The sequence below is a fragment of the Niallia laureatilytica genome, assembly GCF_046613985.1.
Taxonomy (GTDB): Bacteria; Bacillota; Bacilli; order Bacillales; family Cytobacillaceae; genus Niallia.
Genome location: NZ_JBKKHP010000001.1, coordinates 691,228 through 748,706 on the forward strand (window position 1 = coordinate 691,228; position 57,479 = coordinate 748,706).

At 39.0% G+C, this 57,479-nt stretch carries 60 protein-coding genes and 1 tRNA gene (1 of these 61 running past the window's edge); 17 read left to right on the top strand and 44 right to left on the bottom strand.

The genetic code is table 11. The features are described from left to right. The 4 genes in view from comGD to comGA are tightly spaced (at most 11 nt apart) and all read right to left on the bottom strand, a layout consistent with a single transcriptional unit that may run on beyond the window. Positions 1 to 13: the beginning of a competence type IV pilus minor pilin ComGD gene (gene comGD, locus ACLIJJ_RS03535; protein WP_233313175.1), read on the bottom strand. It extends 431 nt beyond the left edge of the window; the window shows 13 of its 444 coding nt (coding positions 1-13); the start codon lies at positions 11 to 13; its stop codon lies beyond the left edge, outside the window. Further along, positions 10 to 312, bottom strand: a complete 303-nt coding sequence (comGC, locus tag ACLIJJ_RS03540) for a competence type IV pilus major pilin ComGC (RefSeq protein ID WP_233313173.1) — start codon at positions 310 to 312, stop codon at positions 10 to 12. Before comGC ends, comGD begins: the two co-directional genes overlap by 4 nt. An 11-nt stretch (positions 313 to 323) precedes the next feature. Beyond that, positions 324 to 1,376 (bottom strand): competence type IV pilus assembly protein ComGB, encoded by a 1,053-nt coding sequence (gene comGB / locus ACLIJJ_RS03545; protein WP_411410556.1) that lies wholly within the window; start codon positions 1,374 to 1,376, stop codon positions 324 to 326. Then, positions 1,351 to 2,412, bottom strand: a complete 1,062-nt coding sequence (comGA, locus tag ACLIJJ_RS03550) for a competence type IV pilus ATPase ComGA (protein ID WP_233313169.1) — start codon at positions 2,410 to 2,412, stop codon at positions 1,351 to 1,353. Before comGA ends, comGB begins: the two co-directional genes overlap by 26 nt. A 153-nt stretch (positions 2,413 to 2,565) precedes the next feature. Here comGA and ACLIJJ_RS03555 point away from each other — a divergent pair, with 153 nt between their 5' ends. The 4 genes from ACLIJJ_RS03555 to ACLIJJ_RS03570 all read left to right on the top strand — a co-directional run bounded on the left by ACLIJJ_RS03555 (position 2,566) and on the right by ACLIJJ_RS03570 (position 4,009). Beyond that, positions 2,566 to 2,700 carry a hypothetical protein gene (locus ACLIJJ_RS03555; RefSeq protein WP_282581400.1) on the top strand — a complete coding sequence of 45 codons (135 nt, stop codon included), beginning with the start codon at positions 2,566 to 2,568 and terminating at the stop codon, positions 2,698 to 2,700. A gap of 137 nt (positions 2,701 to 2,837) precedes the next feature. After that, positions 2,838 to 2,933 (top strand): YjcZ family sporulation protein, encoded by a 96-nt coding sequence (locus tag ACLIJJ_RS03560; RefSeq protein ID WP_233313168.1) that lies wholly within the window; start codon positions 2,838 to 2,840, stop codon positions 2,931 to 2,933. Between the two features lie 58 nt (positions 2,934 to 2,991). Further along, positions 2,992 to 3,063: transfer RNA gene (locus ACLIJJ_RS03565), tRNA-Gln, on the top strand. 226 nt (positions 3,064 to 3,289) lie between these two features. Beyond that, positions 3,290 to 4,009, top strand: coding sequence for a helix-turn-helix transcriptional regulator (locus ACLIJJ_RS03570; protein WP_411410557.1), 720 nt, complete (start codon positions 3,290 to 3,292; stop codon positions 4,007 to 4,009). A 34-nt stretch (positions 4,010 to 4,043) separates the two neighbouring features. On the opposite strand, the gene ACLIJJ_RS03575 is transcribed toward ACLIJJ_RS03570, so the two are convergent. The 6 genes from ACLIJJ_RS03575 to ACLIJJ_RS03600 all read right to left on the bottom strand — a co-directional run bounded on the left by ACLIJJ_RS03575 (position 4,044) and on the right by ACLIJJ_RS03600 (position 8,841). Beyond that, a complete protein-coding gene (locus tag ACLIJJ_RS03575; RefSeq protein WP_237942321.1) occupies positions 4,044 to 4,679 on the bottom strand; it encodes an MBL fold metallo-hydrolase in 636 nt (211 codons plus the stop codon). A gap of 28 nt (positions 4,680 to 4,707) precedes the next feature. Then, a complete protein-coding gene (locus tag ACLIJJ_RS03580) occupies positions 4,708 to 5,022 on the bottom strand; it encodes an MTH1187 family thiamine-binding protein (protein WP_233313165.1) in 315 nt (104 codons plus the stop codon). A gap of 80 nt (positions 5,023 to 5,102) precedes the next feature. After that, positions 5,103 to 6,218 (bottom strand): YqgU-like beta propeller domain-containing protein, encoded by a 1,116-nt coding sequence (locus tag ACLIJJ_RS03585; RefSeq protein ID WP_411410558.1) that lies wholly within the window; start codon positions 6,216 to 6,218, stop codon positions 5,103 to 5,105. 108 nt (positions 6,219 to 6,326) lie between these two features. Continuing rightward, entirely contained in the window at positions 6,327 to 7,514 is a 1,188-nt protein-coding gene (locus ACLIJJ_RS03590) for a M14 family metallopeptidase (RefSeq protein WP_411410559.1), read from the bottom strand. Between the two features lie 147 nt (positions 7,515 to 7,661). Continuing rightward, positions 7,662 to 8,621, bottom strand: a complete 960-nt coding sequence (locus ACLIJJ_RS03595) for an ROK family glucokinase (RefSeq protein ID WP_233313161.1) — start codon at positions 8,619 to 8,621, stop codon at positions 7,662 to 7,664. Positions 8,622 to 8,637: 16 nt separating this feature from the next. Continuing rightward, positions 8,638 to 8,841, bottom strand: a complete 204-nt coding sequence (locus ACLIJJ_RS03600) for a YqgQ family protein (protein WP_233313160.1) — start codon at positions 8,839 to 8,841, stop codon at positions 8,638 to 8,640. Between the two features lie 241 nt (positions 8,842 to 9,082). Here ACLIJJ_RS03600 and ACLIJJ_RS03605 point away from each other — a divergent pair, with 241 nt between their 5' ends. Then, entirely contained in the window at positions 9,083 to 9,955 is an 873-nt protein-coding gene (locus ACLIJJ_RS03605; RefSeq protein WP_233313159.1) for a hypothetical protein, read from the top strand. Between the two features lie 68 nt (positions 9,956 to 10,023). On the opposite strand, the gene ACLIJJ_RS03610 is transcribed toward ACLIJJ_RS03605, so the two are convergent. The 7 genes from ACLIJJ_RS03610 to ACLIJJ_RS03640 all read right to left on the bottom strand — a co-directional run bounded on the left by ACLIJJ_RS03610 (position 10,024) and on the right by ACLIJJ_RS03640 (position 15,686). Then, the gene (locus ACLIJJ_RS03610; protein WP_233313158.1) at positions 10,024 to 10,218 is read right to left on the bottom strand and encodes a hypothetical protein; all 195 of its coding nucleotides are present in this window, start codon (positions 10,216 to 10,218) and stop codon (positions 10,024 to 10,026) included. 61 nt (positions 10,219 to 10,279) lie between these two features. Further along, the gene (locus tag ACLIJJ_RS03615; RefSeq protein WP_233313157.1) at positions 10,280 to 11,056 is read right to left on the bottom strand and encodes a DUF92 domain-containing protein; all 777 of its coding nucleotides are present in this window, start codon (positions 11,054 to 11,056) and stop codon (positions 10,280 to 10,282) included. Then, complete coding sequence (locus tag ACLIJJ_RS03620) at positions 11,040 to 11,618, bottom strand: 5-formyltetrahydrofolate cyclo-ligase (protein WP_233313156.1); 579 nt, start codon at positions 11,616 to 11,618, stop codon at positions 11,040 to 11,042. The genes ACLIJJ_RS03615 and ACLIJJ_RS03620 overlap by 17 nt, the downstream gene beginning before the upstream one ends. A gap of 94 nt (positions 11,619 to 11,712) precedes the next feature. After that, entirely contained in the window at positions 11,713 to 11,862 is a 150-nt protein-coding gene (gene rpmG, locus ACLIJJ_RS03625) for a 50S ribosomal protein L33 (RefSeq protein ID WP_101175018.1), read from the bottom strand. 68 nt (positions 11,863 to 11,930) lie between these two features. Continuing rightward, positions 11,931 to 12,557 (bottom strand): hypothetical protein, encoded by a 627-nt coding sequence (locus ACLIJJ_RS03630; protein WP_233313155.1) that lies wholly within the window; start codon positions 12,555 to 12,557, stop codon positions 11,931 to 11,933. A 28-nt stretch (positions 12,558 to 12,585) separates the two neighbouring features. After that, on the bottom strand, positions 12,586 to 14,994 hold the full coding sequence (locus ACLIJJ_RS03635) for a glycosyltransferase (protein ID WP_411410560.1): 2,409 nt from the start codon (positions 14,992 to 14,994) through the stop codon (positions 12,586 to 12,588). Further along, the gene (locus tag ACLIJJ_RS03640; protein ID WP_233313153.1) at positions 14,991 to 15,686 is read right to left on the bottom strand and encodes a DUF4912 domain-containing protein; all 696 of its coding nucleotides are present in this window, start codon (positions 15,684 to 15,686) and stop codon (positions 14,991 to 14,993) included. Before ACLIJJ_RS03640 ends, ACLIJJ_RS03635 begins: the two co-directional genes overlap by 4 nt. Positions 15,687 to 16,150: 464 nt before the next feature. Here ACLIJJ_RS03640 and ACLIJJ_RS03645 point away from each other — a divergent pair, with 464 nt between their 5' ends. Further along, positions 16,151 to 16,486, top strand: a complete 336-nt coding sequence (locus ACLIJJ_RS03645; protein WP_411410561.1) for a hypothetical protein — start codon at positions 16,151 to 16,153, stop codon at positions 16,484 to 16,486. Next, positions 16,479 to 16,982 carry a hypothetical protein gene (locus tag ACLIJJ_RS03650; protein WP_233313151.1) on the top strand — a complete coding sequence of 168 codons (504 nt, stop codon included), beginning with the start codon at positions 16,479 to 16,481 and terminating at the stop codon, positions 16,980 to 16,982. The genes ACLIJJ_RS03645 and ACLIJJ_RS03650 overlap by 8 nt, the downstream gene beginning before the upstream one ends. A gap of 44 nt (positions 16,983 to 17,026) precedes the next feature. Here the strand turns inward: ACLIJJ_RS03650 and ACLIJJ_RS03655 are convergent, their stop codons facing one another. The 4 genes from ACLIJJ_RS03655 to ACLIJJ_RS03670 form a co-directional block, all read right to left on the bottom strand. Further along, positions 17,027 to 19,108 (bottom strand): peptidoglycan D,D-transpeptidase FtsI family protein, encoded by a 2,082-nt coding sequence (locus ACLIJJ_RS03655; RefSeq protein ID WP_251644967.1) that lies wholly within the window; start codon positions 19,106 to 19,108, stop codon positions 17,027 to 17,029. A 183-nt stretch (positions 19,109 to 19,291) separates the two neighbouring features. Beyond that, on the bottom strand, positions 19,292 to 21,319 hold the full coding sequence (locus tag ACLIJJ_RS03660) for a peptidoglycan D,D-transpeptidase FtsI family protein (protein ID WP_411410562.1): 2,028 nt from the start codon (positions 21,317 to 21,319) through the stop codon (positions 19,292 to 19,294). Positions 21,320 to 21,521: 202 nt separating this feature from the next. Continuing rightward, positions 21,522 to 22,757: an MFS transporter gene (locus ACLIJJ_RS03665; RefSeq protein WP_233313148.1), complete on the bottom strand. Its 1,236-nt coding sequence runs from the start codon at positions 22,755 to 22,757 to the stop codon at positions 21,522 to 21,524. A gap of 144 nt (positions 22,758 to 22,901) precedes the next feature. Beyond that, positions 22,902 to 23,510, bottom strand: coding sequence for a superoxide dismutase (locus ACLIJJ_RS03670; RefSeq protein ID WP_411410563.1), 609 nt, complete (start codon positions 23,508 to 23,510; stop codon positions 22,902 to 22,904). A gap of 427 nt (positions 23,511 to 23,937) precedes the next feature. On the opposite strand from ACLIJJ_RS03670, the gene ACLIJJ_RS03675 reads away from it, so the two are divergent. Then, positions 23,938 to 24,633 (top strand): Crp/Fnr family transcriptional regulator, encoded by a 696-nt coding sequence (locus tag ACLIJJ_RS03675; protein WP_237941707.1) that lies wholly within the window; start codon positions 23,938 to 23,940, stop codon positions 24,631 to 24,633. Positions 24,634 to 24,643: 10 nt separating this feature from the next. Here the strand turns inward: ACLIJJ_RS03675 and ACLIJJ_RS03680 are convergent, their stop codons facing one another. After that, positions 24,644 to 25,126, bottom strand: a complete 483-nt coding sequence (locus ACLIJJ_RS03680; RefSeq protein ID WP_237941708.1) for a DUF456 domain-containing protein — start codon at positions 25,124 to 25,126, stop codon at positions 24,644 to 24,646. Between the two features lie 133 nt (positions 25,127 to 25,259). Between ACLIJJ_RS03680 and ACLIJJ_RS03685 the strand changes: the two genes are divergently transcribed. The 3 genes from ACLIJJ_RS03685 to ispG all read left to right on the top strand — a co-directional run bounded on the left by ACLIJJ_RS03685 (position 25,260) and on the right by ispG (position 27,939). Then, positions 25,260 to 26,036: a DUF1189 domain-containing protein gene (locus ACLIJJ_RS03685; protein ID WP_233313144.1), complete on the top strand. Its 777-nt coding sequence runs from the start codon at positions 25,260 to 25,262 to the stop codon at positions 26,034 to 26,036. 286 nt (positions 26,037 to 26,322) lie between these two features. Continuing rightward, positions 26,323 to 26,649: a LysM peptidoglycan-binding domain-containing protein gene (locus ACLIJJ_RS03690; RefSeq protein WP_233313143.1), complete on the top strand. Its 327-nt coding sequence runs from the start codon at positions 26,323 to 26,325 to the stop codon at positions 26,647 to 26,649. A gap of 153 nt (positions 26,650 to 26,802) precedes the next feature. Further along, entirely contained in the window at positions 26,803 to 27,939 is a 1,137-nt protein-coding gene (gene ispG / locus ACLIJJ_RS03695) for a flavodoxin-dependent (E)-4-hydroxy-3-methylbut-2-enyl-diphosphate synthase (RefSeq protein WP_233313142.1), read from the top strand. Between the two features lie 105 nt (positions 27,940 to 28,044). On the opposite strand, the gene bglH is transcribed toward ispG, so the two are convergent. The 3 genes from bglH to ACLIJJ_RS03710 form a co-directional block, all read right to left on the bottom strand. Further along, on the bottom strand, positions 28,045 to 29,442 hold the full coding sequence (bglH, locus tag ACLIJJ_RS03700) for an aryl-phospho-beta-d-glucosidase (RefSeq protein ID WP_411410564.1): 1,398 nt from the start codon (positions 29,440 to 29,442) through the stop codon (positions 28,045 to 28,047). 58 nt (positions 29,443 to 29,500) lie between these two features. Then, positions 29,501 to 31,384: a beta-glucoside-specific PTS transporter subunit IIABC gene (locus tag ACLIJJ_RS03705; RefSeq protein WP_341077804.1), complete on the bottom strand. Its 1,884-nt coding sequence runs from the start codon at positions 31,382 to 31,384 to the stop codon at positions 29,501 to 29,503. A gap of 375 nt (positions 31,385 to 31,759) precedes the next feature. Further along, a complete protein-coding gene (locus ACLIJJ_RS03710; RefSeq protein WP_341077806.1) occupies positions 31,760 to 32,161 on the bottom strand; it encodes a DUF308 domain-containing protein in 402 nt (133 codons plus the stop codon). A gap of 190 nt (positions 32,162 to 32,351) precedes the next feature. On the opposite strand from ACLIJJ_RS03710, the gene ACLIJJ_RS03715 reads away from it, so the two are divergent. Continuing rightward, entirely contained in the window at positions 32,352 to 32,927 is a 576-nt protein-coding gene (locus ACLIJJ_RS03715; RefSeq protein WP_233313139.1) for a 5' nucleotidase, NT5C type, read from the top strand. 35 nt (positions 32,928 to 32,962) lie between these two features. On the opposite strand, the gene zur is transcribed toward ACLIJJ_RS03715, so the two are convergent. Next, positions 32,963 to 33,376: a zinc uptake transcriptional repressor Zur gene (gene zur / locus ACLIJJ_RS03720; RefSeq protein WP_237941713.1), complete on the bottom strand. Its 414-nt coding sequence runs from the start codon at positions 33,374 to 33,376 to the stop codon at positions 32,963 to 32,965. A gap of 208 nt (positions 33,377 to 33,584) precedes the next feature. On the opposite strand from zur, the gene ACLIJJ_RS03725 reads away from it, so the two are divergent. From ACLIJJ_RS03725 to ACLIJJ_RS03735, 3 genes are all read left to right on the top strand, one after another. Then, the gene (locus ACLIJJ_RS03725) at positions 33,585 to 33,842 is read left to right on the top strand and encodes a DUF2624 domain-containing protein (protein ID WP_233313137.1); all 258 of its coding nucleotides are present in this window, start codon (positions 33,585 to 33,587) and stop codon (positions 33,840 to 33,842) included. A gap of 160 nt (positions 33,843 to 34,002) precedes the next feature. Next, positions 34,003 to 34,869, top strand: coding sequence for a permease (locus ACLIJJ_RS03730; protein WP_233313136.1), 867 nt, complete (start codon positions 34,003 to 34,005; stop codon positions 34,867 to 34,869). Between the two features lie 12 nt (positions 34,870 to 34,881). Next, positions 34,882 to 35,730 carry a TIGR03943 family putative permease subunit gene (locus ACLIJJ_RS03735; RefSeq protein WP_233313135.1) on the top strand — a complete coding sequence of 283 codons (849 nt, stop codon included), beginning with the start codon at positions 34,882 to 34,884 and terminating at the stop codon, positions 35,728 to 35,730. 500 nt (positions 35,731 to 36,230) lie between these two features. Here ACLIJJ_RS03735 and ACLIJJ_RS03740 read toward each other — a convergent pair whose 3' ends face one another. Together ACLIJJ_RS03740 and ACLIJJ_RS03745 are read right to left on the bottom strand one after the other, a co-directional pair. After that, positions 36,231 to 37,124: a deoxyribonuclease IV gene (locus ACLIJJ_RS03740; RefSeq protein ID WP_233313133.1), complete on the bottom strand. Its 894-nt coding sequence runs from the start codon at positions 37,122 to 37,124 to the stop codon at positions 36,231 to 36,233. Positions 37,125 to 37,150: 26 nt separating this feature from the next. Beyond that, positions 37,151 to 38,461, bottom strand: a complete 1,311-nt coding sequence (locus ACLIJJ_RS03745) for a DEAD/DEAH box helicase (protein ID WP_233313132.1) — start codon at positions 38,459 to 38,461, stop codon at positions 37,151 to 37,153. 319 nt (positions 38,462 to 38,780) lie between these two features. On the opposite strand from ACLIJJ_RS03745, the gene ACLIJJ_RS03750 reads away from it, so the two are divergent. Then, the gene (locus ACLIJJ_RS03750) at positions 38,781 to 39,356 is read left to right on the top strand and encodes a YqfQ family protein (protein WP_233313131.1); all 576 of its coding nucleotides are present in this window, start codon (positions 38,781 to 38,783) and stop codon (positions 39,354 to 39,356) included. A 230-nt stretch (positions 39,357 to 39,586) separates the two neighbouring features. Then, positions 39,587 to 40,531, top strand: coding sequence for a 4-hydroxy-3-methylbut-2-enyl diphosphate reductase (locus tag ACLIJJ_RS03755; RefSeq protein ID WP_233313130.1), 945 nt, complete (start codon positions 39,587 to 39,589; stop codon positions 40,529 to 40,531). A gap of 41 nt (positions 40,532 to 40,572) precedes the next feature. On the opposite strand, the gene ACLIJJ_RS03760 is transcribed toward ACLIJJ_RS03755, so the two are convergent. From ACLIJJ_RS03760 to ACLIJJ_RS03835, 16 genes are all read right to left on the bottom strand, one after another. Next, on the bottom strand, positions 40,573 to 41,688 hold the full coding sequence (locus ACLIJJ_RS03760) for a Nif3-like dinuclear metal center hexameric protein (RefSeq protein ID WP_251644959.1): 1,116 nt from the start codon (positions 41,686 to 41,688) through the stop codon (positions 40,573 to 40,575). Then, complete coding sequence (locus ACLIJJ_RS03765) at positions 41,675 to 42,394, bottom strand: tRNA (adenine(22)-N(1))-methyltransferase (RefSeq protein WP_233313128.1); 720 nt, start codon at positions 42,392 to 42,394, stop codon at positions 41,675 to 41,677. The genes ACLIJJ_RS03760 and ACLIJJ_RS03765 overlap by 14 nt, the downstream gene beginning before the upstream one ends. A gap of 144 nt (positions 42,395 to 42,538) precedes the next feature. Next, positions 42,539 to 43,072 carry an LTA synthase family protein gene (locus ACLIJJ_RS03770; protein WP_411410565.1) on the bottom strand — a complete coding sequence of 178 codons (534 nt, stop codon included), beginning with the start codon at positions 43,070 to 43,072 and terminating at the stop codon, positions 42,539 to 42,541. A 111-nt stretch (positions 43,073 to 43,183) separates the two neighbouring features. Further along, positions 43,184 to 44,308, bottom strand: coding sequence for an RNA polymerase sigma factor RpoD (rpoD, locus tag ACLIJJ_RS03775; RefSeq protein ID WP_127737424.1), 1,125 nt, complete (start codon positions 44,306 to 44,308; stop codon positions 43,184 to 43,186). A 37-nt stretch (positions 44,309 to 44,345) separates the two neighbouring features. Beyond that, a complete protein-coding gene (dnaG, locus tag ACLIJJ_RS03780) occupies positions 44,346 to 46,154 on the bottom strand; it encodes a DNA primase (RefSeq protein WP_411410566.1) in 1,809 nt (602 codons plus the stop codon). A gap of 59 nt (positions 46,155 to 46,213) precedes the next feature. After that, positions 46,214 to 46,669: a YaiI/YqxD family protein gene (locus ACLIJJ_RS03785; protein WP_233313125.1), complete on the bottom strand. Its 456-nt coding sequence runs from the start codon at positions 46,667 to 46,669 to the stop codon at positions 46,214 to 46,216. Between the two features lie 320 nt (positions 46,670 to 46,989). Continuing rightward, positions 46,990 to 47,817: a pyruvate, water dikinase regulatory protein gene (locus tag ACLIJJ_RS03790; protein WP_233313124.1), complete on the bottom strand. Its 828-nt coding sequence runs from the start codon at positions 47,815 to 47,817 to the stop codon at positions 46,990 to 46,992. Between the two features lie 14 nt (positions 47,818 to 47,831). Continuing rightward, positions 47,832 to 48,452: a transcriptional regulator CcpN gene (ccpN, locus tag ACLIJJ_RS03795; protein ID WP_233314704.1), complete on the bottom strand. Its 621-nt coding sequence runs from the start codon at positions 48,450 to 48,452 to the stop codon at positions 47,832 to 47,834. Between the two features lie 92 nt (positions 48,453 to 48,544). After that, positions 48,545 to 50,611 (bottom strand): glycine--tRNA ligase subunit beta, encoded by a 2,067-nt coding sequence (gene glyS / locus ACLIJJ_RS03800; protein ID WP_411229263.1) that lies wholly within the window; start codon positions 50,609 to 50,611, stop codon positions 48,545 to 48,547. Positions 50,612 to 50,616: 5 nt separating this feature from the next. Further along, positions 50,617 to 51,495, bottom strand: a complete 879-nt coding sequence (gene glyQ / locus ACLIJJ_RS03805) for a glycine--tRNA ligase subunit alpha (protein ID WP_233313122.1) — start codon at positions 51,493 to 51,495, stop codon at positions 50,617 to 50,619. Between the two features lie 373 nt (positions 51,496 to 51,868). After that, entirely contained in the window at positions 51,869 to 52,627 is a 759-nt protein-coding gene (gene recO / locus ACLIJJ_RS03810) for a DNA repair protein RecO (RefSeq protein ID WP_233314703.1), read from the bottom strand. A gap of 31 nt (positions 52,628 to 52,658) precedes the next feature. Next, positions 52,659 to 52,802 carry a YqzL family protein gene (locus ACLIJJ_RS03815; RefSeq protein WP_233313121.1) on the bottom strand — a complete coding sequence of 48 codons (144 nt, stop codon included), beginning with the start codon at positions 52,800 to 52,802 and terminating at the stop codon, positions 52,659 to 52,661. 131 nt (positions 52,803 to 52,933) lie between these two features. Then, complete coding sequence (gene era, locus ACLIJJ_RS03820) at positions 52,934 to 53,854, bottom strand: GTPase Era (RefSeq protein ID WP_237941717.1); 921 nt, start codon at positions 53,852 to 53,854, stop codon at positions 52,934 to 52,936. Positions 53,855 to 54,264: 410 nt separating this feature from the next. After that, positions 54,265 to 54,666, bottom strand: a complete 402-nt coding sequence (locus ACLIJJ_RS03825; RefSeq protein WP_233313119.1) for a diacylglycerol kinase family protein — start codon at positions 54,664 to 54,666, stop codon at positions 54,265 to 54,267. After that, the gene (gene ybeY / locus ACLIJJ_RS03830; protein WP_233313118.1) at positions 54,644 to 55,114 is read right to left on the bottom strand and encodes an rRNA maturation RNase YbeY; all 471 of its coding nucleotides are present in this window, start codon (positions 55,112 to 55,114) and stop codon (positions 54,644 to 54,646) included. Before ybeY ends, ACLIJJ_RS03825 begins: the two co-directional genes overlap by 23 nt. A 14-nt stretch (positions 55,115 to 55,128) precedes the next feature. Then, positions 55,129 to 57,282 carry an HD family phosphohydrolase gene (locus ACLIJJ_RS03835; RefSeq protein ID WP_237941720.1) on the bottom strand — a complete coding sequence of 718 codons (2,154 nt, stop codon included), beginning with the start codon at positions 57,280 to 57,282 and terminating at the stop codon, positions 55,129 to 55,131. Positions 57,283 to 57,479 lie beyond the last annotated feature (197 nt).

Sequence of the window (57,479 nt, forward strand, 5' to 3'; positions counted from 1 at the left end):
AATTTATTTTCATCTCTGCACTTCTACTTCACCATTCTCGATGGACAGCTCTTTTCCATTCGGACAAGTCGTCTGCCCTTCCTTTAAATAACCCTCATCCACCAAGGCATTCATGCTTTGCGGATAACTGTTTTTATCCATATAATAGGCCTGCACCTCTGCTTCAACCATTTTCACAAAGGCCTCACAGCCAGTCGAATTGATTTTTGAGTTATGCTTCGTAATATTAGGCAGTGTGATAATCAATAATATCGAGATGATTAAAAGGACTATCATCATTTCTATTAGCGTAAATCCGCTTTCGTTTTTCATCTTTTCTCCTTTCATAATCCATTTAATAATTCGAACATTGGCAGCAGCACAGCAAGATAGATGGAAATAACTAGAATGCCAATAAAACCATAAATGATTGGCTGAATTTTCTTTAAAAGTCCAGCAACCCTGTCTTGAAGGTTTTCCATACAGAAACGGCTGAGAAAGAGAAGCTCCCGGTCAAGCTTGCCGTTCTCTTGTCCATGCTGTAATATTCGGCAAAACTCCTTCTCCATAAAGGTTAGCACAACAAATGCATGCTCCATTCTTTCCCCTTTCTTCAGTTGTTCGATGACCTTCTTTCCAGCCAAAGAAAAATAGGCATGCTGATTATTATTTTGAAAAAATGTTAATGCTTCGTAAATAGAAAAACCGCCCGCTAACAGGTGACTAAGCTGCAGAGAAAACACATGGGTGTAATAAAGGGAAAAACATTTGCCCGCAATTGGAATGGCTGTAAACAGGCGCAGTTTTTCGAGTGCATCTTTCTTCCGAAAGAACTTGAAATAATAAAACACTAAAGTCAATGCAAAATAAACAGCTGACAACATCAGAATAGGCATTGCTTTTCCTGCACCGATAATGAATACCATAAACAGATTTGTTTCCAGTTTCATTGTTAAAAAGAGAGAAGAAAATTGGGGAAGCAGCACTTGGTGGACAAAATAGAATAAAACTAGGGTAAAAACAATGAGGAAAAGAGGATAATAGAGGATTTTCTGCAATTGCTGAATTGTTCGCAGCCGGTTTTCCATAATAGTGCTCGCATCCATAAACGCACCTGCAAAGCCGCCATGCTTTTCTGCAAAATATACATAACTGATCGTCTGCTGATTAAATTTAAGTCTTGCCAGGTTATCGCAAAAGGAGTTTCCCCCTTTTAAAGATCCGAGCACAGACATAATATCCTCTTTTTTGTTGGCAGGCAAATAGTAAACACTTGAGCGAACCCCTTCGGAAAGGGAATATCCTTGTGTCAGCAGCTCTCCGATAACTTTCAAAAACATCGATTGCTCCTGTAAGCTCCAGCTGTCTTTATTAATCTTCATAAATCCAGCGACCATACTCTGTCTCCTTTACAAACCCCAGGGCAACTCCTTTATTAATAGCCTCTCTTAAATCAGGACGAGGATTAAGCTTTTCAGCAAAGGTTTCAGCGAGAATGGACTGAATGGTCCTCCCTGTCATTATTTCAAAAACACTGGCTCTGTTTATGCGGTTTTGAAGCTGAAAGCAAAAGGGCAGACAAACAGGACCGCAAAAAGGACAAACAAGCTCGACAAGCCTTTGCGCTGTAACAGCAATTAAAGTTTGCTGCACCTCACACTTGCTGATGCCGAATTCCATGAGTCGATAGATTGCCCCTTTCGCATCTCTTGTGTGCATCGTCGCAAGCACTAGATGCCCTGTTAACGAGGCTCTGACAGCAATTCGAGCTGTTTCTGCATCCCTTATTTCGCCAACCATAATTACATCTGGATCATGGCGCAATATTGCCTTTAGCCCCGCTGAATACGTAATGCCTGCTTTTTCATTAACCTGCACTTGAAGCACGTTATCCTGCGGCTTTTCAACTGGGTCCTCGAGACTAATGATTTTTCGTTTGTACAGATAGGAGCTGCTGCTGAGAAGAGAATAAAGGGTTGTTGTTTTGCCTGACCCAGTCGGCCCTGTGAAAATAACAAGCCCATGGGCATGTTTAAGCAGTGACAGAAGCTTTTTAGTGGTGTTTGGGAAAAGAGATATACGGGTGAGCGGTATACTATTCTTGTCTGGCAGCAGACGGATGACGAGGCTTTCATGGGGACTTGCAGGCAAGGTGGACAGTCGGAGGCTGATGTTTTCCCCGTTTGCACTTGTACGGATAGCACCGTTTTGCGGGCGCCGCCTTTCGCCAATATCCATAGAGGCGGTAAACTTAAAATGGGAAATAAGTCTGTCGCATTGATTCACAGGGAGTGTCATTCTGGGGTATAAAGAGTGGGAAATACGAAATTGCAAATGTGATTCTTTTCCTTTCGGAACAATGTGAATATCTGTGGCATTCGCTTCTACAGCTTCCCGAATAATACGGTTCGCTAAAGCTTCAATAGAAATCAAAAGTCTGCACATCCTTTCTTTTTGGTTCATTCTATATTTCGACAGACTTTTTTTATTCCCTCTATTATTCGTCAATTCTTCTAGCTTTTTTTCAAGCAATATATGCATTACCTTTCTGCTAGCTGACCATTCTAAGAAAAGGGGGTGGTACTTGTGGAAAGAAGAGATCCAGTTGAATTTTCAGGAAGAGTTCTTGATAAGCGGAATACACTTACTGGGCCGGATGCAGGAAAAGCAACATATCCAAAGCGGCCTGATCATGTAAAAATTAAAAAAGAGGATAAATAATAAGGCAGACCTTTGAAAGTTGAACAGCAGTCTTGCTTGGGCTGCTGTCCATTTTGAAGGGAGATAAGCCTATTTAAAAAACAATTATCCTGTAAGGGCATACGATACATTATGTTTAAAGTTGGAGGTGCTCACAAATGGGAGAAGCAGGTTTTGAATTTGGCGGCGGTTTTGCATTGCTTGTTGTGTTGTTTATCCTTTTGATCATTATCGGTTCTGCATATGTTTATTAATTAAAAAGTGTATATTTTGAGTTATAGTATCCATAATAATATTATAAGATTATATTTTTGGGCTATAGCCAAGCGGTAAGGCAACGGACTTTGACTCCGTCACTCGTTGGTTCGAATCCAGCTAGCCCAGTTTTAGCGTGAAAAGCATCCCCTTTTCACGCTTTTTTTCTGTATTCATCATGTTTTAGCTAAGTTAACAATATGAAAATCGTGATTATGCTGTAAAAATGTATATTTTGTGAATTTTCCTGTCGAAAAGATGTGAACATTTTCTAAACAAATAGTTCTTACCGTGGTTATGGTGGATTGCTATATTATAATGAACAAAAATACTGAAAAAACGGAGGTAAGAACTTATGGAACAGACACTAAAAATCACTAATGTATTATCCGACCCAACTCGGTTTTATATTTATCAATATATAACAAACCGCCACCGCGATGTAACTGTTCAGGAGATTGCTGATCAATTCTCCATCCACCCAAATGTCGCAAGACTTCATCTTTCCAAACTTGAAGATGTTCGTATGCTTCATTCTGAGACGAAAAAAACCGGCAGAGGCGGCCGGCCAAGTAAATTATACCGTCTCTCATCTGAAGTTATTCAATTGAGTTTTCCTTTCCGCAACTATCAGCTGCTGAGCAGCATCCTTTTAAAATCTTTAGAAAAGCTCGGAGCAGATGGAAGCAAAGCATTGTATGAAACTGGATTCGCCTTTGGTAAAGAGATGATGGAGCAGGAAATTGCCCGCAGTCCCCTAAATTCAGGAGCTCTTTCTAAGCAAGATAAGCTGCACCTTTTAAAGCAAGCTGCCCTCATATCCGGGTTAAAACCAGAATTGGAATGGGATGACGACGAACAAAGCATATATTTTGAAATCTTCAACTGTCCCTTTAAGGAAGCGGCAAACGAGCATAAGGATAAGGTGTGTATGATGCACCAGCAGTTTTTTATTGGCATGTTTGAAGCTGTTTTCCCTGATGTATTGCTGTCAGAGCGGCGAAATATGCTTACAGGCTGCCAACAATGTGCCTATAAGGCGTATGTATGTGAACCAGCTCACATAACTAAGTAAAAATAAGCGGAAAGATACCCTTTCCGCTTATTTATTAAAATCCATTAATATAAGGATTATGATCCATTTCGTGGGCAATGGTTGTACTTCTGCCATGCCCTGACAAAATAACGGTTTCCTCTGGCAGTGTAAGAAGTTTATCGTGAATGCTTGCAAGCAAGGTGCGATGATTACCTCCTGCCAAATCTGTTCTGCCAATGCTTTCATAAAATAAAGCATCTCCTGAAAATGCTACTCCGCTTTCCGGGAAATAAAAAGTAACACTGCCAGGGGAATGGCCCGGTGTCTCCAGTACGGCAAAAGTAAAACCGCCAATAGTCATCGCTGGATTTTCGTCAAGAAAATGATCTGCAGGCTGTGCGACCACAGGTGTTGGCAGTCTGAATGCAGAACTACCGTTTAGCTTTGGATCACTCAGCCACTTATCTTCTTTGCTATGTATAAAGACAGGGATGTTATATTCATTGCGAACTGTTTCCACAGCACCGATATGATCGAAATGAGCATGTGTCAGCAAAATCGCAATTGGCTGAAGCCCCATTTCGCTGATTGTGCTCGTAATTTTGCCCCCATTCTCGCCTGGGTCTACAATCAAGCATTCCTTTTTATCATTCCAGATTATATAACAATTTGTCTGAATTGGCCCCAATGGCATCTGCTTATATTGAATCATCATGTCACCACTTTTCTTTTTATGATTAGTCTTTAAGATGGCTAAGCACTCTGTCGACTTTCTCTTCCATCTTCCTTTTTACATCCCGTCTGTCATCTATCCGTATATTTGTAGCAACACGAACTAGCCCTTTAGAGAAAGGCACCTCATGCATTGCTTGGATTACCTCAAACAAAACAGGTAATTCTCCTTCAATTATCGTATTCATCGGCGTCAGCTGAAATCTGATTGCCCCTTTTTCTTCGTATGTTTTTAATACTTTCTGGATATCTGCCACATAGGCACTGACACTTGGTGTCTCCGTCCCAATTGGGATAACTGTTACATCTACTATTGCCACTGTAAGTCCTCCTTAAAGCTTTCCATATTCTTTTATGATGTCATAATTTACTGGGAATCTCAAGCATCTGCTTCATTTAGTTAAGACAGGGGAATAACTTCCCCTGTCTCAAGATTAATCAGTTTCTCCAGATAAAAACCATACAATGCCCACTTGCCGTCAGGTGATATACTGATTGGTTCGTTCTCCAACCCTTCCTTTATCACTTTAGGCTTTTCTCCACTACTTCCCGTGTCTATGGAGACAAATGAGTAACCTTCTGTATAATTTGTCGCATCACCGGAACTCTCTGGATAAAATGTAAACAGCTGATCGTCTGCTGCATCATTATATGGGATAAGCCAATCCGAGTAGTTGGACAAGCGGGGCAGAGAAATAGCAGCTTTGGCATTAAGCTTGTCATAGAATGTATATTGAGCCATTTGCATATCTTGCGAGTCATCGGAAATTGTAAAAATCTCTTGGCCATTACTGCCTATAGAGTAGGCGTTATTTTCACTAATTACTGTTTGTTCACCAGTTTTTATATTTTTAGTTGTTACAGGAGACGACAAAGAAGTCTCTTCCTTCCAGCCTAAATAGGCGACTGTTTCCTTATCTGCCCAAACGATAAACGGATTGTCAAGCTCGACTTCCTGGAACTTCTCATTCTTTATAGATAAGAGATAGGAGGTGCTGGCCCATTCCTTTGTAAAAGAGGAAACAAGCACTTGATCTTCGTCATATGGATTCCAGACAAACTCAGCATCATAGCTTTGCAGCTGTTTAGAAAATAGCTGTTTTCCCTCTTTATTCATTAACACTATGTTGCCTTGAAAGTCCTCTTCATTTGTAAATACGAGCAATTTGGATAAGTCAGGGCTTATTTTCACTGCTGTTATAGCAGAATCACTCGTATATAAAAGTTTATGCTGTCCTGAATAAATATCAAATGTATAAACATAATAGCTGTTACCCTTGCTTGTGATATAGCATATTGTATGGGTATCAAGCCATCCAGACACTTCCACAAATTCCCCATTATCCACTTCCATCGGCAATGCCAATGCTTGGATTTTCTCTTTTTTTTGATTATCTTTCTCTTCCTCTTTACTCGTTGTTTCCTTCTGTTTATGGGAGCATCCAGATAAAACAAGTGTGAAAATGAGCAAGAGAAGAAAAAACCCATGCGCATTTCTCTTTGAAAGGTCTGTCATCCTTTTCACACCCTTTTATTATGTTTTTTGGTGTTTACTATATTGAATATTAACATAAAAAAGCCGAATTAAATCGGCTAAACCATTAATTTTCTTGAACATTATTTTTTACAAATATAACGATGCCACAAATATTCCTAAAACATCTTTGTAAATATCATCAAACTGTGATAATGGCAGAGGATTTATTCCTTTCCCCAACTCGAGAGTAAAACCTGGCTGTCTAAATTCCTGAATAAACCAATCTTTATAGCCGGCATGGCTGTCAACATTTTGAACCGCTTTATATCCGCTTAATCGGGAAAACTCGTTTGCAATTAGTGCTGATTCAGATGGTTCAAAATTTTCATACCCCCAATAAAATTCCTTGCCTTGAGTATGGAATGCTATCATTCTGTTGAATTTCTCCTGGTTTGCAAGCTGTGCCATTATTACTGCTTCTGGCTCTGTAAGTGGTGCATCTCCAGGATAATCACGAGGAGCAGGGGTTTTTGGCTCCTTCCTCTCTTTCTCTATCTCCCAAAATGCAGGAAATTGATTATTTAAATCAACACCATTTATATTCGCCTTCCAGCCTGTAAAATCTGTGCTGCCTTCATTAATAGCAATCACTTTCGACCGCATATGCTCTGGAGGTCCATTCAGCACTAAATCCACGCCATCAGGATTTACCATTGGCACAAGAGATAGGTCTACATTTCTATAAATAGGCAATGTGTCAATATTGTTTATCTTTCCGCCATTTGTAATGGCCAGCAGAAAATCATTTACATACGACATCAGGATTGCACTTGTAATCCATTCATTAGCATGAAAGCTTCCGTTCATATGTACTTTTTTGCTGCCGCGGCCGATTCGAATTTCTTGAATTTCATTGCCAAGAACACTTTTTCCCAATGTATTAATTTGAATAAAAGGATAATTTTCTTTTAGAATTTCCAGATCATTTTGCAATGACTGAGAATCATATTTTTTGCGTGCATTCACTAATCTTTCCATAATTCGTTTCGGAGCAACCATTTCATCGCCTGTTTGGAGCTCATTTATATTCGTGTTTTGATTCAGTAAAAGAAGACAGTCGACAGAGATATTTCTGCTTCCGGCTATTTTCCATAAAGCATCGCCCGTCTTCAGTTGAAGTGTTTCTGATTGAAAGCCTGGAATATGAATGCAATCGCCTTTTTTAAGAGCATCCTTAGCACTTTGCTGATTGCTGTCAGCAAGAAGCTGGAGCGGGATCATAAACAATCTGCTGTAGTACGATAGAGTGTCACCGTTTCTTGCTATAACCTCCATAAATATACACTCCTTTCATCACTCTATATTTATGATGAAAAGGAGAAAACGATTCATCTTCATGAAACATCCGCTTCCTAACAACACCTAATTTATACCAACTGTAACATAAAAAAGATCTGTTCATATGAACAGATCAAAATAATATTATTTATTTGCAAGCCATGCTGCGCCGATGACACCTGCAGTATTCCCCAATGTAGCTACATCGATAAGTGTTGACTGGGCAACAGCTTTGAAAGAATATTTCTGGAAGTACTCGTTAACAGGCTTTAATAAAATATCTCCTGCTTTTGACACTCCGCCGCCAAGCACAATTCTCTCCGGATTTAATGTGTTTGCAATATTAGCAAGGGCTAAACCTAGATGTGAAGCTACAAAGGAAACTACCTCATTTGCAAGTTCATCTCCGGCATTTGCTTGATCAAATACATCCTTTGCAGAGATTGTACCGTTATTTGTTAGGATTTGGTGCAGACTGCTATCAGGATTTTCATTCAATCGCTCTCTGGCAATCCGAACAATTCCTGTTGCAGACGAGATCGTTTCAAGACAGCCTGTTTTTCCACAGTTGCAAGGTGCACCATTTTCGATGATGGAAGTAATGTGGCCGATTTCACCAGCAGCTCCCTTGGCCCCTTGAACAATCTTTCCATCAACGATAATACCGCCGCCAACTCCAGTGCCTAATGTGACGCAAACAAGATTCTTATAACCTTCACCTGCACCCTTCCACATCTCACCAAGGGCTGCACAGTTTGCGTCATTATCAAGGATGACAGGCAAGCCAAGATCTCTCTCTAAATTAGCCTTCAGCGGAAAATTATCCGGCCAGCTAAGATTCACTGTATTGTAAATGATACCTGTTTTATAATCAAACGGACCTGGTGCTCCCATACCCGCACCAAGCACATCTTCCTTGTTATGATTCCATTCAGCAAGCTTCTCATGAACAGATTTAGCAATATCACTAGTGATGTTCGCACCCTCATTTGAATTATCTGTAGGGATCTCCCAGTTATCAATCATATTGCCATCTGTTGTCAAGAAAGCAATTTTCACAGTCGTACCGCCAAGATCGATTCCAACCACCCATTTTTCCTGCATCTGCATTCTCCCCATTCTATTTCTGTTTCTCTTTTAATTGTTGTATTCCTTGATTTAGTAGTAGAACAGCCATATCAAAATCTTGTTTCTCTATGATTTCTGTATGACGGAGCTCTTCTAATTCTGCTTTCATCAGCTCCAAATCACCTAATCTGTCTCCTACGTATATTATGGTACCGAACCTTTTCAAAAATTGCTGCACATCGTATATCGTCTTCATTTCTATCCCTAAAAACCTCCCTAAACATCAGGGAATATCCTTCCTAATTAAATCGTTTTCATTTTTTAGTATAATTCAAATATCGCTTTTACTCAAGAACGAGATATTAATCATTTTCATTTATGTCTGCTAGGGAAATCTGCAAAAATAACGAATTTCTGCACCTGATTCTTCATATATTGGAACAAGAGTATAAGGTTGTCCTGAAAATGTTTATCTAACAGGAAAAGTGGTGCTGCTATTGAAAAAAGATTTTATCGTTTTAAGCATTTGCCTTGTTATCATTATAAGTTCCGTTTATTTTTTTCAGCAAAACCAAATTGCAAAAGAGAGCATTACATATTTTCCAATTGACCCGAGCGTATCCTTTCCGACAGCAGTTACGAATTTACAGCTTGGAAAGCAAAGATATGATGAATATAGTGTCGAATGGGAGACAAAAAGCATTGTAAATAAAAAGGCCTATTTAAGACAAAACATGGGGTTGTTATATGCAAACGGCCGACTTATAAACACGATGGGAGCGTGGAAGCAAAATACAATGGAGCTGACAGAGCATAAGACGGTCGTCGAACGAGACAGCCGCCTGTTCCAGGCAGTCGCCTTTCATTATGCCGAAATTCATGATGAAAATGACAATATCTTCAGCTCTCAAAAACTTTCCGCTAATCATTTGTATGTCATCAATTCAAAATTCGACCAAACCCCTCTCGGCTTTACAGCACCGCGGACAGAGGCAGAAAAACAATGGAAAAATACTTTAGATGACGAAACAGCAGATGTGATTGAGTATCAATTAAATGAGGCTGTAAAACATTATTCTATACCTTTGGCAGAATATCCAAACAGAATACTGTTAACAGAGCTTGCAGACTATAATGACAAACCTATTCCAGGTTTTACACAAGAACAAACGGCAAAGATTATCGGTCAGCTTACAGAAGGTTTATATAAAAATTATTTCCTGGGAATTACAAAAGAGGATGGAACTGTGACAAAACCTGTTGGGAGTACTGTTCCAGTTATTCTGTTAGCAAAAGATCATCTGCTTGTAGTGTTTACAACGGGAGATAATCAGCCTGTCCTATTAAGACAGCAAATTTCCACATTATAGTCCTCAGCCCCCTGTGATGGGGGGTTTCTTGTTGAACTAAGCAAGTAAAAAAGACCTAAATAGGTCTTTTATTGATAAACAGTTGGTTTTGAGAAAACATTGCTCATCATTTTGTTGCGTAAGCCTGGGAGATTCATGACAATTTTGATTAAATATTGTCTAATCATCGGACTTTTTAACACCGTGTTAATAATTCGGTATCTTCTAGTTAACAAAAAATAACCGCCAATACCAATCAATAAAATGGATAAAATTTTCGGCATTTTCATCCCTCCTATTGATTAGTTTAGGAAAAGCCGCTCTTTTTTATCCAAACTTTTTTGCTTAAAGAACAAATAAAGCAGCAAGGCAGGCTGCAAGCACACCTGACAAAATATTGACAGCATCATTGTTAAGAAAAGAAAAACCCTTTATCTGTTTTGCTTCTCTAGCATGATGCACTCGTTTTTCTACTTTTGCTCCGCAAACTGTACATTGATATTCTGCTTGAACATAAGCCCCCAGTAAGGTGTCAATAATATTGCCGATAAATCCAAATAAAGAAATCAGCAGAAATTCATTTACACTTATAGGGAATAGCAAATAAGCGCAAAAACCAATCAACAAGGAACCAAAAAAACCTGCTATTGTACCGAGTAAACTCATTGCCCCAGATGTGCCAGCTTTTGCTCTGCTAAAGGTTCTAAGCGAGAATGGTTTGCTTTTGCTTAGAGGGCCAATTTCTGATGCCCAAGTGTCAGAATTGGCTGCGGCAAGCAGGACAGCGAAAAGAATAATCAGCTCATGACTTCCGCTCCAGCCGTAAAAAAGACTGACTAGTGCTGCTGCACCACCGTTTGCAAGTACTTGCATATAGTCTCTTGTAGAGCCTTTTTCATGCATTTCTTCCACTCTTGCTTTTTTGTCTTTTTTATATTTTGACAAAAGACTGGAGGTAAGAAAAAAAACACCTAGGAGGATAAATCCTTGATAGTGGAAACCTAATTGGATACCTAGACCGACAAAAAAGGCTGCAATACTGCCGCTTTTGTTAAGAAACCCTTCCTTCCATGCTAGGTATACAGCAATAAGGATAATGAGAATGCTAATTATTTGTCCCAATAGCAATTACTCCTTTATTTGTAATCAAATGCTGTACAGGAATATCATGAGCTTCTGCCGGGATAGAATCTTCCAATTGGCAATCCATCGCTAATGAAATCGTATTTCCATGATAATTTAGGAGATAGCGGTCATAGTAGCCTCCACCAAACCCAATTCGATAACCGTTTGCTGCATAAGCAACTCCTGGTACAAGCACCAGATCCATTTCATCGCCTTCTGTTAAAGCTGTTTCTGATTCAATTGGTTCATAAAGCCCGCTGTATACAGTTTCAAGCTGGTCAAAACGGTCTAACTGCCGAAATACCATTTCTTTCGTGCTCGGCAGACATTTTGGCACACTGACTTTTTTCCCTTCGGCCCAGGCTGTGCGGATTATTTGCAGTGTATCCACTTCTGGTGATTTGGAAATGGTTAAACCAATATGACGAGCATTTTGAAACAATGGATGCTTGTATAAATTTTGGGCAATTTCGTAGGATAGCTGCTCATATACAGGCTTAGATAAAGACTGCAATTCTTTGAGTATTCTTGTTCTTATCTCTTTTTTTGTCTCCGTCATCTTGATTTCACTCCTTGGTTATGCTTTTTTCATATGTAATGCTTTAGGATTTTTTTTATATACAAAAAAAACAGAAGGGATACCCCCCTCTGTCTTATTTTGTTTCGCGATGTGTTGTTGTGCGTTTTTCTCTTGAGCAATATTTTTTAAGCTCAAGACGGTCTGGGTTATTTCGTTTATTTTTTTTAGAAATGTAGTTACGATCTCCACATTCTGTGCAAGCTAACGTAATGTTGACACGCATGGTTATTTCCCTCCAAACTATTGCTATACTAGTTCGTGCATACGACTTTTATATGATAACATTTTTTTTCACGAAATGCTAGTACTGTTTTTCAATAGAATGTGATTTAAATCCATAAGCTCTTCTTTATCTTTCCCATATATAGTCCATGCTCTGCTCGTACTCGAGGTTTGAGCTGCTAGATTCATGTTAAGGGAACAGATGCTGACATATCCACCTTTACCCATTGGTAAGTATTTTAAGCTGCCTTTTTGCTGATTCTTCCAAATTAGATCTGTATGAACGTTCCATAGTGGCTGAACGGTTCTCTGTTCCAAGCTCTTCCCATTAAACTCGCCATTTACTAGTATTAGCTGGTCATCGACAGAATGGAAGACAACATTGTCTGTCGGTGAAACGAAGGCGAGGTGGTCCTGATTTGATTGGGAGTAATAACTTAGCAGCAGAACCTTCACATCTATAGCCTCTTTCGAATGATTTCTTACAAATATCTCATTATATTGGACTTTAGAATGTTTTTGAACGCTCTTTACATGAACAGAGACTGCGTATTCTGGCAGTAATTTCTCATAACCGTTCTGAAGCCAGCAGATTTTGCCGTTAATCCAAATGCCTGGAGTATTGACCAATTTTCCTCTTGTCATTTCTTTGCCGAAATTCTGATAATCAGACTGTAAAGAAATCTCCGTTTTCATCCTTCTTCACCTTTTTTTCCTATTTTTTTTATTCCATAGTAGCTGCCGTTTCTGCCATCCTCTTATTTAGGATTGCTTCTTCAAACACCCTTGAGGTTTCATCGCCGACTCTGTTCCAGCCAAACAGCTTTTCTACAATCGCCCTGCCATTTTTTCCAATCTCCAATGCCATAAGTGGGTCATCGATTAAGGATTGCAATTGTTCTAACATACTTTCAGTATTCCCTGGTTCCATAAGCATCCCTGTCTTACCATGCTCTACTATCCCTTTTAAGCCGCCCGTGTTGGATACGATTGTCGGCTTCTCAAAACACAGCGATTCTAAAGCAACAATGCCGAAAGGTTCATAATGGCTTGGAATGACAACAATGTCTGCTACTTGGAAGAAACCATTTTTTCTGTCTTCCGGTAAGTAGCCAATCAAGTGAACCTTGTCCGATAAACCATTTGCAGCAATATATTGTTTATATTCATTAAACATTGGACCAGCACCCGCAAGAACAAATTGAATATCCTTGATTTTAAGACGTGTAGCTGCTTCAAGCAATGTTTCAAATCCTTTTTCCTTCACCATTCTTCCTAGCGCAAAAACCGTCTTCTTATTTGGATCCAATCCCAATTCTTCTGCTGAATTTAAGGCTGGCTGATTATTTTCCAACTTAATTCCGTTTGGAATAACATTAAGTTTGTTTTCACTTACAGCAAATAACGAAGACACTTCTGTTTTCATGTACTCACTGCAGACAATTACTGAATCGGACGCATTGATTAGCTGCTGTTCCTTTTCATGAATAAATTTTTGCATTTCTGTATAGATGCCGCCGTTTCTTCCATGCTCTGTTGCGTGCATAGTTGTAACTAACGGAATGCCTAGTTCTGTCTTTATTGCTGTAGCTGCTGCTCCGATGAGCCAATCATGGCCTTGAATTAGCTCAAAATGATGGTTAGCTGCTAAGTCTAAGGCTTTTTCCCACATGCTTATATTTAAGCCGCCAATCCAAGTTATAAAGTTCTTTTCCCGCTGATGCAGCGGCTTCACTCGATACACATACAAGGAAGGACTTACCTGTTCATCAACTAATTCTTGATTCATGTCTTGTGACGTGATTACATGAACTTCATATTGTTTGGCTAATGTTTCTGCTAACCCAGCTACATGTGTTCCAAGTCCTCCAATAATATTGGGTGGGTATTCCCATGAAAGAATCAGAATTTTTTTCTTGCTTCCTCCTTGTGCAAAGGGGTTATTCATTTCCTTTTGGTAAGCAGGAACTGCACGGAAGATAGCGTGTTTACTTTCTCGTTCTTCTAACCATGCTTTTTCTATACTGTCTTTCAAAAAGACACTCAGCTTATCAGCTGCTTCCCAATGATTGTGCTGCAGGTTATCTGGATAATCCAGTTGATTAACAATAGCATGAAGCATGAGCCATTCCTTTTCCAGCTGTTTAACGACCCTGTCAGCACAGTCAGAAAGCTTCTGCTCCCGCCAGGCTGTAACCTCTTTTTCAAGGAAGGACAGTCTAGCATAGCTCTTTCCATCTTCGTGTATTCTATTTAACTTCTTCTGATTAAAAAAGGAGGAACTAATATGAACCTTCTCTAAATTCCCGCTAAATTGACGAATATATGCTTCTGGTGATAACGGCATAATCGAATCATTTTCCACGAAGTCCTTCGTTAATTCTTGTGAAAACTCATTAATCTCGGCTACACTCACAGCAATTGCTGTCATCGCAGGAATATCTTTTGTTTTCGGCAAACCTGTAAATAAACTTCCCGTCTCCTTAACGTCAGACCATTGTCTTAATGGTATTATGCATATATCATGAGGTGATTTCACTGGCAAACCTTCTGCTTTAGGAACAGGATCTGTGATGGCTAAAGTTTTGTCATACACAAAGCTATATCCAATCCCCGCCTTTTTAAGATGCAAATCAATGCCTGGTGAAAAGGCGCCATTTGGAAGCCAAAATCCATTTGGACGAATATTTAAATGGTCTTCTATAATGGAAATTCCTGTTTCAATTTGGAGTTTCACACCATTTACCGTTGACAGAGCTGTAAGAGAGGAATAGGACGCAGATGTGGCCAATATCTCTATTTTATGGTCATGTACCAATTTCTTAATGGTTGCTGTTATATTCCTGTCAATTTTGAGCCAGTAGGAGTATTCTTCTTCCCATTTCCATTTATTTTTTTCTAAAAATTCAGTTATTTCTTTTTGGTAATCTTCTGTTTCTGCCAATTCTAAATAAATCGGTGGCAATGCAAGGGAAACGCTGTATGGCACTGCCTTCTTTTCCATGTTCTTTAAAAAAGTAAGCAAAGCTATCGAAGCTATATGAAAAGACTGTCTGTCTTCTTTATTGCTGGTATAATAATTCATGACAGGAAGCTCTGCATGAACGATTAGCTGAAAATAGGATACGTTCATTGCTTCTTCACACTCTCCTTTACCGCTGTCTCATAATAACTGTATGTGCTAACATGCTCAATCCAATTAGGAAGTGGAGTTTTTCCTTCGCTCCATGCTATTACATCCTTTGCATTTTCACCTGCTTGGTCTGCACTTGTTCTTGGTGTATGAATAGGATTAGACTGCAGAATTGGCATGAGAGCTCCGCTACCATCCTGTATCCCGACTTCAAAACAGTAACTTCTATTTGGCTGTAATCCTTCCAAAACGAGTTGATTCTTGTCACGATCAAGCTGAATTTCATCGGTAGCATGTGCATTGCTGCCATCGAAATATATGCTCGTGATATCATAGACACGCAGCTTTAGCGATAAGTCATCATTAAGAAAGCCGCAGTAGGAAGAAATTAAGTTCCACTTTGATGCTGGTATGCTCCAGAAAATTAGTGCTCTGTTTTCTCCTGCAAGCCATGCTTCCATGCCATTACTCTTTTTTAATGTTTGAATGCTTGTCCATAAAAAAGGGGACATAACAGCACTGTTATCGGCATATTCTTTAGGAGAAGCGCCTTCTGTCTGCTCTGCCTTTTCCGCTTCTTTCAAATACTTCCCCCACTGATATTGCACCTTTCCAAGGCTCATATCCAGTTCTTTCGCAATTTTTCGGAAAGACAAGCCTTCCTTCCTTAAATTAACTATTTGTTCTAACAATGGAATCAGCACCTTTCATTTAATACTGTATTATGTTTTAGCTATTATCGTATTGGTTGATTTATCAGGATTCCTTTTGTGTCGATTTACTGATTCTTCCTTCTTCCTATATGTTATCACCGAATGATAGAAGCCACAATAAACGGAATTTGTCGTATCATGCTAATGTTTATCCCTATTACCTTGAAGCAGCATAAAAAATTTTGTCTGTTGAATAAAAAACAGCAATTCGACAATGACTATTAATAAAATTAGTTTGTATCCGACATTTTTTGCTGCCGCTTATAAACTTGTCTGCCGCACACTTGCTTGCTTGAAATTACTGTTGGGAAATGTTGAAAGGTAGTGGTAGAATGAAAAAGTCTTGTAAATTACAAATTTTTTAGCAGAGGTGTCTCATTTTGTTCATTTTAATGTTTAGTTTATTGGGGATATCTGTTCTTCTTTTTATTGTATCTTTATTTATGAAGGACCCCTATAAAAAGCTGCAAGAGGATATAGACCAGCTGTCCATCCAACAAGTACAAGAAATATATAAAATAAAAAAGAAGCTGAAGGTGCTTGAGGAAGAGCTGTTGATAGACGATATGGATATGAGTCCTGCCATCCCTGTTACAGACAAGCAGCCAAATATAGAAATGGGTGCAAATCCCATTCATGCTATTATTAAAAACCAGGTTTGGTCTCTTGCGTCACAAGGAGTTTCCATTGAAAAAATTGCTTCTCAATCTTCCTTATCAACTAGTCAAGTACAGCAAATTATCACAGAGGGTGTAAAGCGAGGATTTGCAAATGAATAAACGAAGCTTGCGTTCCTTTGCATTCGGTCTGTTCGCAGCCTCCAGCATCATTGGAGCATACACCGTATACACTGGCAGCCAAAAGGCTGATACAGACAAACAAATTACAACAGAGCAAGCAGAGAAAGTTCTCTCTGCAAAAGGCTTTACTACAGTTGCCAATGAAGACTATGAAGAGCTCGTTGCTGCTAAAGAACAGGCCGAGAAAGCGGCCCAGCAGGCAAAAGCTGATAAAAAAGCAGCTGAAACAGAGGAAGCAAAACAAGCAGAAACAGAGAAAGCTGATGAGCCAATCTCATATAAGCTCAAAATTAAAAGTGGTATGAGTCCTGGCGAAATTGCTGATACATTAACAAAAGAGAAAATTATTAAAGATAAAGATGAGTTTGAAGCTTTCTTAATTGACAATGACTATCATACAAAAGTGCAGGTTGGCACTTTCCGTGTATACAGCGATATGAGCTTTAGAGAAATTGCTGAAAAGATAACAAAATAAACGATAATGAGGGGCAGTCCAATTGGACTGCCCCTCATTATCGTTTATTTTTCTTTTTGTCGTTCTTTTTTCATATCAAAATAAGCATCTAATACTTCTTCACCTATTTTTAAGTTTGCTTTATTGTCAACACTGCCGTTATATGCCCATGGAACTAGGACTGCCATTGCCACTTCCGGATTTTCAGAAGGTGCATAGCTTACTAAGCTCAAGTTCATTACTTCCTGCAATGTCTTATAGTTGCTCTTTTGCGGTCCATCATAGAAAGCCTCTGCCGTACCAGTCTTAGCTGAAGGAGAGTATGATTTGCCGCTTAAATACGTGTATGCCGTTCCTTTTGGACTTTGGGCAACCATCTTAAAGCCTGTCTGCACCCTTTTTATCCACTCTGGTTTTGCATCAATCGTATTTAAAACCTTTGGCTCAACAGAGTCAACTACTGCCCCAAGCTCGCCTTCTTCAGATACAGGGCTTCTAATTTCCTTGACGATATGCGGTTCCATTCTGTTCCCGCCATTTGCGATTGTAGAAATATATTGGGCAAGCTGCATATTTGTGTACGTATCATACTGACCGATGGAAAGATCGAGAAGCTTACCAGGTACTGACGTTTCTGTTCCTTTAAAGCCTGTCTGCTCATTCGGCAAGTCGATGCCTGTGCGAATTCCCAACCCGTATTGAGCGTACGCATTTCTCATTATTGTGAAGTCCTCTGCATCAACAGACAGAGGCTGGCCGTAAACATATCTAGCACCTGCTATTTTCATAACAGTCTGGAACATGTAGACGTTTGATGAACGCATCAAGGCTGTTAAGTCATTGATTGGCCCCATTGTTGTCCATGATCTCTTAATAGTATCGCCTATTCTTACAGGTGTATCATTAATAACTGTTCCCGGACTGATTGCTCCAGTATTATAGCCTGTCAGAACAGTAGCACCCTTAACGACAGATCCGACGTTGTAGGATGTCGTAATATTGCCGAGAGCATCATCGTTCACCTTTGTTTTTCCATCTTCTGTTACAAGTCTTTTCCCTGCCATTGTCAGCACATCGCCTGTGTTTGGATCCATCAGAACAACATAAGCACGGTCAAGGAATTTTGTTCCTGACATTTGTTTAGCTGCCTTCAGCTGCTTTTCAATGATGTCTTCGACTTTTTGCTGCAGCTCCATGTCAATTGCAAGCACAAGGTCATTTCCGCGTTTTCCTTCTGTAATCACTTCTGTGTCTGTAATTTCTCCGTCACTGTTTGTCTCATTGCGGACTTTTTCTTTCTGTCCTTTTAAAACATCTTCGTATTGGAGTTCCAGATAACTTTTGCCGACACGATCATTGCGGCTGTAGCCTTTTGAAAGATAATAATCCAACGACTCAGCTGGTAGGCCTTCCTCTGACGAGCTCACACTGCCGAGAACAGAAGCAAGTGTCTTGCCGAATGGGTAATCTCTATCCCAGTCTGTTGTTGTATCGACACCTTTTAAAGACGTTAAGTTTTCACTTACAACTGCCATTTCTTTGTTAGTCACTTTATCGTTTTTGACAATATGTGGTGTCAGTTTATAGCCGCTTGAAAACTCTCGGTAAATTGCTATAACTTCTAAATCATCATTAGTCAAAGACTTTAGTTTATCCTCCGTGATCCTTTTAAGCTGCAGCTTATATACTTGAGAGTTATATTCATCTGAATCGGTGTACTTTTCCGCAAGAGCAGTTTTTTCCTCTTTCGTAACAAGAGCTTCTGCTTCTTCCGGATGCTTTAATATCCAGTAATCCTGTTTGTCACGTTCGGTAACTTTTTTGGTATCCTTTTTTATATATTTCGCAAGCGCCTCGGCAGTCTCCATCATTTTTTCGGTAGAGACACCGGTATTTGTGTACGTTATCGCATTTTTCGCGAGATTATCAACAATAACCTTTCCTGTCGAATCATAGATTTTCCCGCGGGGCACAGATGTATCTACTGTTACATCCTCTGTTTTTTCCAGTTCCCGCTTATACTCATCTCCATAAACAATCTGCACGAAACCTAGTCTCAGGATCAATGCAGAAAAGAGCAAAAAGACAGCAAAAAAGATAATGTTAAGGCGAATCGGAATCGTCTTTTTTTTCTTCTTGTTTCCCAATGTAATACCACACTTTCTACAATCATTTCTCACTCTATTGTAATAGAAACTCTTCAATATTTCTATTAATAACCTGCTGGGATATCCTGCAAAGTCGATATTTGTCTTCTAAATACCTTTCTATATTGTGAAAAAACAGCGATTATTACACAAAAAACAAGGAATTTGCGAGGCAAATTCCTGTTATTTTTTCATATCAAAATATTTATCCATTACCTTCTTGCCGATAGTTAAGTTAGGTGATGGTCCGTTGTCTGTTGTATAGACCCAAGGCACCATTACCGCCATTGCCACCTCTGGGTTTTCATAGGGAGCATAGGCAACAAGGCTGACATTCATTACTTGGGGCGGTTCTTCATAATTTTCTCGCAATGGTCCGTCATAAAAGGCTTGTGCAGTTCCTGTTTTGCCTGCAGGAGTATAAGAACTTCCCGCAAAAACACTGCCAGTTCCGCCAGGCTGCATCACCATGCGGAAGCCCTTCTGCACTTGATTCATCCACTCTTCTTTCATATTTAGCTTATTTAACACCTTCGGCTTGATTTCATGCTCCATCACACCATATTTCTCTTTGCCTTTTCCAGAACTTCTGATTTCCTTCACGATATGTGGTTCAATTCGGTAACCACCATTGGCAATTGTCGAGATATATTGGGCAAGCTGCATATTTGTGTACGTGTCATATTGACCGATTGATAAGAACATTAAATCCCCAGGCTGATTTGGTTTTACTGGTCCTTTAAATCCAGCCATCTCATTAGGCAGATCAATTCCTGTCCTAACTCCTAAGCCCATTTCTCCAAAAGAATTACGAATAGTCGTATATGCTTGTGTTTCCACACTAAGAGGCTGCCCTTTAGCATAATGGCCTTTTCCGATTGCAATGGCGGTTTTGGCCATGTATACATTGGAGGATTGCTGCAATGCTTGAAGGTCATTGATAGTATTCATCACCTTCCAAGATTTAAAATCAGGGGAGTCCTTGATGCTCATCACTTCATCAAGCATCATAGAGTAAGGACGAATAACTCCTTCTTTATATCCAGTAAGCACCATTGCTCCCTTTACTGCTGAACCAACATTATAGGAAGTGGTAATATTGCCTAATGCAAAATCCTGTACTTCCTGCAAACCTGTCTTGTCGTTTTTAACAAGCTGCTTGCCCGCCATTGTTAATACTTCACCTGTATGTGGGTCCATCAGCACGACAAATGCTCTGTCTAAAAACTGTGTGCCTGCATAGCCTGCCTTTGTCTTCCGTAATTCTTCTTCAATAATTTTTTCAACCTCAAGCTGGAGGTTCATATCAATTGACAGGAATAAATCACTGCCCGCTTTACCTTCTGAAATAACATTAGATGAGACAATTTGATCTTTTTTATCTTTCACATATTCAACTGCTTGCTTTTTCCCTCTTAAAACATCTTCGTATTGTTTTTCAATATAGCTTAAACCAACACGGTCGTTCATGTTATAGCCTTTTGCGAGATATTCATCCTTTTGCTCTGCTGGTATCCCTTTTTGCGTGGAGCTGACTTTCCCAAGAACTGTTTTCAGCGTATCTCCATACCCATATGTTCGGTCCCAGTCTTTTGCTGTATCGACACCAGGCATCGAGGACAGATTCTCACTGACCTTAGCTAGCTCCTCTTCTGTTACACCATCATTTTTGATGACAATCGGCGTATAATAATAGCCGCTCGTCATCAGCCTGTAAATGGCTAAGGATTCTAAGTCATGTGCAGATAAGCTTGCTACTTCTGATGCTGTTACCTTGCTTCGAAGCAGCTCATTAAATTGCTTTTGATAGTCCTTTTCGCTGAATTTTTCCTTTAGCTTATTATCTTCTTCAATAGTTACTTTTTCTTTTGCTTCTTTTGGATGCAATAAGAGCCAATAATCTTTTTTATCTATATCAGTGATCTTGTCAATCTCCTTCTTTGAATCCATAGCAATTAAGTCTGCAAGCTTTTCTGCCGTTTTATTCAACTCATCCGGCTTATACTTCCAGTTTGTAAAAAGAATGGCATTTTTCCCTTTATTGCTTACAATGCTGTTCCCGTTCCTGTCATATATTTCTCCTCTTGGAACAGTTGTACTGATAACAATGTCCTCTGTTTTATCTACTTTCCGCTTGTATTCGTCACCGTAAACAATCTGGACAAATCCTAAGCGAAGGATCAGTGTTGAAAACAGTAGAAATATCAGCAAAAATAATAGATTCAACCGTAAAGACAGCTGAAATCTCCTTTTTCTCTTTTTTTCCCCCATAAAATTAACCCTTTCTTTTTAGACATTCTCACTCCTTTTATTTTAAAGTAAAAATCTGGTTCTATCTATCAGAATTTAACAAAATTCACAAAAATAACAAAGGTTCCTTATAAATAAGGAACCTTTGTTAAATAGTGTCCTGCTATTCTTGCCCATTTAATCTAGGCGCAGGCGAAAGCTTAATTTTTCGCGTAAAGAAATAAATGATTGAATGTCCGCTTCCAAGAATAAACAGCATCACTGGGATGGATTTTTCCGGATTAAACATAGTTACGCCTGCAATGAAGATTAGAACAGACAATAGCCGTCCAAAATTCAAGAACATTTCACGGACGACAATATATTCTATCCGCATTTCCCCTGCATTCCAGCCGCGGCCGATTACATCGTATGTCAGACTTGTATATGGGACTAGGATTAATGGATAAGCAATGGCAATAATACCTGAATAAATAAGAAGACGAATGAATGAAAAGTCAAATACTATGATAAATATTGACAAGAATAACAGAATTCCGCCTACCAGGATGGACTTATTTCGCTTTTCACTTTTGATGCTTCGTGACACGATATAATAGGCGATGAACGAAATGCCTGAATTAATGAGCCCAAATGTGCCTAGCGCCATTTCACTTCCTGTTGCGATAAACACAAACACAGTAATAACAAAAGCATACGTTCCTTCTCTGATTCCTTGGAAAAAATGAGCATAGGTAATACTTTTCCAATTATCATCATTCTTTCGTTCTTCGATAATTCGTTTTAATAAATATTGGCCGCTTGCCGGTCTTCGTTTTAGAAAGAAGCTCAATACCACTGCTAATGAAAATAATCCGAGCGAAATTCCGAACACAATCATATAGCCAGTTGTTTTATTCAAGGTTGAAATAATAAACCCTGCCAGCATAGGACCTACCATCCCTCCAACAGAGCCGAGAATGCCAAGAAAGCCGTTAAAAAAATCTCTCGTATCTGGTTCTGTAACTTCAAATGTCAGAACATTAAAGGCAAGCCAATAAAACCCATAGCCAATGCCAAGCAGACAGCCTAACAGCAGCAAATAAGTAGATGCCTTATCACCGATAAGCAGTACAGACAAATAAAACAACGCCAGGAAAATGACACCAATTCTAAATACGATGACCCTGTCAATTTTTTTTGCCCATCTGCCTGCAATGGTGAAGGTAATCAGCTGCAGAATAATTGTAGCCATATTATACAGCCCTAAATCTTTAAATTCTCCAGATTGTTTCCACAAGAAAATATTAACAAAGGTATTAGAAAGAGCTATGCTTAATGCATAAAGTCCACCGATTGTCAGCAGCAGTCCCAGTTCCTTTGTCAGTTTGATATTGCCAATCAAATTCCCTAATTTCATGATAAAAACTCCCCTTTGTCTCGCTAGTTTTTAACAAAAGGGTGTTCCTTATACAACATTTATTAAGGATGGTGCAGATATAGGAGGATTTTCGCGAAAAACAAAAAACCTTGCTGACCAAATTGGCCAGCAAGGTTTTTTGTTTTATTTTGCTGCAGTGTAGCGCTTAGTAACTTCTTCCCAGTTAATTACATTGAAGAATGCATTAATATACTCTGGACGGCGGTTTTGGTAGTTAAGGTAGTAAGCATGCTCCCAAACATCCAAGCCTAGGATTGGAGTTTTTCCTTCCATAAGCGGGCTGTCTTGGTTTGGTGTGCTTGTTACTTCCAACTCACCGTTGTTTACTACAAGCCATGCCCAGCCTGAACCGAAACGAGTTGTAGCAGCTTTAGCAAACTCTTCTTTGAAGTTTTCATAGCTTCCGAATTTGCTGTCGATAGCAGATGCTAAATCACCTGAAGGCTGTCCGCCGCCATTTGGAGAAATAACTTCCCAGAATAGAGAGTGGTTAGCATGTCCGCCGCCGTTGTTACGAACAGCTGTACGTGCTGCTTCTGGAACTGCATCAAGGTTTGACACGATCTGGTCAACCGTTTTAGAAAGAAGTTCTGCATTTCCTTCTAGAGCGTTGTTTAAGTTTGTTACATATGTGTTATGGTGTTTTGTGTGGTGAATATTCATTGTTTCTTTGTCAATATGCGGTTCTAATGCATCGTAAGCGTATGGTAATTGCGGTAATGAAAAAGCCATTTGTTTTTTCCTCCTATGTATAGGTAAATTTTTTTCTTCCCATATAATTTATCACTATTTTGACAATATTTACATGAGAAGGTTCTTCTAATAAAACAGTACCAAATTAAGCCATTCCTTTCAATTATTTTGCTTTATTTACAAGGAATTTTTTAAAAGAAAAACTGACTTTTGTGTTTTTGCAGTCATTCCCCAATTTAGTATATAAAGGAACTCTTCTTTTATACCAACATTGTTGCAAAAACAAACATCCCTTCTTTCAAAAGATTCGCTAAATAGACACATTATTCCTTTTCGTTGGTATATATAGGTTTTAACTTAAAAACGACAGGTTCACCTTCCAATATATTACAAAATCCATTTGACAATAAATACTCGATATTTTTTAATCGAAGCATAGAGAGAAACAACAAAGGGAGTGCGACAGATGAAGGAAGGAACTCTATCGCTTTACAGTCTGCTATTGCAGCATTATTTTTCGATTAATAATGTCCAATTCATTAAAAAGGGAAGCTTGCTGTTTCAAGAGGGTGACCCTGTTTCCAATATTTATCTCCTGTTAGAGGGGACACTATCAGTAGGCAGAATTCATGAAAACGGCAAAGAATTTATCATGAAGATTCTCCATGAGGAGGATTTGCTGCTAGAATACTTATTATTTAAGCAGTCACCGAAATACTATCATTTTGCGAGAACTATAACAGACTGTGAGCTTCTTATCATTGATAGAGCAGACTTTGAAGACTTTGCTCTGCATGACCATAAAATGCTTGCCTCTCTTACCGCATGGCTGAGTACAGGCTACTTAAAAGCAAATATTAAATGCCAAGATTTAATCATGCATGGTAAAAAAGGAAGCTTGTACAGCATTCTTATCCGGCTATGTCACTCTTTTGGAAAAAGAACTGCAAATGGTATACTAATTGATTTCCCCCTTACCCATCAGGAATTGGCAAATTTAACATTTGGGACAAGGGAAGTTATTCAAAGAGCCATGAAGGAACTTAGAGATGGCGGCATCATCTCTATCTCCTCTCAAAAAATTACTGTTAAGGACCTTGCTTTCCTAAAAAAAGCGGTAGACTGTCAAAACTGCCCTATTGAGATTTGCGGTCTAAACTAGTCCTGTTTCTTTAATTAACTGCGATAAGGAAATAGACAATCATAACGGTCTGAATCAGCCCTTTTGCTGCGACGCTTCCTAAAAAACCGACAAGAGAGCCGACGCCTGCTCTAAGGGCTGCTTGCCAATTTGATTTATTTACAAGCAATTCGGCGATAACCGCTCCTAAGAACGGACCAATTAATATTCCGGCAACAGGAATAACAAATGGACCTGCTATCAGACCAATCGTACTACCCCAAATACCAGCCTTTGAACCACCATATTTCTTTACACTGAAAAGGTTCGTTAAATAATCAGCAATAAATAATAAAATAACGAACATCCCTTGAATAATCCAGAACAAGACAGAGAATTCTTGGAAGGTAAAGAAAAGACCATACAACAAAAAACCTCCAATTATAAATACAACACTTGGAATAATTGGATAAATCAAACCTATATACGCAACTACAAATAAAGCTCCTATAATAACCCAATATATGACATTCACGTTAATAGCCTCCATTATCTTTTAGTTTCCTATGTTTAACATAGTTTTTTTCGCCAATCAACGGCTTACGCTTGTATATGTATTTGTGCAAAGATAAAATAGTAATGAATCTTTATAAGGGTGTGTCAAATGAATGAATATTTTTAAGCAGTTTTACCGGAGCATCTATTCACCAAAAGATATAGCTAGCTTCCGTTCACAGGGTATTTGGAAAACAATCGCTTTTCTTCTGATCCTCTCGATTGTCGCCTCTATCCCTACCATCTATTATTTAAGTAAAAGCATGAATGAAGGAATACATACACTAGCTTCCACATTGGAAGAAGATGTTCCCGACTTCCGAATTGAAGACAACACGCTTCATTCTGATATGAAGGAGCCGAGCGTAACCAATACAGAAGACTTAACAATTATCGTTGATTCTACAGGCACCTATAACGAAAAGAACATCAGCTCTTCAGGCAATACTGTTGCTCTCCTTCCAAAAGAGTTCGTTATTGTCACAGCAGGACAATCTCAGTCGTTTGAGTACTCCTATTTCGGAAATATCCAAGCATCTAAAAGCGATTTAGCAGCATTAGCGAAATCCTTTGATTCAATGGTGCCACTGTTTACGAGTATAATGGCCGTGATTTTCTTTATCTTCCTTGCAGCTTCTAAAGCAATTGAAGCATTCATTCTTGCGATTTTCGGAACTGTCTTTGCAAGAATTTTAGGAAGAGAATTAACATATGGCCAAACATGGAGGATTACTGTCTACAGTATGACCATTCCGACTATCTTCTTTTTCATCATGGATAGCTTGGAAACAAATGTACCTAACGGCAGTATGCTTAATTGGTTCATCTCCCTGTTCATCGTATTCCTTTCTATTAAAGAAATAGAAACGAAAAAACCGATAAAAGAATAAGCATTAGAATTATACCCGTTTTTGTTTGCTCTAAATCTATATTGGCCACTAAGACTGTAGACAAGCTTTCTAAACAGCTGTTGACAGTCTTTTTATTTAATCTTTCTCGCCCTCCAGCACCTTCTATTTTGCGTCCTGACCTGCTCTAAATTAGTAGAGCAGGTTTTTTATGGATTATAATCTATTATTTTTAGAAATAATGATAGATAAAATACTAGAAAAAGGTTCTATTAAAAATTCCTTGTACATACATTTAACTATCCATAAAAAGCAGGAGGAATCATGTATGAAAAAGCTCTTCATTACTTTTATCTGTCTGTTGACCATCTATGTTATCTATTTTGATTTGAATCACGGCACATTGAATGTAGATAAAGAGCCAGCGATTGAGGTACAGGCATCATCTGGATCTGACAGCCCCGGCTATTTTGAGCATGAGGTAAAAGCAGGCGAAACGGTCCTGTCAATCATCGAGAATGAAACGTCTGTAGCCCTTCCTGTCAGCATTGATACTTTAATAGCAGACTTCAAAAAATGGAATGACGGCGTTTCTCCTGAGGATATCCAAGTCGGAAAAGTTTATACCTTTCCTCATTACATCAATGGGCAATAAACGATTCCCGGCAAATTTTCCATTTGTTAATGTCAGCAAGTTTCTTGTCAATATAAGTATTTCATTGTTACAATAGGAATGTACTTTTGAATTTATTTGAGAACCTTCTTAAGTTTTTAAGGGTTCTCCAATTATTAAAGGAGCGAATCACCATTGAGTGAAATTATACATCGTACTAAAACCCGACCAATAAAAGTTGGCAATTTGACCATTGGCGGAAACAATGAGGTTGTTATCCAAAGTATGACAACAACAAAAACACATGATGTCGAAGCTACAGTTGCAGAAATTAATCGACTTGAAGAAGCTGGATGCCAAGTTGTCCGCGTTGCTTGTCCTGATGAACGTGCAGCCGATGCTATTGCAGAAATTAAGAAGAGAATCAACATCCCGCTTGTAGTCGATATCCATTTTGATTATCGTCTTGCATTGAAAGCTATTGAAGGCGGAGCAGACAAAATCAGAATTAACCCAGGTAATATCGGTAAACGGGAAAAGGTGGAAGCAGTTGTTAAAGCAGCTAAAGCTAAAGGAATTCCGATCCGTATTGGTGTAAACGCAGGTTCACTTGAAAAGAGAATCCTCGAAAAATACGGCTATCCAACAGCTGATGGCATGGTTGAAAGCGCATTGCACCATATCAAAATACTCGAAGATCTTGACTTTCATGATATTATCGTATCCATGAAAGCATCTGATGTAAATCTTGCGATTGAAGCGTATGAAAAAGCGGCAAAAGCTTTTGATTATCCTCTTCATCTTGGGATTACGGAATCAGGCACATTGTTTGCAGGAACTGTAAAAAGTGCGGCTGGATTAGGTGCGATTCTTAGCAAAGGAATCGGAAACACGGTTCGTATTTCTTTAAGTGCAGACCCTGTTGAAGAAGTAAAAGTTGCCCGTGAGCTATTGAAATCTTTCGGATTGTCGGCAAATGCAGCTACATTAATTTCTTGTCCGACATGCGGACGTATTGAAATTGACCTTATTTCGATTGCTAATGAGGTGGAAGAGTATATATCCACCATTAAAGCACCGATTAAAGTGGCCGTGCTTGGCTGTGCTGTTAACGGTCCTGGAGAGGCGAGAGAGGCTGATATCGGGATCGCAGGTGCTAGAGGCGAAGGTCTATTGTTCCGCAAAGGGAAAATAGTCCGTAAGGTGCCAGAAGAAACAATGGTAGACGAATTGAAAAAAGAAATAGATGCTATCGCTGAAGAATATTTTGCCAAAAAAGCGGCTGAAGAAGCTGAAGATAAACAGAAGAAGCAGGATATGCTTACACAATAAGCTATAATGAGTCACCCCCCATTGATTTGATGGGGGGTGACCCATTTTTAGAAGCTTATAGACAAAATAAAACCCTTAAGCAATATGCTTAAGAGTTTTGTTTTGTTACAGTGATTCTCCGTTTGTTTCAATTACTTCTTTATACCAATGGAAGCTCTTCTTCTTAATACGGTCATTTGTTCCTTTACCTTCACTGTCTCTGTCAACATAAATATAGCCATAGCGTTTTCTAAGCTCTGCTGTAGATGCGCTCACAAGGTCGATTGGTCCCCATGAAGTATAACCGATTAGTTCGACTCCATCTTCAATCGCTTCTCGCACTTCTTCAAGATGGCTTTGCAGATAGTCAATCCGATAATCATCTTGGACAGTTCCATCCTCATTAAGTGTATCAACTGCACCAAGTCCATTTTCTACGATAAACAGTGGTTTTTGATATCTGTCATGAAGCTGATTCAAGACAATTCGCAAGCCTTTAGGGTCAATTTGCCAGCCCCATTCAGACGAAGCCAAATATGGGTTTTTGACACCTTCAAGCAGGTTTCCACTCGTTTTCTGATGCTCTGGGTCTGTGCTAGCAACAAACGACATATAATAGCTGAAGCCAATATAATCTACCGTGCCTTCTTTTAGAAGCTGCTCATCGCCTTCTTCCATGACAATTTCAATATTGTTGTCACGGAAATAGCGCTTCATGTATCCAGGATAGCTTCCTCTTGCCTGAACATCAGAGAAGAATAGCGTCTGACGGTCTTGCTGCATTGCTGCGAACATATCCTCCGGTTTGGATGTATATGGATATGTGACCATAGAAGCGATCATACAGCCAATTTGTGATCCTGGGATAATTTCATGACCGGCTTTTACGGCAAGTGCACTTGCAATAAATTGGTGATGTGCGCCTTGATACTGGGAATTCTTCTTGTTTTCCCCTTCATCAAACAGCAGTCCGCCACCTGTAAATGGTGCATGGAGAATAACATTGATTTCGTTAAAAGTCATCCAGTATTTCACTTTATCTTTATAACGTGTGAAAACCGTTCTTGCAAAGTGTTCATAGAACTCGACAACTTTGCGGTTTTTCCAGCCGCCATAGTTTTTTACTAAAGCCAGAGGCATTTCATAGTGAGAAATTGTTACTACAGGCTCGATATTATATTTCTTCAGTTCATCAAATACGTTGTCATAAAACGTTAAACCTTTTTCATTAGGCTCTGTTTCATCACCATTTGGGAATATTCTAGTCCAAGCAATAGATAGACGGAAGGCTTTAAAGCCCATTTCGGCAAAAAGTGCGATATCTTCTTTATATTTATGGTAAAAATCAATTCCATCATGATATAAATTATAAGCTGTCATGGACTCATCCGGCGGGCTCATAATTCCATGCGGAGATACGTCTGCTGTGGACAGTCCTTTTCCATCTTCTTTATATGCACCTTCAAGCTGGTTAGCAGCTACTGCGCCGCCCCACAAAAAACCTTCTGGAAATCTTTTCCCCATTCTATTCACCTCTTCATGTTATTAGAAAGGGACTGAATAACCAGTCCCCCTACATTTCTTAAACTGCAGATAAGTCAAGCACTACATCGTTTGCGCTTGTATGACCAGTTTTAAGTGGTGTTACATCTTTATATTCCATCGTGTTTGTAATAACAACAGGAGTAATTGTGTCAAATCCTGCTTTCTTTAATGCATCAATATCAAATGAAGTGATTTTGTCTCCAACCTTGACAGCGTCTCCTTCTTTCATATGTGCTGTAAAATGCTCACCGTCAAGCTGAACTGTATCTAATCCGACATGGATAAGGATTTCTGCTCCTTTATCACTTGTAATACCGATAGCATGCTTTGTTTTGAAAAGTGTTGTAATAACTCCATTTACTGGAGAGAGCACTTCCCCTTTTTCTGGGATGATAGCAATCCCTTTCCCCATAATTTCTTGGGAGAATGTTGGATCATTCACTTCGCTTAATGAAACAGCTTTTCCTACGATAGGGCTTAAAATTTGTTCGGATACAATCCCTGCTTCTTTCGTCGCAGCAGCTTCTGCTTCTGCATCTTTGTTTTTAGCTGGTTCTTCTGCGTTTTCAGCAGGTACATCTTCAAATCCGATTAGATATGCCGCAACTGCTGCAGCAACAAACGCAATCGCCATACCAATTAGAGCGTTTACAAAGTTAAGTCCTGGTCCAATGAATGATGTAACACCTGGAATACCTGCACTACCACCCATGATATATGCTGCAACCTTCGTGATTCCTAGATAAGCACCACCGACTGCTCCACCAATTAGTGCCGCGATAAATGGCTTTTTAAGACGAACGTTAACACCATACATTGCTGGTTCTGTTACACCCATTAATCCTGTAACACTGACAGAATAAGAAAGTGATTTGAATTTTTTGTTTTTCGTTTTCATTGCAACTGCAAATGCTGCTCCAGCTTGCCCCATATTTGCCAAGAACATTGCTGGCATTAAATAGTCAAAGCCGTTTACTGTAACATTGTTAATCATGATTGGCACTAATGCGTAATGCATTCCAGTCATGATGATTAGCGAGAATGAACCTGCAAGAAGGATCATCGCAAATAGTCCTGCATTGTCGAATAAGAAGTTGATTCCTCCAGATAGATATTCACCTAGAATAGCACCAAGCGGTCCAACTGTGATCAATGTAACCGGAACAACTACTAATAACGTAACACTTGGTACTACGATAAGTTTTAAGGACGCATGTGTAACTTTATCTATCCATCTTTCCACATAAGAAGCAATCCAGATTGCTAACAGAATCGGTATAACGGTTGATGAATAAGTAGCAATCGTAACAGGCAGCCCGATAAAGGAAATTGGTTCACCTGCCGTAAATAATGCTGTTAAGTCAGGATGCAGGATGGCTGCACCGATTGCTGCAGCAACAAACATGTTGCTTCCAAATTTTCTTGCAGCACTTACAGCTAATATGATTGGCAAGAAGTAAAAGGCACCGTCACCAACAGCTGTTAAGATGATATATGTTTGACTCGTATTAGAAAGCCAGCCTAACGCAACTAGAATCGCTAGAATACCTTTGATCATACCTGCTCCAGCAATTGCTGGCAGGATAGGAGTGAACACACCAGAAATGACATCAAATACAGCACTTATCGGATTTTTCTTTTCTCCCGAAGATCCGCCGCTTGTCTTTTCTCCGCTTAATTTACTGTTATCTATAATTCCTTTATAAACCTTCGGAACATCATTCCCAATAATAATTTGGAATTGACCTCCGCTGATGTTTGTTCCCATGACACCTTCAAGCGCCTCTATTTGTGGGCGATTTGCTTTACTGTTGTCTTTTAAGTTAAAGCGCAATCTTGTCATACAGTGAATGACATTATCTACGTTCTCTTCACCGCCAACTTGTTGCAATATTTCTTTTGATAATTTATTATAATCCATGACAGTACCTCCTATTTGTAGGGGAATAATATTGTTATACTTTGATTTAGCTGTATGAGGGTGGCAGCCCATATACAGCTTTTTTTTCTTGCTTATTTATGTTTTTACATCCCTCCGTTTTTACTCCATAAAAAAAACCTAAACTACGCCCATAATAAAGGATATAAAAATCCTCCTATCGAACGAAGTTTAGGTTTTGCCTGCATAATCAGTAACAATCCTAAAGCGGTTTCATTAAATTTTACAACCTAAATTTATCATGCCCTAAAATATTTGTCAACGCTTTCGATATTATTTTATAAAAAATATTTTTTCAATAAAAAAAAACGGCAGCTTCTAACAGAAGCTGCCGACCAAACAAGTCAAAGGTTTGTGCTAAAAGAACGGGGCAATAAAAATGCCGATGATAATAGACAATGCTCCAAGAGCGATCGCCCATGATCCAAGCGTTACTGCTCCGCGTCTGCGGGCTACAAACCCTACAATAATCCCAACGATGCCTAATACAATCGGCATCACAAACAGAGAAATAATAGAAATAATCAGCGCTGTTATCCCAATTCCTCTGCCATTGCTCTCTGTACGTTCCTTGCGCTGTGTGTCCATTTTTGCTTCTTCGTTCGTCGTCTCCACTCTCTGACGAACTGGGACACTTGTGTTAAAAGGCATTGGATTGACAATCTCTGCAGATGTCTCCTCCATATAATCTGTTGTGCGTGAATCGTCTTGCTCTCTATCGGTGCGATTCTTTTCTTCATTGCTATTGTAGTCTGCCATGATCATTCCCTCGCTTTCTATAATAGGAGCATTTATTATCATGGCCAATTTAGCTACCCTTATTAGTGTAAAAGCTTGGAAACATACTTTTTTACGTAAATCCTTTCTCTCTCCCATGTCTTTTGATAAGCTAAAGAAGGATAAGTTTTAGTAAAAAATTTAGAAGAAACAACAGTAAAAGGAGTACATAATGAAAAAATTGCGTTTTGGAATAGATATTGACGGGACAGTCACAAGACCGGATACCTTCGTTCCTTATTTAAATGAGAGCTTCCAACTAAATATAACATTAGAAGATATTAAAGAATATGATCTATATCCCCTTGTTTCTGTTTCACACGAGGAATTCGATAAATGGTTTATAGATAATGAACCACGCATTTATACTGCTTCTCCTCTTGCAGAGGGAGCAAGCGTTGCTTTGAGCAGCTGGGCGGACAAACACGAGCTATACTTCATCAGTGCAAGAGGACAGCATCTCCTTGACATTACGAAAGAATGGTTTGTAAATAACGGCATTGCTTATAATCATATTGACTTAATTGGCACACACCATAAGATTGCAGCAGTTAAAAAGTATGAAGTGGACATCTTTTTTGAGGATAAGCATGATAATGCAGTAATGATCCATCATGAATGTGGAATTCCTGTTATTTTATTTGATACTCCGTACAATAGAGAGCCAATTCCTGATGGAGTAATCCGGGTGACAAGCTGGCAGGAAGCTTCTAAATGGGTGGACAACTGGATTAAAACGAAGCAATAATAAAAAAAATCTACTGTTTGCTAACAGTAGATTTTTTATTGAATACATTCAGGACATTTTCCATAAATCTCAAATTTATGGCCTGAAACATCATATCCTTTTAAGTTGTCAGTCAGTTCTGCCATCGGACATGTAATAATTTCTTTCGTTTTTCCGCATTCCAGACAGATAAAATGATGATGATGGTGGTGATGTGAGCATGTAAACCGGAAATGCTTCTCTCCGTTCAGCTCTGTCATCTCAAATATATTGAGCTCCACAAAAAGAGAAAGATTACGGTATATAGTATCAAAGCTTAAACCAGGATAATCATTTTTCAATGCATCCAGTACATCTTTAGCCGTGATATACTTATTTTTAGCTGCAAACAGCTCTAGAATATCTTCTCGTTTTCCGGTATGCTTATAGCCCTCTTCTTTTAGTATGTCTAATGCTTGTTCTACATTCAATGGTGACACCTCCCAATTTTCTGGAATATATATAGTAACCGTTACGATTTATTCAACTAATGGAAGTCATCCTTTATCTAAATTAGTATACAAGAATGCCCTGATAATGTAAAGATACGGCGACTTTCGAATAAATCATTCAGATTTTTTGCATTTTTCATGACACATTTTCGCCTAACCCTCATATGTTAGAATGGGGAGTGATGACATGAAAATTTTTGAGAATATAATCAACCATAAAATCCATACGATTACTGCAACAGAGCTGCTGAAATACAGCAAACAATTCAAAATTCCTATTAATGATGGAGAAGCTGAGACACTGGCAAAGCATTTAAACAGCAAAAAAATCAACATTTTCAATCCAAATGAAAGAGCTCAGTTAATCAGAGAGCTTGCGACAATTACCAGCCCAGCCACAGCAAAGGAAGTCAATAACTTGTTTAATCTATTTGCAAACCAATAAGCTTTATGACTGCCTCTTTTTCCTTCTATGGGAAGAAGAGGCTTTTTTTATTTAATAAAAACATTTATTATTCTCATCTTTTTTTCATGTGCCTATGCTAAAGTGTTTGCTTGGACAAGATTATCTTATTTTTTGGAAGCTAAAAGGAGCAATAAAAATAATGAGTATGGATACATTACTGCAATTAAACACCATTTTTATAAGTATCATTATTGAGGCACTGCCATTTATTTTGATTGGTGTTATCGTCTCCGGAATCATCCAAGTCTTTATTTCAGAAGAAATGATTGCAAGAATTATGCCGAAAAATAATATTCTCGCTATTTTGGTTGGTTCCGTAATGGGTGCTATTATCCCTGCCTGTGAATGCGGTATTATTCCGATAACAAGAAGGCTTATTTTAAAAGGAGTATCAATCCCTGCAGCTGTAGCGTTTATGATCACAGGGCCAATTATTAATCCGATTGTTCTTTTCTCCACCTATATTGCTTTTGGCAACAGCTGGAGCATGGTGTTACATCGTGGATTATTGGCAATACTTGCGGCAATTATCATTGGTATTGTTCTTAAATTCACCGTTAAAGAGGCACCGTTAAAATCAACAGAAAACCATTCGGCTCATTATCATTCCTTTACAGAAAAAATTTCTGCTATGCTGAAACACTCTATCGACGAATTCTTTTCAGTCGGGAAATATTTAGTGGCAGGTTCATTTATTGCGGCACTTGTGCAGACGACTATTAAAACATCAACACTTGTTTCCATTGGGAACGGAACCATTTCCTCCCATGTTGTGATGATGGGGCTAGCTTATGTATTAAGCCTATGCTCACAAGCTGATGCCTTTATTGCTGCAAGCTTTCGCGGCAGCTTTTCCACAAGCTCGATTCTCGCTTTTTTGCTGTTTGGCCCTATGCTCGACATCAAAAATACAATGATGCTGCTCAGTACATTTAAAGCGAAATTTGTCGCTCTCTTATGCACCGTTATTACCATCACTGTTTTACTTGTGACATTAGTTTTTTAAGGAGGCATGTATATGTTTCGGATATTTGTTCTAATCGGGTTCACATACCTTTTTTTCCATCTGCATGCATCTGGCGATATTTCTAAATATATTAACATGAAGTATTCCTATATATCTGAGTCTGCCATATATATCTTTATTTTGTTTACGCTTATCTCCATCTATTTTTATATAAAAGGAGATAAACACGATCATGAACATGAGCATGATTGTGATCATTGCGGACATAATCATGCAGCAGAGGAAAACCGTTGGTGGAAAAGAGCCATTGCTTTTCTCATTATGATTGCGCCTGTATTGACAGGACTATTCCTGCCTGTTGCCACACTTGATTCGAATATAGTAGAAAAGAAAGGGCTCTCCTTTCCCGTCTATGCGGAAGGAGATGAATACAGCCAGCATCAGTTTCTACAACCAGATACAAGCAGCTATTACGGAAAAGAAGGCTATTCTGAAATGATGGATAAGGGTCTGAAGAAATTAAGTAAAGTAGACTCCATTAAGCTGGAGGGAGATACTTTCCTCAACGATCTGGAAACTATCTACAATTACCCAGGTCAATTTATCGGGGAAGAAATAACACTGACAGGTTTTGCTTATAAAGATAAAGAGCTGGCAGCCAACCAAGCCTTCCTGCTGAGATTCGGAATTATCCATTGTATTGCTGATTCAGGTGTTTACGGAATTCTTCTGGACCTGCCTGATGATTTGAAAGCAAGCAATGATGATTGGCTGCAAATAACAGGAACTCTTGATAATATTTATTACCAGCCTTTCAAAAAAACCATTCCAGTTCTCAAAGTAACAAAATGGACAAAGGTTACCGAGCCTAATGATCCGTATGTTTATCGTCAAAATTAACATAGAAGCAAAAACTGCCGTTCGACGGCAGTCTTTGCTTCTATTTTTTTGAAAAATCAATAAATTTTGTATTATAATAAATTTATAAGAATTTACCAAAGGAGGGAATTCAATGAAATATGGGAAATTTGTGATTGCTACAATGGTTGTTATATTATTGGAATTTGGCATTTCTTATTTAGTTGCACAAAAATTGAATATTTTTATTTAGATGCCATGTTTTATGTAGGTTTGAGTCTTACCTTAATTTTTGTCTTTTTCTCCAGCACAGGAGGCTTATTTACTAATTACAGTGAGATGACTACTGCAAAAAGTTATCTTGGTTTTAAAAACAATTATAAATTAACAAGAAAACTTGGCAGCTTAAGCATAAATTGTTTAAATGTTGGCTCTCTATTATTTTTTCTTATTGGCCTTGCTACAGCCTTCATCACAAGTAACTAATCTATTTTAAGCAAATAAAAGACCACTTCACATGATGTGAAATGGCCTAATTTACTTTAACCTTTTAAAATATCGTCAAGTAAGCTTTCATTAAATTGCTGAGTTTTCAGCATATCAATTTCATGTTTATATGGAGCTTTTTTGTTAGTCTTATCTTCCCCGACATAAGGTGTTTCCAAGATTTTCGGAATATCAATAAGCTGAGGATGATGAACAATTTTGCTTAATGCGTCAAAGCCGATATGACCATAGCCAATATTCTCATGACGGTCTTTTCTCATCCCTACTGCATTTTTACTGTCATTGATATGAAGTACTTTCAGCTTGTCTATCCCGACAATACGGTCAAACTCATCAAGCACTCCGTCAAAGTCCTCGACAATATTATAGCCGGCATCATGAGTATGACATGTATCGAAGCATACAGACAGCTTGTCATTATAGGTGACACCATCCATAATCATTGCTAGCTCCTCGAAGGTTTTACCGCATTCGGAACCTTTACCAGCCATTGTTTCCAGTGCAATTTGCAGATTTTCTTTGCCTGTCAGCACTTCGTTTAAGCCTTCGATAATTTTTTTTATGCCTATATCTGTACCAGCACCAACATGTGCGCCTGGATGCAAAACAATTTGTTTAGCACCAAGCGCTTCTGTCCGTTCAATTTCTGTTCGTAGGAAATTAACACCTAGTTCAAATGTTGCCGGATTTGTAGTGTTGGCAATATTAATGATGTAAGGAGCGTGGACAACGATATCTGCTATCCCGTTTTCCTGCATATGTCTCATTCCTGCTTCTATATTTAAATCTTCAATTTTTTTGCGTCTTGTATTTTGAGGAGCACCTGTATATATCATGAAGGTATTTGCTCCATAAGATACTGCTTCTTCACTTGCTGCTAGAAGCATTTTTTTTCCGCTCATGGATACATGGGAACCTAGTTTCACCATTCATCCTCTCTCCTCTCAGCTTTTACTTATTTATTTCTGCTTTTCAAACGTCTTTCCCGTTTTTTAATGCCTTCTACTTCTCGCTGCATCTTCTTTTTGTAGCCAGGTTTCACTTTCTTCGGCTTTTTCACAAGAGATTTTGCTTTCACATCAATTTCATCTGCAGTACGTTGACGTTTTTTTCGGCGGTTTCTGTCTTCAATTTCGACCCACTCACCGTTTTTCAAGTCCATATTTTTAAACTCGATGCCAAGCTTTTCAAGCTGGTTTAGCTTATCCTCATCCGATTGCTCGTAAATAGTCAATGCAATTCCTGATGAACCGGCTCTTGCTGTTCTGCCGACACGGTGAACATAGAAATCAAGATCTGCTGGCAATTCAAAATTGATGACATGACTGATCCCTTTAATATCAATTCCTCGTGCAGCTAAGTCTGTTGCAATAATATATTGAAACTCCAAATCAAGGACTTGCTTCATCACTTTCTTTCTTTCACGAGGTGTAAGCCCGCCATGAATTCTAGCAACCTTCAGCCCTTTTTCCGAAAGCCCTGCAGCTACTTCATCACACATTTGCTTTGTGTTTGTGAACACGATTGCCAAAAATGGGTTGAAAGCTGTCAATGCTTCATATACTGTCGTAATTTTATCTCTGTGTCTGGAAGGTAGAAGCACATGTTCAATCTTAGCAGCAGTCAGCTGCTTTGGCTCTACATGTACATATTTAGGATTTTCTAAATATTTCTTTAAGAACGGCTTCAGTTTTTCCGGTATTGTTGCGGAGAATACAAAGATACTTAAATCTTTTGGCATTCTTGCAGCAATTTGGTCCACATCTTCAATGAAGCCCATATCAAGCATAAGATCTGCTTCATCGACAATCAGCATATTAGCTGTATGGACATGCAGAGCCTGCTCCTTTACAAGGTCATTAATTCTTCCTGGTGTGCCGACAACAATATGCGGCTGGCTTTTAAGCTTTTCAATTGCACGCTGTTTATCCGTCCCGCCAATGAACAGGCGGCTTGAGATCGCTTCTGGTGAATGCTTTGCCACTTTAACAATTTCATTATGAATCTGCGTTGCAAGCTCTCTTGTCGGTGCAGTTATTACAGCTTGTACCGTGTTACTCTCAGGATTAATTCTTTCCATAATTGGCAGTACATAAGAATGGGTTTTCCCTGTTCCCGTTTGTGACTGTCCAATAGCACTTTCCCCTTTTAACATCAATGGGATAACTTTTTGCTGTATTTCTGTTGGTTCATAAAAGCCCAGTTCATCGACTGCTTTCAAAATGAACGGCTTTAAATTATAACGGTTGAATGTATTTTGACTCATTTTTAAAACTCCTTTATATTCAGACAATAAAAAACTTGCCGCGGCTTCACTAGTCCATCATATTATTATAATCAAAATCTGCTGAAAAGACCACTAATTCTCAGGTAATTAACGCGAAACCTGTTGATTACTCCCGAAACTTTGATTCCTTTTTCCTAAATATACTTGCTTCACCTTTTATTTTTCCCATATTTTCTATTTTTTAATTAAGACAATTCACTCAGATTTTATGCACTATCCGCTTAAACCCTAAACAAGTGACAACTATACAGCATACGCTAATAAGGAATACAGGTTATTATAGAAAGGAGGCAGCAGCATGCCACCAAGACCGCGTATGCCGCAGCCAAGAGGCATGGGGGGAAGAATGATGCAAGGCCCTGCTCCATATCAAAGACAGATGATGGGCAGAGGCGGCGCTCAAACCAGTAATGGTGGAGGCATTCTTTCTAAATTGCTTGGAGGGGGAAAAGGCGGAGATACAAATGTGCAAAGAGGTGCTGCAATGCTAGGCAGCTCAAGTTCAAGAAATGCCGCGACTGGCGGAGGGATATTGAAGACATTAACGAATCCTGCTTCCATCAACGGATTACTTGCCAATTCGCAAAAATTCCTGCAAACAGCAAGCCAGGTTGGTCCGATGATCAGCCAGTATGGACCAATGGTGCGAAATATCCCGGCAATGTGGAAGCTTTACAGGGGCTTAACAAGCAGCAGCGATTCCAGCACAGACAAGTCTGCTGATACGAATAAGGTGAAGAATACAAAGACGACACAAGAAGCTACTGGAACTTCCAATGAAACAGCGGAGCCAACTGCTGTTCCGGGAGTAGAAGAAACACCGGCTAGAGGGCCGCAGGACAGTGGAGTTTCTGTTCCTAGAATGTATATATAAATAAGTTAGACCCAAATTTCTATTTTTCAGCTGATCTAAATTTACAGCCCAAACAAGTAGAAAATGGGTCTTTTATTTTTGCCATCCTCCATCACTATCTCAATATTTTTGTCTTCTTTTAAGAAGTTTTATATAATAATATATGTTAAGATATACTCTGAGTCCTAATACTTATCCGTACGTTGATGTATTTTGGACGGATAAAGAGGTTCCTAGTGGGAGGATTACAAATGAAAGTGATAAAAATTGCCCCTAGAGGTTATTGCTATGGCGTAGTTGATGCTATGGTAATCGCCCGTAATGCGGCTTTAGATAAAACATTGCCACGCCCGATTTACATCCTTGGTATGATTGTGCACAATAAACATGTGACGGACGCTTTTGAAGAGGATGGCATTATTACATTAGATGGTAAAAATCGCAAGGATATTATTGAACAAGTTGATACAGGTACTGTTATTTTCACCGCCCATGGCGTTTCTCCTGAAATTAGGGAAATAGCGAAAAGAAAAGGCCTTGTGACTCTTGATGCAACATGTCCTGATGTTACAAAAACACATGACTTAATTCGTGAGAAAGAAAAAGAAGGTTATTATATTATCTACATTGGTAAAAAAGGGCATCCAGAGCCAGAGGGTGCTGTTGGCGTTGCTCCGCATGCCGTATCATTAGTTGAAACAGTTCAGGATATCGAGAACCTCGATATTAAGCAAGAAAAGATTCTTGTCACAAACCAGACAACGATGAGCCAATGGGATGTTGCAGATTTGATGGAGAGCATCAATTCGAAATTTCCTCATGCTGAATTCCATAAGGAAATTTGCTTAGCCACACAAGTTAGACAAGAAGCTGTAGCCCAGCAGGCTGGCGAAGCAGATGTCTTGATTGTGGTAGGAGACCCAATGAGCAATAACTCAAATCGTCTTGCACAGGTTTCTGAGGAAATTGCCGGTACACCTGCTTACCGTATTGCTGACGTGTCTGAACTGAAACTAGAATGGATTAAAAATGCTAAATCTGTTGCAGTGACAGCTGGCGCTTCAACCCCGACACCGATAACTAAAGAAGTGATTAACTTCCTTGAGCAATATGATTCAGAAAAGGAAGAAACATGGGAAAGAGAAAAGAAAGTCCCATTAAACAAGATTCTTCCGAAGGTGAAGACAAAACAATAAACAAAAGCGGTAAAGAACTTAGGTTCTTTACCGCTTTTTCCTTATACAAACTGAAATGGGTCTGTATGAAGACTGGATGGGAAAATATTTACCTTATAGCCTGATTCCTCACAAAGAGAAACGAGCTTATAAGCAACTCCTTTTTTCATCACCTTTTCGACATTATGGCCTGGGTCGATTATATTCAAGCCAAGCTCACTGGCGTCAATCGCAACATGATAATACATATCGCCAGTTACATAGACATCCGCGCCTTTTCTGATGGCATGGGAATAATATTTATTGCCGTCTCCGCCCAATACAGCCACTTTTTTTACTTTTGCTTTCATATCACCGACCACTCTTACCCCTTGTACGTCGAGGCGCTTTTTAACGTGTTCAGCAAATTCTGCAAGTGTCATTTCTTCTATTTTACCGACTCTTCCAAGACCAAGCTGCTCACCTTGCTGCTGGACATCAAAGATATCAAATGCCGGTTCTTCGTATGGATGTGCTTTTTGGAGCGCCTTGATGACTGTTTTTTCAATGGAATGAGGATAGATAGTTTCTATTTTCATCTCGTCCACGGTCTCCAGTTTGCCAGGCTCTCCCTTAAATGGATTTGTATCCTGACCTGGTTTAAATTCACCTTTTCCTTGTGCAGTAAAGCTGCAATGACTGTAATTGCCGATAGCACCTGCACCTGCATTTCCTAATGCTGCCTTTACTTGCTCAGCGTAGTCAGCTGGAACATAAACAGCCAGTTTTTTAAGCTTATCCTCATATGTAGGAACTAGTACTTCACAATCTGTTAAGCCTAATGCATCGCTCAACAAATCATTAACACCGCCTTTAGCTACATCTAAATTAGTATGGGCAGCATATACAGAAATATCATGCTTAATCAGCTTTTGCATCAGCCTGCCTGCAGGGTTATCTGCCGTTATTTTTGATAAGGGACGGAAAATCGGAGGATGGTGAGCAATAATTAAATCTGTTTTCAAAGAGATTGCTTCATCTACTACTTTTTCGGTTACATCAAGGGCAATCATTACATTATGTACTGGTCTGCTCAAATCTCCGACTTGAAGACCGATTTTATCCCCTTCCATTGCATAAGCCTTTGGCGAAAACTGTTCGAACAATGATATTAATTCAAATCCATTAATTGTTTTCATTTCCGAGCACCTCCTGTACAAGTGCGATTTTCCAATTAAGTTCCTGTAGTTTAGCAACCGTCTCTTGTGTTTCTGTTGCTGTTTGCATACGCTCAATTATTCTCTGCCAATTTTGTCTTTCTAACGTCCATTTCTTTTGGAAGGCTTGGTTTTTTTCTCTGCTTAAAAAAGGTCCAAGCAAAAGCTCTGCATCTATTTGCTCTGTATAAGGCTCCTTTCCTACTCCTTGTTCAGCAACGAGCACTTCATAAATCTTATCATCTTCTTCTATTATCTCTTCGCTCACGAGCTTCCAGCCATTCTCTATAAGCCAAAGCCTGATAGAATAGGCGCTTACGTTCGGCTGCAGAACAAGTCTTTTGACAGTTTGTAGCTTTTGTTTGCCATCATCAAGAATAGCAGCGATTAAAGCTCCGCCCATTCCGGCAATCGTAATACAATCGACTTCACCTACTCCTACTACCTCTAGTCCATTCCCTTTTCTTACAGATATAACATCTGTAAGTCCCTCTTGCTGGACCTGTCTGCGGGCAGATTGAAATGGTCCATCCACCACTTCTCCTGCAATTGCAAATGACGCTTTCTGCTTTTTCAGCATATAGCAGGGCAAATAGGCATGATCTGAACCAATATCTGCGAATGATGCTCCTGCTGGTATGTATTTTGCTACTGTTTCAAGACGATTAGATAATCTGTCTGTATTCATTCTAAACACCACATTTCATTGCTATTTCTTATACTAAGTTGATTATTCTATTACCTATTTGTAACATATTTGCTAACGGAATGCCACAAGACAACTGATTTTTCAGCAGGCTTGTCCCTATATAGAACATAGTAATTTTTCCCATTAAGCGCGGAATGACATAAAAACGAGAACTGCAAGCAAGAGGAAGCCAATATAGGAAGAAATCGTAAAATAAACTAGCTTAAACTTTCTTCCTCCTATAAACCAGAGTAAACAATTTATCGATAAAATAATATATAAGAATATTATTTTTTCTGGAAAAAAATGAAGAACAGCTTTAACGCTAAACAACAGAACGATAAACGCTGCTACAGTAACAGGGATATCATTTCCCAGCCCTTTTACTTGATAATAGAAAATGCCCGCCGCAGTTATTATCAGAAAAATTAGTGAAATAGCCATTTGCAAAATGAAAGACAATTCAGTAAAATATAAGAAACCTACTGTTATCGGAATAAACAATAAAAAGATTGCACTGGAGATAATATGCTTTTGCTTTGGCAATTCTTCTTCCTTCATTCTATTGCCTTCTGTGTAAAGGGTAAGCAAATAATCGCAATAATGCTCCGGTAGCATTTTATTTTTTTTCCAATAAAGTATTTCTTGGATAATCACTGTTTTCCTATTATCCTTCATGGGCAGCACATCCTTCATGTATTTACGGTTAAAAAAAAAGAAACAGCCACTTCTATTGTAAGAAGTAAACTATTTCTTGGCAATGATAACTTTGATATATCAGTTCATGCTTTATTCTAAGAAATCTTTTAGTCTTTTGCTGCGGCTCGGATGTCTAAGCTTTCTTAGTGCTTTTGCTTCGATTTGGCGAATACGCTCACGCGTTACACCAAATACTTTGCCGACTTCTTCAAGTGTTCTTGTACGTCCGTCATCTAAACCGAAACGAAGTCTTAAAACATTTTCTTCACGGTCTGTCAAAGTATCCAGAACATCTTCAAGCTGCTCTTTTAGAAGCTCATAAGCTGCATGTTCAGAAGGAGATGTTGCATCCTGATCTTCAATGAAATCACCTAAATGGGAATCATCTTCTTCCCCAATCGGCGTTTCCAAGGAAACAGGCTCTTGCGCAATCTTTAAGATTTCTCTTACTTTATCCGGAGTCAGATCCATGTCTTCTCCAATTTCTTCAGGAGTCGGTTCGCGGCCTAAATCCTGCAGTAACTGACGCTGAACGCGAATCAATTTATTGATTGTTTCAACCATATGAACAGGAATACGGATTGTGCGGGCTTGGTCCGCAATTGCTCTCGTAATAGCCTGGCGAATCCACCATGTCGCATACGTACTGAATTTAAATCCTTTTTCATAGTCGAATTTCTCAACCGCTTTAATAAGACCCATATTTCCTTCCTGAATTAAATCAAGGAACATCATTCCACGGCCAACATAACGTTTTGCAATGGAGACTACAAGTCTTAAGTTCGCTTCAGCAAGACGGCGTTTTGCCTCTTCGTCGCCTTCCATAATGCGCTTTGCCAATACAATCTCTTCTTTAGCGGAAAGCAGGTCCACACGACCAATTTCCTTTAAGTACATACGTACAGGGTCATTTATTTTAACGCCAGGAGGCACACTTAAATCATTAAGATCGAACTCTTCCTCGCCTTTTGCAAGCTCTTGAACATTCGGTGGCTCATCCTCGCCATCTCCTACAAGCTCTATACCTTGATCTCCTAATACCTCATAGAACTCATCCATTTGATGGGAGTCTAATTCAAAACTGGCTAGTTTTTCTGCAATATCATCATATGCAAGTACCCCAGTTTTCTTTCCAACTTCTGTTAATTGTTCCTTTACCTGATCAAGGGTCAATTCCGTTTCAACCTCTTTTGAACGGGCTGACTTTTCAGCCATATGTCCCCCTCCTTCCAAAAAATCAAGACAATCAAATTTATTTTAATGATTTTACTAACAACATGACTTCCATTCCTATTTCTGCTGCCTTTAGAAAATCATTTTGTCGCTCTGCTTCTTTTTGCAATGCTTTTTTTTCATTAATCTCAAGCATTTTTTCATAATTCAACAGCTGTTTTAAATAATCGGCAAGCTCTTGGTCATTTACTTCTTCATTGACTTCCATCATGTCAATGTCAGCTACAATCCGCTGCAGCTCACCGTCACGAATAAAGTTTAGAAAGGCGCTCGAATCTGAGCTTTGTCCTGTTTCATAAAAAGCCAGCAAGTATGTGAAGATTGCCTGATGTTCATCAATATTAAACGTCCGGTCCTGCAATGCTTCCCGCACCTTTAACGCGACATCTTCATTTTTGAGCATATGTGCTATCAGTCTTCTTTCGGCAGTATGATATGCCGGCAGCAAATTGTTAGATCTTTTTTTAACACTATATTGCTTAACTGGTGCATTAATGCTTTTATTTGGCTTATTTATTATACGCCTGCCGGCCAGCTCTTCCTCCTGCATTTTTAATGCTTCAAGAGAAATCGCAAACTCAGAAGACAGCTGTCTTAAATAGAGATCTTTTTCAACTGCATTTTCAAGCTGAGCAATTTCTCCCAATACTTGTTCTATATAGGCGAGCTTATCTCCTTCATTTTGCAGATTTTTTCCTCTGCGGTGATACACGAGCTTAAAGCTCATGAAAGGAACACTCGCCTGCATGATTTCATGCTGCAGTTTTTCTTCCCCGTATTTGTTAAGATAATCATCCGGATCCAGACCATCTGGAAGCATGACGACCTTAACAGTACATTTGGCGGCAACAAGCATTTTTCCTGCCCGATAAGCCGCTTCAATCCCTGCAGAGTCTGAATCATAACAGATCGTTATCGTCCGGGAGTTCCGCTTCAAAATAGCGATATGCTCTTCTGTAAGGGATGTTCCCATTGTCCCGACACTGTTTTCCACACCTGCACGGCTTGCAGCAATGACATCGGCAAATCCTTCGAACAGGACAGCATGCTGTGTTTTCCGCATGCCAGGCCTTGCCAAATGAAAATTATAAAGGGTGCTGCTTTTATTAAAAATTGGTGTTTCCGGACTGTTTAAGTATTTAGGAGTTGAATCCCCTAATGTACGCCCGGAAAATGCAATAGTATTGCCATTACGGTCAAAGATGGGAAACATGATTCGATCGCGGAAACGGTCAAAATATCTATCCCCTTTTTCACTTTTAATGATCAAACCTGCTTTTACCAGTAAAGAAACATCATATTTCTTTAAATACTTCACTGCGAAATCCCATTGATTCGGCGCATAGCCTAATTGGAATTTCTCAATTACTTCTTTAGTGAAGCCTCTGTTAAGCAAATACTGTAAAGCATGCTCACCATCCGTTGTGTTTAGAAGCAAATGATGGTAAAATTTAGCTAGTAAATCATGCGCATCCATCATTTGCTGCAAATCTTTGGAAATGGCAGGCTTATCACCTGACTCTTGCAATTCCACACCTAAGTCGACATTAGCTCTTTCCGCCAAATGGAATGCGGCTTCCTGGAAGGAATAACCGTGTATATCCATCAGGAAAGTAAAGACATTTCCACCCGCATGACAGCCGAAGCAATGAAATATCTGCTTTTCGGGTGATACGGAAAATGACGGGGTTTTTTCGCCATGAAATGGACACAACCCTAAATAATTGCGTCCTTGCTTTGTTAAAGCTACATGCTCCCCAATGACGTCAACTATGTCAATTGCCTGTTTGACCTCGTTTACCTTTTCATCAGGAATGCGCTCAACCATTTTTAACACATCTCCCTACTACTAACTTTCCTATAAATAAGACATTCGACACAATCAGCTCATTCTCCTGCAACTTTCGACAAAACGATTGCCAAACTTTTTTTGAACTTTTGCCGATCCTTTTCTTCGAATGGCCTTGGTCCTTTACCGTATATACCTCTTCTTCTTGCCTTTGCAGAAAGATAACGCATATCCAGCGCTGTGGCAATATCCTTTTCCTCGAGGATAATCCCTCTTGGGGTTAAGACTTGCACAGCTTTTGGCAGCAAGGTTGCCGCCAGTCCGATATCCTGTGTTACCACAACATCATTTGCCTTCACGGCATTCATAATAAACATATCTACTGCTTCCTTGCTACTGTCAACATATTTCCAGTTTGTTCCGTCTTGATGCAGTTTCATGTGAGCATAGGAAGCGATAAAAATTACCTCTATAGATTTGCTTGTAGCCATTTCGACAATTTCTTCTTTCACAGGACAAGAATCAGCGTCAACATATATGATGCAATTATCCATTGTACTAATAATTCTACATCACTCCACATATTCCTTCTTTCACGAATACTTTTTCGTTGAAAGAGATGTTGTCGAAAATTATTTTTTTCTTCCTCTTGACTTCTCACAGTAAATAGTTTATTCGTTATGAGCCAAGTCTAAACCTATTTACAATACTTTTTTATCACAATTTTCTATTATAGTACATAAATTAGGTAAATACCATAAGTTTTCCGAAAAAAACAACAACAATTTCTCCTGCTCAAATAAAAATTTTCCGTAAAATAAATGATCCTGCCAATAAACGCCAACAGGATCCTTCTTTGCTTTGTTTTAGAATATCAAAACTGCGTGTTTTTGGCACGATAATATAAGTTGAAAATAATATTGGCCGTTTCTTCGACTGCTTTGTTCGTCACATCGATTACCGGACATTTAATTTGGTCCACAATGCTTTCAAAGTATTCTAGTTCCTGTTCGATCCGCTCAATTTGCGCATAGCTCGCACTGTCACTTAGACCTAAAGAGATCAGCCTTTCCTTGCGGATATTATTCAGTTTTTTCGGGCTGATTTTTAGACCAAAGCATTTATGTGCTGGCACTTCAAATAATTCCTTCGGAGGATCCACTTCAGGCACGATTGGCACATTGGCTACTTTCACCCGCTTATGGGCTAAAAATTGGGACAAAGGCGTCTTGGAGGTTCTTGATACACCAAGCAAAATAATATCTGCTTTTTCCAAGCCTCGCGGATCTCTGCCATCATCATATTTGACTGCAAATTCAATCGCTTCTACTTTTTTAAAGTAGTCTTCATCAAGCTTTCTGACAAGACCTGGCTCAAACAACGGAGTTTTGCCCCAGAGCATCTGAAACTGATCGATAATAGGCCCGATAATGTCAGCAGCGTATACACCTTCTTCAACTGCCAGCTCTTGCATATATTTGCGCATTTCTGGCTTTACAAGCGTATAAGCAATCATGCCGTGCTCTTGGCGCGCCTGGCGAATTACATCGCGTATATTGGACTTGTCTTCGACAAATGGAAACCTCTTAATGGAAACATTCACATTATGGCCGGAAAACTGGCTGATTGCTGCTTTCGTCACAAGCTCTGCTGTCTCTCCGACAGAATCAGAAACTACATAAATGATTTGCCTTTCAGTCATGATTCACCCTCCTCTTAAATTTGTTCATTGGATAAGTCTACAAGTGCTTTTGTTATATTTGTTTTCGTTACTCTGCCAATTACCTTTAGGCCATCAAGCTCTTCCTTCACAACTGGCAAAGAATCTATTTCCCGTTCTATCAGTTTTTTACCAACATCCACAAGCTTATCATCCAAATAACAGTAAGTGATATTTGGCATTCTCGTCATGATGATGGTAACAGGCAATGACGACAATTCCTGTTTTCCGATGCTTGCCCGAAGCATGTCCTTCCTCGAAACCACACCAGCAAGCATTTCGTTTGCATCGACGATAAAAATAGTGCCTACATCCATCGTAAACATTGTAACGATTGCATCATAAACAGATGTTGTATCACTTGCTACAACAGGACTGGAATAATAATCCTTAACTAGCAGATTATTAATGTTTTCTGTCTGCTCTGACGTCTTGCCAGTATAAAAATAACCGACGCGAGGCCTTGCATCAAGAAAACCTGCCATCGTTAGAATAGCGAGATCAGGGCGTAATGTGGCTCTTGTCAAATGTAAGGATTCTGCAATTTGCTCTCCAGTTATAGGTCCATTCTCTTTCACAATTTCCACAATTTGCTGTTGGCGTCTATTCAGTTTTATCGTTCATTCACCACCTTTGAAATAAAGCTTTAGAAAGCAATTTAAAAATAAAGCAGGTGGAGAAACCTCCACCACAGCTGCTTTATTTTTGCTTATTTAACCAAAATTTCCGAAACATATGCAAATCTTGTAATCATATCAGCAAGCTCTGACATTTGGTTTAATCTGTTTTCTTTCAAAGCTGGATTATCTGTCATTACCATCGTATTGTCGAAGTACAATGCAATCGTTCCTTCAAGAGAAGTTAGAAGTTGGAAATATGCTTCCTCATCTGTATTGTCTGTCAGTTTTTCTTTTACTGATTGCACAGCACTGTAAAGATTGCGTTCCTCTTCATTTTCGAACAGAGATGGATTTACCTGTCCTTTACTTTCCGCTTTTTTAGATATATTTATAACACGCGCTAATGCTTCTATTCCGTTTTTAAAGCCAGCATCGTTTTTATGACTGTCTAACACATTAGCTTTTCTCAGCAGGCTTGCAGGGCTTCCTAATTGATCAAAAAGAACAGCATCAATTAAATCATAGCGGATGCCTTCTTCCTGAAGGATATGCTTAATGCGCGCCTTAAAGAAGTCCATGATATTCTTTTGCAGCTCTTGCTCTGGCGTTTTTGCAATATCCTTAACATTATTCATTGCCAATTCGACAAGCTCTTCCACTGTCAAATTCCAATCTTTATCCATTAAAGTTTGCACGACTCCTGTAGCCTGTCTTCGCAACGCATACGGATCTTGTGATCCAGTTGGAATCATACCAATTGCAAAGAAGGAAACAATAGTATCAAGTTTTTCAGCAATCGCTAGTGCTGCTCCTTCATTGCTTGAAGCTGTATTATCGTCTGCGTGACGAGGCATATAATGCTCATTAATTGCCTTAGCCACAGCAGGAGCTTCTCCTTTTTGACTTGCATATTTTTCTCCCATTAGTCCTTGAAGCTCAGGGAACTCATAGACCATATTTGTTACAAGGTCAAATTTTGAAATCTGCGCAGCACGATCCGCATTTGTCTTTTCTTCAGCAGAAAAGGACAGCTTTTCAGCAATTTTGTTTGTTAGGCCTTGAACTCTTGCCACCTTCTCTGAAAGTGTGCCGATTTCTTCATGATAAACAATTGATTGAAGCTTCGTTAACAGCTTTTCAATATCCTGCTTCTGATCTTCCTTATAGAAGAAGGCAGCATCGGCAAGACGCGCTCTCAGCACTTTTTCATTCCCTTTTGCCACTTTGTCCAAATGATTATGATCTCCATTGCGGACAGTAATAAAGAAAGGCAGCAGCTTATCATCTTTTGACTTAACCGGGAAATAGCGCTGATGCTCCTTCATGCTTGTAATTAATACTTCAGTCGGAAGCTCTAGGAATGATTCTTCAAACTTTCCGTACAAAGCAGTCGGATATTCTACTAGATTATTTACTTCCTCCAGCAAATCTGCATCAATAGGAATAACCCAATCATTTTCTTCTTCAATTTTTTTAATTTGTGAAAGGATAGCCGCTTTTCTCTCTTCTGGGTTTACGATGACAAATTGGCCAAGCAGTGCTTCTTTATATTCTTTCGGAGCTGCAAAGCTGATTTCTTCACCAAGGAAGCGATGACCAGTTGATTTGCGGTCTGCCTCCACACCAGTGATGGAGAACGGAATTACTTCGTTGCCAAATAATGCAGCAATCCACTTAATCGGACGAATATAGCGAAGATCATTATTTGCCCAACGCATATTTTTAGGGAATGACAAGCTTAAGATAATGTCCTTTAATGCAGGCAGCAAATCAACAGTTGCTTGCCCTTTTATAAATTTCTTCACATGGACATATTCAACACCGTTGATTTCTTTGAAATAGATATCCTCAACAGAAGCATTTTGCCCTCTTGTAAAGCCTATCGCCGCTTTTGACCATTCCCCTTTTTCATCAAGGGCAATCTTCTTAGCTGGTCCTTTTGCTTCTTCCTCGATATCTTTTTGTGCTTCGTCAAGCTCACTTACAAGAACAGCAAGACGTCTTGGCGTAGAAAATGCTTCAACAGTGGAATATTGCAATTGCTTTTCATTCAGCCATGCTTCCACCTTCTCTTTTAAGCTGTTCATGCTGCTTGTTACAAAGCGGGCAGGCATTTCCTCTAAACCTATCTCTAGCAATAAATCTTTTTGACTCATACTAATCAAACCTCCTTGCCTTTTAAAATAGGGAATCCTAATTTCTCACGCTCTTCATAGAATGTTTTGGCCACTTTACGTGCTAAAGTTCGGCATCTTCCAATATAGCCGGTACGCTCTGTTACAGAAATCGCACCTCTAGCATCAAGCAAGTTAAATACGTGGGAACATTTTAAAACATAATCGTATGCTGGATGAACTAAGCCTTCATCCATTTGGCGATGTGCTTCTTTCTCGTAGACACTAAACAGGTTAAACAGCATATCTACATCTGAAGTTTCAAAAGTGTATTTGCTGTGCTCAAATTCAGGCTGATAGAAAATATCTCTGATAGTAAAGCCGTCTGTCCACTCTAAATCAAACACATTTTCTTTATCTTGGATATAAGAAGCCAATCTTTCAATACCGTATGTTATTTCAACAGAAACTGGCTTACACTCTAAACCGCCAACTTGCTGGAAGTAAGTGAACTGAGTAATCTCCATGCCGTCAAGCCATACTTCCCAGCCTAAACCAGCACAGCCTAATGACGGGTTCTCCCAGTTATCCTCAACGAAGCGGATATCATGCTCTAAAGGATTGATGCCAAGTGCTTTAAGCGAATCCAAGTAAAGTTCTTGAATATTATCAGGTGATGGCTTCATAATCACTTGGAATTGATGATGCTGATACAGACGGTTCGGGTTTTCCCCATAACGTCCATCTGCCGGTCTTCTGGACGGTTCTACATAAGCCACATTCCAAGGCTCAGGACCGATTGCTCTTAAGAAAGTGTAAGGGCTCATTGTTCCAGCCCCTTTTTCTACATCATATGCCTGCATTAAAATACAACCATAATCTGACCAATGCTTTTGCAATGTTAAAATCATGTTTTGAATATTCATGTCAGCTTCAGCCTCCAAAAAATTTATTTTTCTTGTCAATTGATAGAAGTCAAAAGAATTTATGTAATCATGTTTTTGCCTAAAGACAACAAAAAAACTCCCGCCCCTATGCCAATTATTGACATAGGGACGAGAGTTTACCCGCGGTTCCACCCTATTTGCTGCAGACTTGTGCAGCCACCTTCATGTAAATGTCGCTCCATGAACGCCTTCCTTAAAGCTCTTGCACCTAGCTTTCACTATCCTAGGCTCGCTGGATCAAGAGGAGTTTAAGTACTACTTTCTTTTCAACGCAACTGTTTATTTACAAAAAATATTATCTAAAAAAATTTCAATTGTCAACCTTCATCTTCATTTAAATCCTATATACTACTCACTTCGTGAAGTCACTGCCAAAGCTTTTAATCGACTGCAGAAATTTTTTTGATTTTAAATACAAACCTGAGTATTCATCATAATAGGCTGAAATAATCGTATTAAGCTCTTCTTTCGTTGCGTCTTTGACTGAAATATTACCAAGCCTTGCTAAGTCAAAATAATAAAAGACTCGCAGCAGCTTTACAGCAGCCTGGGACATTTTGTAGTGATATGGATCATGTTCGAGACAGCGATGACATAATAGGCCGCCCTCTCTTATGGAAAAGGCAAACTGACCGTCTGTTGCACCACAATTTGTGCATTTATCAAGAACTGGATATAGTCCTAGTACGTTCAGCATCTTCATTTCATAAATATTAGACAAAATCTGGGCATCATAGCCTTCATTCATATAATTTAATGTTTGCTGCAATAACTCAAAATGAAATGGATTAGGCTTCTTATCTTCTGTACAGCGGTCTGTCAGCTCAACAACATAACTTGCATAAGCTGTCAGCATGATATCTTCTTTAATGGCACGAAAACTCGTAATCATTTCCCCTTGCTGCACAAGCCCGAGACCACTTGAACGCTGCACCAAGTAGTATGCATATGTAAAAGGCTGGGTAACAGCAGAGAGCCTGCTGTTCGTCTTCTTTGCACCTCTTGCCATTACACCAACTTTACCCCATTCACGGGTATATAATGTTGTAATCTTATTTGTCTCTCCATAATCTGTCGTTCTAATGACGATGCCTTCACATTTTTCAAGCATCACCCTCACCATCCCTATCTATGGGACAGGACTATGAGATAGGAAAATCAATATCGGCTAGTTCCTCTTCTTGTGCATTCGGTATCTCATGGTTAGCCTTTTCTAACTCCTTAAAAAGTAGATACGTATCTATGCTACCTGTTTGCGAAAAAACCTTCCAGGTAAAGTCTAACATGATAAACCCCCACCTTTTTTGATTTAATCTAGCTTAATCATTGCCTTAACCTTATCATAGCCTGTCTTTATAAAAACATGAGACGAAAATTTTGCTAATTTTATTTCTGTATATTCTATTTACGCTTTAAATTAATACTCGTCTTCTCTAAAGCCAAAGTCTCTTAATTGGGACATCTTGTTTCTCCAGTCCTTTTGCACTTTAACCCAAAGCTCGAGGAACACTTTATTTCCAAGCAGATTTTCGATATCTGTTCTTGCTCTTTTTCCAATTTCCTTCAGCATGCCGCCTTGCTTGCCGATAATGATTCCTTTTTGTGAATCCCTTTCAACAACAATTGTCGCCATTACATGCACAACATCATTTTGTTTTCTTTCCATTTTTTCAATAACTACCGCTAAAGAATGAGGGATTTCCTCTCTCGTTAAGTGCAGAGCCTTTTCCCTGATTAATTCTGAAACGATGAAACGTTCTGGATGGTCTGTTACTTGATCTGCCGGATAGAACTGTGGACCTTCTGGCATATATTTTTTAATTTGGGTTAGCAATGTTTCCACATTGTTACCTTCTAAAGCAGAAATAGGAATTATTTCTTTAAACGGGTATTTTTCCTTGTATGAGTCAATCACCGTCAGCAGTTTATCTGGGTGAATGGTATCAATCTTATTGACCACTAAGAAAATAGGCGTTTTGATATTCTCAAATTTCTCCAGAATGAATTCTTCCCCTTTTCCGAATCCTTCCTCTGCATTAACCATAAACAAGATAAGATCTACTTCTTTTAAGGTGTTTTGTGCAACCTTCATCATAAAATCGCCAAGTCTATGTTTCGGCTTATGAATTCCTGGTGTATCAATAAAGATCAGCTGAGAGTCATCTGTCGTCAGCACACCTTGCACTTTATTTCTAGTTGTTTGCGGCTTATCGCTCATAATAGCGATTTTCTGGCCGATTACACGGTTCAAAAAGGTTGATTTTCCGACGTTTGGCCGTCCGATAATAGAGATAAATCCTGATTTATGTTCCTTGTTGCTGTTATTATTTAAGTCCATTTAATGCCTCCGATAAAATTGCTCTTTAAGCAGCATTTTCGCCGCTGTAAATTTTTTTGAATGTCTGCTGATTCCTGTTTGATTGCCGGTGATGCTCTAAGGCCGAAAGACAACCGCCCATGCGCTTATTCAACTATGTTTAGTACTACAAGGAAGTAGTTAGCGCATCTGCTTCATATATTCGCCTCTTTTTGTTTTTTTACTCCAAAAGACTTTGGCTGTTCCCTATTTTATAAAAAGAAAAGAACGTTTTCAAATAAGCAGATGTAATTTCTGTATTTGCACACATATGTATATCCTTTTATAGCCCTATTAAAATTATATACTATCTTCTCTGCTGATGAAAGCTTATTAGCCAGCAAACCTGCTAGGTAATTCTATTCAACAAACAAAAAAAGAGCAAGGGAGTTTTAAATCCCAATGCTCATGAGTTGCATTATTTCCGGTACAAAAACGAACATTCCGATTATAAGGGCAATGATGGCTGCAAACAATACTGCACCTGCTGCAATATCCTTTGCTTGTTTTGCCAATGGATGATATTTCTCTGTTACAAGATCTACAACACGCTCAAGGGCAGTGTTCATCAATTCCATACAGATGACCAGCCCTATTGCAATAGAAAGGAACATCCAGTTTTGTACAGAAATATGAAAAACAAATCCCAACAATATGACAAGCGCTGTAAAACATAAATGTATCCGTAAATTTCTTTCTTTCTTCACAGCCGATATAATGCCAATGAACGCAAGGCGAAAGGAAGATAGCTGACTGTTCTTCTGAATCCTTTTATCTTTGGAGTCCGAATTCATCTAAAATTTCCTTTTGAAGAGTAAACATTACTTCTTCATCCTCTTTTGTAAGATGATCATATCCTAACAGGTGGAGAAAACCGTGAACAGCTAGAAAACCTAGCTCGCGTGAATAAGTATGACCATATTCCTCTGCTTGCTCCTTTGTCCTGTCGACAGATATGATAATATCGCCGAGCACCCGTGGCATATCCATTCCTACAAGCTCTATTTCCCCTTCTCCAAGCTCTTCCATTGCAAAGGAAATAACATCTGTCGCCTGGTCTTTATTGCGGTATTCTTTATTGATTTCCTGGATGCGGTCATTATCGACAAATGTAACCGAAAGCTCAATATTTCCCGACAAGTTTTGTTTTTGCGCCGCAAACATCAACAATTTCTCTACTAATTCTTGGTCTGCTGCTGCCACCTTTGTAGTTTCATCAATAAAATCTATTTCTAAATTCATATTCAATTCATCCTTTACTTCTTCATGTCGGGATATTCTATTCTTGAATGAAATATCCCTTTTAATGTTTCACAGAGTGTGTTGCGAACCTGTTCTAATTCCTTTAAGGTAAGATCACAATCATCGAGCTGCCCGTCTTGAAGGCGGTCTGCAATAATATTTTTAATCAGGCTTTCAATTTGATCTGGTGTAGGGGAGCTTAGACTTCGTACAGCCGCTTCCACACTATCAGCAATTCCTATGATTGCTGCCTCCCTTGATTGCGCTTTTGGTCCCGGGTAGCGGAAGTCGTCTTCTGCAGCATCAGGATTTTTTTCTTTTGCCTTATAATAAAAGAACTTTAGCAGGGACGTGCCATGATGCTGTTCGGCAATATCAATAATCTCTTTCGGCATTTTTGAGCTTTTTAAAAGCTGCGCTCCATCCGTTGCATGAGCAATAATAATATTTTTGCTGGCAGCAGGCGGAAGACGGTCATGGGGGTTCCCCATATTCATCTGGTTTTCAATAAAAAACTGCGGTCTTTTTGTTTTGCCTATGTCATGATAATAACAGCCAACTCTTGCTAACAAACCATTTGCACCGATTGCTTCACATGCTGCCTCCGCCAAATTAGCAACCATTACACTGTGGTGATACGTTCCCGGAGCTTCAGTCAAAATCTTTCGCAATAACGGATGATTAGGGTTTGAAAGCTCAATCAGCTTCATCGTTGACAGGATGTTAAAGCCAGTTTCAAAAAACGGCAGTATCCCTATTGTCAAAACAGCCGATATAATTCCTGATAGAATGGCACTTAATAGATAAAATCCATATTCTGTTGCTTCAAGCTGACCATTTTGCATATAGAGCATGCCAAGGATTGTAATGATATTAATCAGTGCAACTAGCAAGCCTGCCTGCAAAATATTGGAACGCTGATTATGCTTTTTCAAAAACTGGATGCCTGCAATTCCCCCTGCTAATATATATATTCCAATACCGACATGGAATGCTCCTGCCGTTCCTTCATTGAACATAATCATCCCGCATACTGCTAGGGCAATGGTTACAAAGATTGCTAATTTCTCTTCAATTAAAATTTTTATCAGCATAACAGCCATTGCCGCTGGGAAGAAATAGCCGATTTCAATAATGTCCTCCTGCTGAAACAGGCTGATTGCTTTCATAATGAGAATGGAAATGATGAAAATAATCGAGAACATTAAATCATAGCCTTTAGTCCCCTTGTTTCTTCGGTCAATGCCGGCTATATAAAAGTAAAATAAACAAACAATAGACAGGACGATTAAGCCAAGCCCTAAAAACGGCTTACTCGTGTGTTCTGTATCCAGCAAGCCGACTAAACCAAGCTGACGGTAAACCTCCCTGCTAATAAGCTGTCCTTCTTCTACAAGAATTTGCCCTTGCAGTATTTTAACAGGCTCTACACTGTCTACTGCTTGCTGTCTCAGCTCCTCCGTACCTGTCGGATCATAGAATTCATTTTGGATAATCGCAAATCTTCCTAAGTCAATAACAGCACTTTTTATATCGCTGTTAATGCCGCTGCTGTTCCTCAGCTCGTCTTCCACTCGCTTTTTAGCATTTTCCACATCATCTGCCGGTATTTTGCTGCTCATAACAGAGTTAATCGCGGTGACTGTAATATCCTCTGCAATTTCGAGTTCTTCCTCAGATGAAGCAAGCAGCTCCTTAAGCGTGCTGTCCATAATCTCATTTGTTACATTTGCAGTCAGCTTTTCCTTTAGCAAAGAAAGTTTCTTATCAGGAGTAATACTGCTTGTATTCGTAGCTTTACTGTCTGTTTCTCCACTATCTGCTGCCTTTTCTGCCTCATTGTTCACCTCTGTCACAGAATCAAAAATAGAGGTAATTAAATCAACACGGTTTTGGGCAATTTCTTTATTTACAACGTATACATCTTGCACTTGGTTTTTATTATCTTCTTTTTTCTTTTCCGTGCTTTCCGTATCTTCCACCGTTAAGGGAGAGCGAATCGTCTCGTTGGCGACAGTAAACACATCTACATTTAACTTTTCCGGTTTAACATTGCTGTACATCGAGAAAAACAATACCGCTCCAATAAGCACAAATAGCAAGATCCGAATTGCTGTTTTGTTTAGAAAACGGTTCTTATTATGTATGATTTTTTGAAGAAATCCCATTGTAACCTCCTAACTAACTGACAGATACCTCATGATTATATGTAAAAACTTAAAAATACTTATTAAACCTGATATTTATGTAAAATAATATCAGTTTTTCGCCATGTTTTCATCTTTTTTCTCGATATATCGCTTTACTAGCAGGGTTTAAGCGTAAAAATCCAGTTTTTTTAGCAAAAAATGACTAATATCCCTAG

Coding starts and splice junctions, on each gene's coding strand:
- comGC (WP_233313173.1), bottom strand. CDS start 312: ATGAAAAACGAAAGCGGATTTACGCTAATAGAAATGATGATAGTCCTT.
- comGB (WP_411410556.1), bottom strand. CDS start 1,376: ATGGTCGCTGGATTTATGAAGATTAATAAAGACAGCTGGAGCTTACAG.
- ACLIJJ_RS03560 (WP_233313168.1), top strand. CDS start 2,838: ATGGGAGAAGCAGGTTTTGAATTTGGCGGCGGTTTTGCATTGCTTGTT.
- ACLIJJ_RS03570 (WP_411410557.1), top strand. CDS start 3,290: ATGGAACAGACACTAAAAATCACTAATGTATTATCCGACCCAACTCGG.
- ACLIJJ_RS03585 (WP_411410558.1), bottom strand. CDS start 6,218: ATGACAGACCTTTCAAAGAGAAATGCGCATGGGTTTTTTCTTCTCTTG.
- ACLIJJ_RS03590 (WP_411410559.1), bottom strand. CDS start 7,514: ATGGAGGTTATAGCAAGAAACGGTGACACTCTATCGTACTACAGCAGA.
- ACLIJJ_RS03595 (WP_233313161.1), bottom strand. CDS start 8,621: ATGCAGGAAAAATGGGTGGTTGGAATCGATCTTGGCGGTACGACTGTG.
- ACLIJJ_RS03600 (WP_233313160.1), bottom strand. CDS start 8,841: ATGAAGACGATATACGATGTGCAGCAATTTTTGAAAAGGTTCGGTACC.
- ACLIJJ_RS03610 (WP_233313158.1), bottom strand. CDS start 10,218: ATGCCGAAAATTTTATCCATTTTATTGATTGGTATTGGCGGTTATTTT.
- ACLIJJ_RS03620 (WP_233313156.1), bottom strand. CDS start 11,618: ATGACGGAGACAAAAAAAGAGATAAGAACAAGAATACTCAAAGAATTG.
- rpmG (WP_101175018.1), bottom strand. CDS start 11,862: ATGCGTGTCAACATTACGTTAGCTTGCACAGAATGTGGAGATCGTAAC.
- ACLIJJ_RS03630 (WP_233313155.1), bottom strand. CDS start 12,557: ATGAAAACGGAGATTTCTTTACAGTCTGATTATCAGAATTTCGGCAAA.
- ACLIJJ_RS03635 (WP_411410560.1), bottom strand. CDS start 14,994: ATGAACGTATCCTATTTTCAGCTAATCGTTCATGCAGAGCTTCCTGTC.
- ACLIJJ_RS03645 (WP_411410561.1), top strand. CDS start 16,151: ATGAAGGACCCCTATAAAAAGCTGCAAGAGGATATAGACCAGCTGTCC.
- ACLIJJ_RS03650 (WP_233313151.1), top strand. CDS start 16,479: ATGAATAAACGAAGCTTGCGTTCCTTTGCATTCGGTCTGTTCGCAGCC.
- ACLIJJ_RS03665 (WP_233313148.1), bottom strand. CDS start 22,757: ATGAAATTAGGGAATTTGATTGGCAATATCAAACTGACAAAGGAACTG.
- ACLIJJ_RS03670 (WP_411410563.1), bottom strand. CDS start 23,510: ATGGCTTTTTCATTACCGCAATTACCATACGCTTACGATGCATTAGAA.
- ACLIJJ_RS03675 (WP_237941707.1), top strand. CDS start 23,938: ATGAAGGAAGGAACTCTATCGCTTTACAGTCTGCTATTGCAGCATTAT.
- ACLIJJ_RS03685 (WP_233313144.1), top strand. CDS start 25,260: ATGAATATTTTTAAGCAGTTTTACCGGAGCATCTATTCACCAAAAGAT.
- ACLIJJ_RS03690 (WP_233313143.1), top strand. CDS start 26,323: ATGAAAAAGCTCTTCATTACTTTTATCTGTCTGTTGACCATCTATGTT.
- bglH (WP_411410564.1), bottom strand. CDS start 29,442: ATGGGGAAAAGATTTCCAGAAGGTTTTTTGTGGGGCGGCGCAGTAGCT.
- ACLIJJ_RS03705 (WP_341077804.1), bottom strand. CDS start 31,384: ATGGATTATAATAAATTATCAAAAGAAATATTGCAACAAGTTGGCGGT.
- ACLIJJ_RS03710 (WP_341077806.1), bottom strand. CDS start 32,161: ATGGCAGACTACAATAGCAATGAAGAAAAGAATCGCACCGATAGAGAG.
- ACLIJJ_RS03715 (WP_233313139.1), top strand. CDS start 32,352: ATGAAAAAATTGCGTTTTGGAATAGATATTGACGGGACAGTCACAAGA.
- ACLIJJ_RS03725 (WP_233313137.1), top strand. CDS start 33,585: ATGAAAATTTTTGAGAATATAATCAACCATAAAATCCATACGATTACT.
- ACLIJJ_RS03730 (WP_233313136.1), top strand. CDS start 34,003: ATGAGTATGGATACATTACTGCAATTAAACACCATTTTTATAAGTATC.
- ACLIJJ_RS03735 (WP_233313135.1), top strand. CDS start 34,882: ATGTTTCGGATATTTGTTCTAATCGGGTTCACATACCTTTTTTTCCAT.
- ACLIJJ_RS03740 (WP_233313133.1), bottom strand. CDS start 37,124: ATGGTGAAACTAGGTTCCCATGTATCCATGAGCGGAAAAAAAATGCTT.
- ACLIJJ_RS03745 (WP_233313132.1), bottom strand. CDS start 38,461: ATGAGTCAAAATACATTCAACCGTTATAATTTAAAGCCGTTCATTTTG.
- ACLIJJ_RS03750 (WP_233313131.1), top strand. CDS start 38,781: ATGCCACCAAGACCGCGTATGCCGCAGCCAAGAGGCATGGGGGGAAGA.
- ACLIJJ_RS03755 (WP_233313130.1), top strand. CDS start 39,587: ATGAAAGTGATAAAAATTGCCCCTAGAGGTTATTGCTATGGCGTAGTT.
- ACLIJJ_RS03760 (WP_251644959.1), bottom strand. CDS start 41,688: ATGAAAACAATTAATGGATTTGAATTAATATCATTGTTCGAACAGTTT.
- ACLIJJ_RS03765 (WP_233313128.1), bottom strand. CDS start 42,394: ATGAATACAGACAGATTATCTAATCGTCTTGAAACAGTAGCAAAATAC.
- ACLIJJ_RS03770 (WP_411410565.1), bottom strand. CDS start 43,072: ATGAAGGATAATAGGAAAACAGTGATTATCCAAGAAATACTTTATTGG.
- rpoD (WP_127737424.1), bottom strand. CDS start 44,308: ATGGCTGAAAAGTCAGCCCGTTCAAAAGAGGTTGAAACGGAATTGACC.
- dnaG (WP_411410566.1), bottom strand. CDS start 46,154: ATGGTTGAGCGCATTCCTGATGAAAAGGTAAACGAGGTCAAACAGGCA.
- ACLIJJ_RS03785 (WP_233313125.1), bottom strand. CDS start 46,669: ATGGATAATTGCATCATATATGTTGACGCTGATTCTTGTCCTGTGAAA.
- ACLIJJ_RS03790 (WP_233313124.1), bottom strand. CDS start 47,817: ATGACTGAAAGGCAAATCATTTATGTAGTTTCTGATTCTGTCGGAGAG.
- glyS (WP_411229263.1), bottom strand. CDS start 50,611: ATGAGTCAAAAAGATTTATTGCTAGAGATAGGTTTAGAGGAAATGCCT.
- glyQ (WP_233313122.1), bottom strand. CDS start 51,495: ATGAATATTCAAAACATGATTTTAACATTGCAAAAGCATTGGTCAGAT.
- recO (WP_233314703.1), bottom strand. CDS start 52,627: ATGCTTGAAAAATGTGAAGGCATCGTCATTAGAACGACAGATTATGGA.
- ACLIJJ_RS03815 (WP_233313121.1), bottom strand. CDS start 52,802: ATGTTAGACTTTACCTGGAAGGTTTTTTCGCAAACAGGTAGCATAGAT.
- era (WP_237941717.1), bottom strand. CDS start 53,854: ATGGACTTAAATAATAACAGCAACAAGGAACATAAATCAGGATTTATC.
- ACLIJJ_RS03825 (WP_233313119.1), bottom strand. CDS start 54,666: ATGAATTCGGACTCCAAAGATAAAAGGATTCAGAAGAACAGTCAGCTA.
- ybeY (WP_233313118.1), bottom strand. CDS start 55,114: ATGAATTTAGAAATAGATTTTATTGATGAAACTACAAAGGTGGCAGCA.
- ACLIJJ_RS03835 (WP_237941720.1), bottom strand. CDS start 57,282: ATGGGATTTCTTCAAAAAATCATACATAATAAGAACCGTTTTCTAAAC.